Annotated in this window: 52 protein-coding genes and 1 pseudogene (1 of these 53 cut by a window edge); 22 read left to right on the top strand and 31 right to left on the bottom strand. The window is 63.0% G+C overall.

Annotated elements, in window-relative coordinates:
• From ABWL39_RS15400 to dnaB, 7 genes are all read left to right on the top strand, one after another.
• Window positions 1-2,936: the 3' portion of a PAS domain S-box protein gene (locus tag ABWL39_RS15400; RefSeq protein WP_367793104.1), read on the top strand. Its footprint begins 1,186 nt before the window's first position; only the last 2,936 of its 4,122 coding nucleotides appear in the window; the start codon falls outside the window, past its left edge; the stop codon is at window positions 2,934-2,936.
• A complete protein-coding gene (rlmB, locus tag ABWL39_RS15395; protein ID WP_367793101.1) occupies window positions 2,933-3,682 on the top strand; it encodes a 23S rRNA (guanosine(2251)-2'-O)-methyltransferase RlmB in 750 nt (249 codons plus the stop codon). The genes ABWL39_RS15400 and rlmB overlap by 4 nt, the downstream gene beginning before the upstream one ends.
• A 91-nt stretch (window positions 3,683-3,773) precedes the next feature.
• Window positions 3,774-4,145, top strand: a complete 372-nt coding sequence (gene rpsF, locus ABWL39_RS15390; RefSeq protein ID WP_367793098.1) for a 30S ribosomal protein S6 — start codon at window positions 3,774-3,776, stop codon at window positions 4,143-4,145.
• A 5-nt stretch (window positions 4,146-4,150) separates the two neighbouring features.
• The gene (gene priB / locus ABWL39_RS15385) at window positions 4,151-4,447 is read left to right on the top strand and encodes a primosomal replication protein N (protein ID WP_367793095.1); all 297 of its coding nucleotides are present in this window, start codon (window positions 4,151-4,153) and stop codon (window positions 4,445-4,447) included.
• 11 nt (window positions 4,448-4,458) lie between these two features.
• Complete coding sequence (gene rpsR / locus ABWL39_RS15380) at window positions 4,459-4,686, top strand: 30S ribosomal protein S18 (protein WP_367793092.1); 228 nt, start codon at window positions 4,459-4,461, stop codon at window positions 4,684-4,686.
• 16 nt (window positions 4,687-4,702) lie between these two features.
• A complete protein-coding gene (gene rplI / locus ABWL39_RS15375; protein WP_367793089.1) occupies window positions 4,703-5,155 on the top strand; it encodes a 50S ribosomal protein L9 in 453 nt (150 codons plus the stop codon).
• 138 nt (window positions 5,156-5,293) lie between these two features.
• Window positions 5,294-6,703: a replicative DNA helicase gene (dnaB, locus tag ABWL39_RS15370; RefSeq protein ID WP_367793086.1), complete on the top strand. Its 1,410-nt coding sequence runs from the start codon at window positions 5,294-5,296 to the stop codon at window positions 6,701-6,703.
• Window positions 6,704-6,709: 6 nt separating this feature from the next.
• Here the strand turns inward: dnaB and ABWL39_RS15365 are convergent, their stop codons facing one another.
• The 12 genes from ABWL39_RS15365 to trxB form a co-directional block, all read right to left on the bottom strand.
• The gene (locus ABWL39_RS15365) at window positions 6,710-7,483 is read right to left on the bottom strand and encodes a ParA family protein (RefSeq protein ID WP_367793083.1); all 774 of its coding nucleotides are present in this window, start codon (window positions 7,481-7,483) and stop codon (window positions 6,710-6,712) included.
• Between the two features lie 93 nt (window positions 7,484-7,576).
• Window positions 7,577-8,992, bottom strand: coding sequence for a PhoH family protein (locus tag ABWL39_RS15360; RefSeq protein ID WP_367793080.1), 1,416 nt, complete (start codon window positions 8,990-8,992; stop codon window positions 7,577-7,579).
• A 52-nt stretch (window positions 8,993-9,044) separates the two neighbouring features.
• Entirely contained in the window at window positions 9,045-9,500 is a 456-nt protein-coding gene (locus tag ABWL39_RS15355) for a peroxiredoxin (RefSeq protein WP_367793077.1), read from the bottom strand.
• Between the two features lie 170 nt (window positions 9,501-9,670).
• Entirely contained in the window at window positions 9,671-10,579 is a 909-nt protein-coding gene (locus ABWL39_RS15350) for a polysaccharide deacetylase family protein (protein WP_367793074.1), read from the bottom strand.
• A gap of 147 nt (window positions 10,580-10,726) precedes the next feature.
• Window positions 10,727-11,770, bottom strand: coding sequence for a bifunctional UDP-4-keto-pentose/UDP-xylose synthase (locus tag ABWL39_RS15345; RefSeq protein WP_367793071.1), 1,044 nt, complete (start codon window positions 11,768-11,770; stop codon window positions 10,727-10,729).
• A gap of 20 nt (window positions 11,771-11,790) precedes the next feature.
• The gene (locus ABWL39_RS15340) at window positions 11,791-12,717 is read right to left on the bottom strand and encodes a formyltransferase (protein ID WP_367793067.1); all 927 of its coding nucleotides are present in this window, start codon (window positions 12,715-12,717) and stop codon (window positions 11,791-11,793) included.
• Window positions 12,714-13,661, bottom strand: a complete 948-nt coding sequence (locus ABWL39_RS15335; protein WP_367793064.1) for a glycosyltransferase — start codon at window positions 13,659-13,661, stop codon at window positions 12,714-12,716. The genes ABWL39_RS15340 and ABWL39_RS15335 overlap by 4 nt, the downstream gene beginning before the upstream one ends.
• Before the next feature lie 58 nt (window positions 13,662-13,719).
• Window positions 13,720-14,844, bottom strand: a complete 1,125-nt coding sequence (locus ABWL39_RS15330) for a DegT/DnrJ/EryC1/StrS family aminotransferase (protein WP_367793061.1) — start codon at window positions 14,842-14,844, stop codon at window positions 13,720-13,722.
• Window positions 14,845-14,849: 5 nt separating this feature from the next.
• Entirely contained in the window at window positions 14,850-15,221 is a 372-nt protein-coding gene (locus tag ABWL39_RS15325; RefSeq protein WP_367793058.1) for an SMR family transporter, read from the bottom strand.
• The gene (locus tag ABWL39_RS15320) at window positions 15,218-16,876 is read right to left on the bottom strand and encodes a phospholipid carrier-dependent glycosyltransferase (protein ID WP_367793055.1); all 1,659 of its coding nucleotides are present in this window, start codon (window positions 16,874-16,876) and stop codon (window positions 15,218-15,220) included. The genes ABWL39_RS15325 and ABWL39_RS15320 overlap by 4 nt, the downstream gene beginning before the upstream one ends.
• Window positions 16,877-16,973: 97 nt before the next feature.
• A complete protein-coding gene (locus ABWL39_RS15315; protein WP_367793052.1) occupies window positions 16,974-17,600 on the bottom strand; it encodes a Smr/MutS family protein in 627 nt (208 codons plus the stop codon).
• A 62-nt stretch (window positions 17,601-17,662) separates the two neighbouring features.
• Complete coding sequence (gene trxB / locus ABWL39_RS15310; protein ID WP_367793049.1) at window positions 17,663-18,616, bottom strand: thioredoxin-disulfide reductase; 954 nt, start codon at window positions 18,614-18,616, stop codon at window positions 17,663-17,665.
• A 188-nt stretch (window positions 18,617-18,804) separates the two neighbouring features.
• On the opposite strand from trxB, the gene ABWL39_RS15305 reads away from it, so the two are divergent.
• Window positions 18,805-20,463, top strand: coding sequence for a methyl-accepting chemotaxis protein (locus ABWL39_RS15305; RefSeq protein WP_367793046.1), 1,659 nt, complete (start codon window positions 18,805-18,807; stop codon window positions 20,461-20,463).
• Between the two features lie 253 nt (window positions 20,464-20,716).
• Window positions 20,717-20,821 (top strand): annotated as a pseudogene (locus ABWL39_RS15300) (radical SAM protein); the annotation flags it as partial.
• Window positions 20,822-20,995: 174 nt separating this feature from the next.
• Here the strand turns inward: ABWL39_RS15300 and ABWL39_RS15295 are convergent.
• Window positions 20,996-21,145, bottom strand: a complete 150-nt coding sequence (locus ABWL39_RS15295) for a DUF3149 domain-containing protein (RefSeq protein ID WP_367793043.1) — start codon at window positions 21,143-21,145, stop codon at window positions 20,996-20,998.
• Window positions 21,146-21,311: 166 nt separating this feature from the next.
• On the opposite strand from ABWL39_RS15295, the gene ABWL39_RS15290 reads away from it, so the two are divergent.
• Both ABWL39_RS15290 and ABWL39_RS15285 read left to right on the top strand, forming a co-directional pair.
• A complete protein-coding gene (locus ABWL39_RS15290) occupies window positions 21,312-22,076 on the top strand; it encodes a phytanoyl-CoA dioxygenase family protein (protein ID WP_367793040.1) in 765 nt (254 codons plus the stop codon).
• Between the two features lie 391 nt (window positions 22,077-22,467).
• Window positions 22,468-23,994 carry a hypothetical protein gene (locus ABWL39_RS15285; protein WP_367793037.1) on the top strand — a complete coding sequence of 509 codons (1,527 nt, stop codon included), beginning with the start codon at window positions 22,468-22,470 and terminating at the stop codon, window positions 23,992-23,994.
• 52 nt (window positions 23,995-24,046) lie between these two features.
• On the opposite strand, the gene ABWL39_RS15280 is transcribed toward ABWL39_RS15285, so the two are convergent.
• Both ABWL39_RS15280 and ABWL39_RS15275 read right to left on the bottom strand, forming a co-directional pair.
• Window positions 24,047-25,678 carry a 3-(methylthio)propionyl-CoA ligase gene (locus ABWL39_RS15280; RefSeq protein ID WP_367793034.1) on the bottom strand — a complete coding sequence of 544 codons (1,632 nt, stop codon included), beginning with the start codon at window positions 25,676-25,678 and terminating at the stop codon, window positions 24,047-24,049.
• A gap of 110 nt (window positions 25,679-25,788) precedes the next feature.
• A complete protein-coding gene (locus tag ABWL39_RS15275) occupies window positions 25,789-25,938 on the bottom strand; it encodes a hypothetical protein (RefSeq protein ID WP_367793031.1) in 150 nt (49 codons plus the stop codon).
• 275 nt (window positions 25,939-26,213) lie between these two features.
• On the opposite strand from ABWL39_RS15275, the gene ABWL39_RS15270 reads away from it, so the two are divergent.
• From ABWL39_RS15270 to ABWL39_RS15255, 4 genes are all read left to right on the top strand, one after another.
• Window positions 26,214-28,541 carry a PAS domain S-box protein gene (locus tag ABWL39_RS15270; protein ID WP_367793028.1) on the top strand — a complete coding sequence of 776 codons (2,328 nt, stop codon included), beginning with the start codon at window positions 26,214-26,216 and terminating at the stop codon, window positions 28,539-28,541.
• A gap of 226 nt (window positions 28,542-28,767) precedes the next feature.
• On the top strand, window positions 28,768-29,595 hold the full coding sequence (locus tag ABWL39_RS15265) for a phosphate/phosphite/phosphonate ABC transporter substrate-binding protein (RefSeq protein ID WP_367793025.1): 828 nt from the start codon (window positions 28,768-28,770) through the stop codon (window positions 29,593-29,595).
• Window positions 29,592-31,805, top strand: coding sequence for a PAS domain S-box protein (locus ABWL39_RS15260; RefSeq protein WP_367793022.1), 2,214 nt, complete (start codon window positions 29,592-29,594; stop codon window positions 31,803-31,805). Before ABWL39_RS15265 ends, ABWL39_RS15260 begins: the two co-directional genes overlap by 4 nt.
• Window positions 31,802-33,514 (top strand): ABC transporter substrate-binding protein, encoded by a 1,713-nt coding sequence (locus ABWL39_RS15255; protein ID WP_367793019.1) that lies wholly within the window; start codon window positions 31,802-31,804, stop codon window positions 33,512-33,514. Before ABWL39_RS15260 ends, ABWL39_RS15255 begins: the two co-directional genes overlap by 4 nt.
• A 67-nt stretch (window positions 33,515-33,581) precedes the next feature.
• Here ABWL39_RS15255 and ABWL39_RS15250 read toward each other — a convergent pair whose 3' ends face one another.
• The 5 genes from ABWL39_RS15250 to ABWL39_RS15230 form a co-directional block, all read right to left on the bottom strand.
• Window positions 33,582-33,959 (bottom strand): hypothetical protein, encoded by a 378-nt coding sequence (locus ABWL39_RS15250; RefSeq protein WP_367793015.1) that lies wholly within the window; start codon window positions 33,957-33,959, stop codon window positions 33,582-33,584.
• Window positions 33,960-34,090: 131 nt separating this feature from the next.
• A complete protein-coding gene (gene arsC / locus ABWL39_RS15245) occupies window positions 34,091-34,450 on the bottom strand; it encodes an arsenate reductase (glutaredoxin) (protein WP_367793012.1) in 360 nt (119 codons plus the stop codon).
• A gap of 67 nt (window positions 34,451-34,517) precedes the next feature.
• Window positions 34,518-35,342, bottom strand: coding sequence for a metal ABC transporter permease (locus ABWL39_RS15240; protein WP_367793009.1), 825 nt, complete (start codon window positions 35,340-35,342; stop codon window positions 34,518-34,520).
• A 39-nt stretch (window positions 35,343-35,381) separates the two neighbouring features.
• Entirely contained in the window at window positions 35,382-36,110 is a 729-nt protein-coding gene (locus ABWL39_RS15235) for a metal ABC transporter ATP-binding protein (RefSeq protein WP_367793006.1), read from the bottom strand.
• Window positions 36,107-36,988 carry a zinc ABC transporter substrate-binding protein gene (locus ABWL39_RS15230; RefSeq protein ID WP_367793003.1) on the bottom strand — a complete coding sequence of 294 codons (882 nt, stop codon included), beginning with the start codon at window positions 36,986-36,988 and terminating at the stop codon, window positions 36,107-36,109. The genes ABWL39_RS15235 and ABWL39_RS15230 overlap by 4 nt, the downstream gene beginning before the upstream one ends.
• 121 nt (window positions 36,989-37,109) lie before the next feature.
• Between ABWL39_RS15230 and ABWL39_RS15225 the strand changes: the two genes are divergently transcribed.
• Complete coding sequence (locus ABWL39_RS15225) at window positions 37,110-37,298, top strand: 4-oxalocrotonate tautomerase family protein (protein WP_367793000.1); 189 nt, start codon at window positions 37,110-37,112, stop codon at window positions 37,296-37,298.
• 37 nt (window positions 37,299-37,335) lie between these two features.
• Here the strand turns inward: ABWL39_RS15225 and pcaC are convergent, their stop codons facing one another.
• Entirely contained in the window at window positions 37,336-37,716 is a 381-nt protein-coding gene (pcaC, locus tag ABWL39_RS15220; protein WP_367792997.1) for a 4-carboxymuconolactone decarboxylase, read from the bottom strand.
• 52 nt (window positions 37,717-37,768) lie between these two features.
• Window positions 37,769-39,181 carry a DUF2252 domain-containing protein gene (locus ABWL39_RS15215; RefSeq protein ID WP_367792994.1) on the bottom strand — a complete coding sequence of 471 codons (1,413 nt, stop codon included), beginning with the start codon at window positions 39,179-39,181 and terminating at the stop codon, window positions 37,769-37,771.
• Window positions 39,182-39,349: 168 nt separating this feature from the next.
• On the opposite strand from ABWL39_RS15215, the gene ABWL39_RS15210 reads away from it, so the two are divergent.
• The 3 genes from ABWL39_RS15210 (at window position 39,350) to ABWL39_RS15200 (ending at window position 40,799) form a co-directional block, all read left to right on the top strand.
• Window positions 39,350-39,595, top strand: coding sequence for a hypothetical protein (locus ABWL39_RS15210; protein WP_367792992.1), 246 nt, complete (start codon window positions 39,350-39,352; stop codon window positions 39,593-39,595).
• 64 nt (window positions 39,596-39,659) lie between these two features.
• On the top strand, window positions 39,660-40,382 hold the full coding sequence (locus ABWL39_RS15205) for a Mut7-C RNAse domain-containing protein (RefSeq protein WP_367792989.1): 723 nt from the start codon (window positions 39,660-39,662) through the stop codon (window positions 40,380-40,382).
• A complete protein-coding gene (locus tag ABWL39_RS15200; RefSeq protein ID WP_367792985.1) occupies window positions 40,383-40,799 on the top strand; it encodes a DUF2799 domain-containing protein in 417 nt (138 codons plus the stop codon).
• A gap of 208 nt (window positions 40,800-41,007) precedes the next feature.
• On the opposite strand, the gene kdpE is transcribed toward ABWL39_RS15200, so the two are convergent.
• The 6 genes from kdpE to kdpF all read right to left on the bottom strand — a co-directional run bounded on the left by kdpE (window position 41,008) and on the right by kdpF (window position 49,229).
• Window positions 41,008-41,706, bottom strand: a complete 699-nt coding sequence (gene kdpE / locus ABWL39_RS15195; RefSeq protein WP_367792982.1) for a two-component system response regulator KdpE — start codon at window positions 41,704-41,706, stop codon at window positions 41,008-41,010.
• A 23-nt stretch (window positions 41,707-41,729) separates the two neighbouring features.
• Window positions 41,730-44,444 carry a two-component system sensor histidine kinase KdpD gene (kdpD, locus tag ABWL39_RS15190; RefSeq protein WP_367792979.1) on the bottom strand — a complete coding sequence of 905 codons (2,715 nt, stop codon included), beginning with the start codon at window positions 44,442-44,444 and terminating at the stop codon, window positions 41,730-41,732.
• A 108-nt stretch (window positions 44,445-44,552) separates the two neighbouring features.
• A complete protein-coding gene (kdpC, locus tag ABWL39_RS15185; RefSeq protein ID WP_367792975.1) occupies window positions 44,553-45,128 on the bottom strand; it encodes a potassium-transporting ATPase subunit KdpC in 576 nt (191 codons plus the stop codon).
• Window positions 45,129-45,185: 57 nt separating this feature from the next.
• Window positions 45,186-47,324, bottom strand: a complete 2,139-nt coding sequence (gene kdpB, locus ABWL39_RS15180) for a potassium-transporting ATPase subunit KdpB (protein WP_367792972.1) — start codon at window positions 47,322-47,324, stop codon at window positions 45,186-45,188.
• A gap of 13 nt (window positions 47,325-47,337) precedes the next feature.
• Complete coding sequence (kdpA, locus tag ABWL39_RS15175; RefSeq protein ID WP_367792969.1) at window positions 47,338-49,140, bottom strand: potassium-transporting ATPase subunit KdpA; 1,803 nt, start codon at window positions 49,138-49,140, stop codon at window positions 47,338-47,340.
• On the bottom strand, window positions 49,140-49,229 hold the full coding sequence (gene kdpF, locus ABWL39_RS15170; RefSeq protein WP_367792966.1) for a K(+)-transporting ATPase subunit F: 90 nt from the start codon (window positions 49,227-49,229) through the stop codon (window positions 49,140-49,142). The genes kdpA and kdpF overlap by 1 nt, the downstream gene beginning before the upstream one ends.
• A 363-nt stretch (window positions 49,230-49,592) precedes the next feature.
• Between kdpF and ABWL39_RS15165 the strand changes: the two genes are divergently transcribed.
• Complete coding sequence (locus ABWL39_RS15165; RefSeq protein ID WP_367792963.1) at window positions 49,593-50,510, top strand: MBL fold metallo-hydrolase; 918 nt, start codon at window positions 49,593-49,595, stop codon at window positions 50,508-50,510.
• Window positions 50,511-50,576: 66 nt separating this feature from the next.
• Window positions 50,577-52,271 (top strand): AMP-binding protein, encoded by a 1,695-nt coding sequence (locus tag ABWL39_RS15160; protein ID WP_367792961.1) that lies wholly within the window; start codon window positions 50,577-50,579, stop codon window positions 52,269-52,271.
• A 122-nt stretch (window positions 52,272-52,393) separates the two neighbouring features.
• Here the strand turns inward: ABWL39_RS15160 and ABWL39_RS15155 are convergent, their stop codons facing one another.
• The 3 genes from ABWL39_RS15155 to ABWL39_RS15145 all read right to left on the bottom strand — a co-directional run bounded on the left by ABWL39_RS15155 (window position 52,394) and on the right by ABWL39_RS15145 (window position 54,601).
• Window positions 52,394-53,197 carry a hypothetical protein gene (locus ABWL39_RS15155; RefSeq protein WP_367792959.1) on the bottom strand — a complete coding sequence of 268 codons (804 nt, stop codon included), beginning with the start codon at window positions 53,195-53,197 and terminating at the stop codon, window positions 52,394-52,396.
• A 174-nt stretch (window positions 53,198-53,371) separates the two neighbouring features.
• Window positions 53,372-54,004: a glutathione S-transferase family protein gene (locus tag ABWL39_RS15150; protein ID WP_367792956.1), complete on the bottom strand. Its 633-nt coding sequence runs from the start codon at window positions 54,002-54,004 to the stop codon at window positions 53,372-53,374.
• Window positions 54,005-54,016: 12 nt separating this feature from the next.
• Complete coding sequence (locus ABWL39_RS15145; protein WP_367792953.1) at window positions 54,017-54,601, bottom strand: DNA-3-methyladenine glycosylase I; 585 nt, start codon at window positions 54,599-54,601, stop codon at window positions 54,017-54,019.
• 164 nt (window positions 54,602-54,765) lie between these two features.
• Here ABWL39_RS15145 and ABWL39_RS15140 point away from each other — a divergent pair, with 164 nt between their 5' ends.
• Window positions 54,766-56,658 carry a propionate--CoA ligase gene (locus tag ABWL39_RS15140; RefSeq protein WP_367792950.1) on the top strand — a complete coding sequence of 631 codons (1,893 nt, stop codon included), beginning with the start codon at window positions 54,766-54,768 and terminating at the stop codon, window positions 56,656-56,658.
• The last annotated feature ends 61 nt before the right edge of the window (window positions 56,659-56,719 follow it).

Here is a 56,719-nt window from a genome sequence, read left to right as displayed (position 1 = left end):
ATCTCGTCAACAAATTCCCGGTTTACGATCGCGACGGCAAGATCACGGGCATTTGTGCAAATGGCATCGACATTTCCGAGCGCAAGCGCACCGAGTCCGAATTCGTGGCCGCACAAGCCAGGTTCAGGGCGCTGGTGGAGTCGCCATTGGCAGGCATCTGCATCATCCAGAACGACCTGCTGGTGTATAGCAACCCCGAGCTGGCGGCGATGCTGGGCTATCGGCCCGAAGAGCTGAGCGGCAAGCCTTTCTACCCCTTTGTGCTGCCTGCTGACTGGGCCTTGCTCAAGTCGCAGATCGACTCCGACCAGTATCGCCGCACGCAGAACCTGCGTACCCGTTTGCGTATTCGGCCCCGTACAGGAGGGCCGATCACCGTTGAGCTCCATACCCGGCATTTTGAGTTTAATGGCCAGACTGCCGTGATCGGCTTGCTGCTCGACATCAGCCAGCAATTGCAGACCGAATACAAGCTGGGCCTGTTTGCCAAGGTGTTCGAGAGCGCGACTGATGCGATCTGCATCACCGACGCAGATGAGCGCATCGTGGCCGTCAACAATGCCTTTTCCCGCGTGACCGGCTACCGGCAGGACGAAGCGCTGGGCAAGGAGCTACGTGACCTGTCCGGGGATATTTCCCCCAAGAGCCAGTCCGACTTGCGAGCGAGCATTCTGCAGGATGGCTATTGGCAGGGCGAGCTGATCGGGCGCCATCGGGATGGCCACACCTATCCGGCCTGGATCAGCGTATCCGCGCTGCGATCCGATGCCGGGCATACCTCGAACCTGGTGACGGTATTCAGCGACATCACCTCGCTGAAGGAGGCCGAGTCGGCCAGACTCGAGGCCGAACGCAAGTTCCGCGCGCTGGTGGAGTTATCGCTGGTGGGGTTCTATATCGTGCAGGACGGGGTGCTGCAATATGTGAACCCGACGCTGGCGGAAGCGGTCGGTTATACGCAGGACGAAATGGTCGGCATGAATGTCGCGCAGGTGACGGCGCAGGAAGACCTGCCGGTGCTGATCGAAAACCATCGCAAACGGGCGTCCGGCGAGGTCGAGAGCGTGCGCTATACCTATCGCGCCCGCCATCGCGACGGCCGTTATGTCGATGTCGAGGCCCATGGACGTGGATTTGAATTCAACGGACGCCCGGCAATCATCGGCCTGCTCATGGACATCAGTGATCGGGTCAAGCAGGAGCGCGAGCTGCGGCTGGCGGCCAAGGTATTCGACAACGCGACGGAAGGGATTCTGATCACCGACGCCCATGCCGAAATCATTGCCGTCAACCCGGCGTTCAGCAAGATCACCGGTTATCCGGTGGATGAAGCGGTCGGTAAGGTATCGCGCATGTTCCGCACCGGGCCGAATCTCAAGGACATCAACCGCGACATGCTGATGAGCCTTGAAGTCGGCGGGTTCTGGCAGGGAGAGTTGCTCGATTGCCGCAAGAACGGCGACAGCTACCCCGCCTGGTTGAGCATTAGTGCCGTGCGCGATGCGCAAGGCAGCATCACCAACTATGTCGGCGTGTTTTCCGACATCACCAGCCGCAAGGAGGCGGAGGAGCGGCTGTATTTTCTCGCCAACCACGATTCGCTGACGCGTTTGCCCAATCGCAGTCTGCTGCACGAACGCCTGGCGCAGTCGCTCGCCCGGGCTCGCGAATTCAACCAGGCGCTGGCGGTCCTGTTCATCGATCTCGATCGCTTCAAGAACATCAACGACACGCTGGGCCACCACTCTGGCGACAAGCTGTTGCAGGCAGTAGCCAAGCGCCTGCAGGGATGCGTGAAGGAATACGATCTGATCGCGCGGCTGGGCGGCGACGAATTTACCGTCGTGCTCGAGAACGTGCCTGATGCTCAGCATGTTGCGGCGATTGCCGAGCGCATTCTGCATGCCCTGGGCCAACCGTTCGTGCTCGAGGCACAGGAGCTGTTCGTGACGGCCAGCATTGGCATCAGCATGTTCCCGAGCGATGGGCAGGATGCGCTGAGCCTGCTCAAGAATGCCGATATCGCCATGTATCGCTCTAAGGAGCTCGGCAAGAACACCTATCAGTTCTTTGCGTCTGAAATGAATGCGCTGGCATTCGAACATCTCGTCATGGAGAACAGTCTGCGCTATGCACTGGAACGGGGCGAATTCGAGTTGCATTACCAGGCACAGGTCGAGCTTCTGCAGCATCGCATCATCGGCATGGAGGCCTTGCTACGCTGGCGCCATCCGGAGCTCGGTCTGGTGTCCCCGGACCGCTTCATCCCGCTTGCCGAAGAAAGCGGCATGATCGTGCCGATCGGCGAGTGGGTGCTCACGACTGCCTGTCGCCAGGCCAAGGCTTGGCAGGATGCCGGCTACCCTCCGTTGCGCATGGCGATCAATCTGTCTGCTCGCCAGTTCCGGCCCGAGCATCTGGTGCGTGTCGTTCGCCAGGCCCTGAACGATTCGGGGCTGGAGCCGAACTGGCTCGAGCTCGAAATCACCGAGAGCATGATCATGCGCAATGCCGAAGAGGCAGTGCAGATCATGGTCGAGTTGAAGGAGATGGGGGTGCAGCTGTCGATCGATGATTTCGGCACGGGTTACTCGTCGCTCAACAACCTCAAGCATTTCCCGATTCACAACCTCAAGATCGATGGTTCTTTTGTCGAAGGGATTCCGACCGACGCCGACGACATGGCCATTACTGAGGTCATCATCTCCATGGCCAAGAAACTGGGGCTCAAGGTCATCGCGGAAGGGGTGGAGCGTGCCGACCAGCTGGAATTCCTGCGTGAACATGGCTGCGACCTGGTCCAGGGCTATATGTTCAGTCGCCCGAAACCGGCCGCCGATGTGGAATTATTGTTCTCGGCACTTGGCATTTACCAGGAGCAAAGCCAGAATGTGCTCCCTCTCGTTGTTAAACCCCAATCCTTGGAAATCGTTTGAGTACCAAAGTCATCTTCGGCTTTCACGCCGTCAACGCCCGCCTGCGCCATAGCCCCGACAGCATTCTCGAGGTGTATCTACTGGCGCAACGCACCGATCCACGCGCACGTGATGTCGAGCAACAGGCTGCACGGCAGCAGGTCAGGCTGTTGCCGGTCGACAGCCGCCGTCTCGATGGCCTGGTTGGGCACGTGCGCCACCAGGGCGTGGCGGCGCTGATCGATGCCGGCAAGACCCATGTCACGCTCGACGATGTGCTCGATACGCTGGCCGAACCGGCATTGTTGCTGGTGCTCGATGGCGTGACGGACCCCCATAATCTTGGCGCCTGCCTGCGGGTGGCCGATGCAATGGGGGCGCACGCCGTGGTCGCCCCCAAGGACAAGTCGGTCGGGCTCAACGCCACAGTCTCGAAAGTGGCGTGTGGCGCCGCCGAGGTGCTGCCATACATTACCGTGACCAATCTGGCTCGTAGCCTGCGGGAGATGCAGGAGCGTGGCGTCTGGGTAGCGGGAACCGCGGCGGATGGCGATACCGACCTGTTCCATTTCGAGCAGACGGGTCCGCTGGCCTGGGTGCTGGGGGCCGAAGGCAGCGGCCTGCGTCGCCTGACGCGTGAGCACTGCGACATCATGGTCAACATTCCCATGTTTGGTACCGTCGAGAGCCTGAACGTATCGGTCGCCTCCGGCATCTGCCTGGCTGAGAGCCGGCGCCAGCGGGTGCTTTCCGCCAAGCCGGCTTGAGCGGGTTCCCGTTTCCGTTTATACTGCTTCGTTTTCCACCCCCTTGCCTTACCGGAACGCATACGGAAGGCTTTAACCAAAAGGAGTGTTTATGCGTCATTACGAGATCGTATTCATCGTGCATCCTGATCAAAGCGAACAGGTGCCGGCGATGGTTGAGCGTTACAAGACCATGGTCGTAAACGGTGGCGGTACCATCCATCGCCTCGAAGACTGGGGTCGTCGTCAACTGGCTTACCCGATCCAGAAGGTACACAAGGCACACTACGTTCTGATGAACATCGAGTGCGGCCAGGAAGTACTGGACGAAATCGAGCACGCGTTCAAGTTCAACGACGCTGTTCTGCGCCACCTCACTATCAAGATGAGCGAAGCGGTGACTGAGCCTTCCCCGATGATGAAGGAAGAGAAGTCCAAGTCCCTGCTCGGCCAGGAAGCCAAGAGCGACGCCGCTGCGGCGTAACGTGTGTGAGTCGTAACCGGGTTGAGATTGAAGGCAGGCTAAATCATCTAGAAGCACTTCGATATACGCCAGCTGGTGTGCCAATCGTGACTTTCTCGATTGAACACCAATCCGAACAATTGGAGTCAGGCGTACAGCGTAGTGTTTCCTGCCACATCCAGGCAATGGCCTTGGGGGCTGTGGCAGAAAAGATTGCCCGAAGCAGGGGCGAAGCCAATGCCAGGTGCGGCGGCTTCATCGCCATGAAAAACCTGAAAAGTTCTCAGCTCGTGTTGCACGTAACCAGTATCGAATTCAGTTAAACGAGGTAAACATGTCCCGTAACCTGTTCAAGCGTCGGAAGTTCTGCCGCTTCACCGCCGAAGGCATCAAGCAAATCGATTACAAGGATGTCGATATCCTGAAGGATTTCGTCACCGAAAACGGCAAGATCATTCCTGCCCGTATCACCGGTACCAAGGCTCGTTACCAGCGTCAGCTGTCGACCGCGATCAAGCGTGCTCGCTTCCTCGCGCTCATGCCTTACACTGACCTGCACTAATTAAGGGGCCTGAACGATGCAAATCATTCTGCTGGAAAAAGTAGCTAACCTGGGCCAACTGGGTGATGTAGTCAAGGTCAAGGACGGCTTTGCACGTAACTTCCTGATCCCGTCGGGTAAGGCCAAGCGTGCTACCGAAGCTAACCTGAAGGAATTCGAAGTGCGCCGCGCTGAGCTGGAAAAGGCTCAAGCCGAGCAACTGGCTGCTGCACAAGTTCGTGCAGAAAAGCTGGAAGGTGCACGTGTCGAAGTCGCTCAGAAGGCTGGTGTAGATGGCCGCCTGTTTGGCTCCGTGACCAATGCCGACATCGCTGCAGCCCTGAGCAAGGCTAGCGGTATCGAGGTCGTCAAGGCTGAAGTCCGCCTGCCGGAAGGCCCGTTCAAGATGATCGGTGAGTACGAAATTACTGTTGCGCTTCACCATGACGTCGTTGCTAACGTAACCGTCGTTGTGGTTGGCGAACACTAAGCTTCGTCAGCTTGTACGATGACAAGGGGCTGCTATGCAGCCCCTTGTCTTTTGTGGATTCCGCTCGCTGTGAAGATGGCGTGCTTGAAATTAAAATAGTGTGTCGGCGCCCATCGGCTTTTGTTCACAGAGTCTCCTATGCCCCAATTCGACCTCTCCCCGATTCCTGATCAGGAAATGCAGATGATCAAGCTGCCGCCCCATTCGGTGGAAGCGGAGCAGTCCGTGCTTGGCGGCCTGCTGCTCGATAACCGCGCCTGGGACAATGTGGCTGGAGTCATCAGCGAGGGGGATTTCTACCGCCACGACCATAGATTGGTGTTCCGCCATCTGTACAAGCTGCTGGAGCTTGGCCACCCGGCGGATGTGGTGACGGTGGCGGAGTCGCTGGAGAAATCGGCGGAGCTACAGGAAATTGGTGGCCTGGCTTACCTGGCGGGGCTTGCACAGAACACGCCAAGCTCGGCCAATATTGGGCGTTACGCCCAGATCGTGCGCGAGCGCGCGATCATGCGCAAGCTGGTCGAGGTCGGAACCGAAATCGCGGACTCCGCCTACAATCCGATGGGGCGGGATGCCGGCGCGCTACTGGACCAGGCCGAGGCCAAGGTGTTCGAGATTGCGGAAAATTCGGCTCGTGGCAGGCAGGACTTCCTGACCATGCCACAGCTGGTGGCCGAGGTGGTCGAGCGTATCGACACCTTGTATAACCGTGAAAACCCGAACGACATTACCGGCATCCCTACTGGCTTCATTGACCTCGACAACATGACCTCGGGGCTGCAGCGGGGCGACCTGATCATCGTTGCGGGGCGCCCGTCGATGGGTAAAACCGCTTTCTCGGTCAATATCGCCGAAAACATCGCTGTCGATTCGGCCCTCCCTGTTGCCATCTTTAGTATGGAAATGGGCGGGGCGCAGCTGGTCATGCGGATGATCGGCTCCGTCGGCAAGCTTGACCAGCACAAGATCAAGACGGGCCGCCTGGAAGACGAGGATTGGCAACGGCTGACGACGGCTGTGGGCAAGCTGTCTGAGGCACCTATCTTCATCGATGAATCGGCGGGTTTGACCGCGCTCGAGCTGCGCGCGCGTGCTCGACGGCTGGCGCGGCAGCATGGCCAGCTGGGCGTGATCGTGATCGACTACATCCAGCTGATGGCGGGCAATCCGAACAGCCGCGATTCGAACCGTGCGGCCGAGGTGAGCGAGATTTCTCGTGCACTGAAGAGCCTGGCCAAGGAGTTGAAAGTGCCGGTCATCGCTCTGTCGCAGCTGTCGCGTAACGTGGAGAGCCGCCCCGACAAGCGCCCGATGATGTCGGACTTACGTGAATCCGGCGCGATCGAACAGGACGCGGACATCATTATCTTCATGTTCCGAGCCGAGTACTATGATCGTGAGAACGAAGAGCTCAAGGGTAAGGCCGAGGCCATCATCAGCAAACATCGTAACGGCCCGACCGGCAGCGTGCCGCTGACCTTCCTCGGTCAGTATTCCCGCTTCGAGAATGCTGCCTTCAGGCCGACGGGGTGGGGTGAAGAATAGCCCAACCTAACCGGGCAGCTTGATGAAGCCCGACTCGACCAGCTCGTCGAGCAGAAAGCCGTAGTCCTTGGCGCCCTTGCTTTTCGGGGCAAAGGCAAAGATGTCCTGGTTGTAGCCGGCCGATTCGGTGATCGACGAGTTTTCCTGAATTTTCGTTTTGCATAGCTCAGGCCCGTAGCGGTCTCGCATTTCGCCGATGATGTGCGCGGACAGCCTGCGGCTCGGCACATAGCGCGTCACCACGAAACGCCGGGGAATGCGCTTGTCAGCCAAGCGCGACATGGCTTCCAGCGTGTTTTCGAGTTGCGTAGCGCCTTTCATTGCCAGGTATTCCGCGGCGATCGGAATGATCATGCCGTCGGCGGCGGCAATGGCATTGATCGAGAGAATGCCGAGGAAAGGGCAGCAGTCGATGACGATCGGCACGCCGGAAGCCGCGAGCATTTCGTCGTAGAGGGCGTGACGTAGCCGCATGATGATGCTGCCGGTCTTGCGATACAGCGTATCGACCTTCGCCAGCTCGACGTGGGAGGGGATCAGGTTGACCCCGTTGGGTAGCGGCTTGACCAGTTCGGTCAGTGGTTTGTTATCTCGATAGAAGGCAAAGATGCTGTCTTCCGAATTGACCGTGACACCAGAGGTGGCCGTCAAATGGGCCTGCGGGTCAAGATCGATCATCAACGGTTCCATGCCGTTGTGCGCCATGGCGGCGGCGAGGTTCATCGCGGTCGTGGTTTTGCCCACGCCGCCTTTCTGGTTGAAGATGGCCAATATGGTCATAGCGCCTCGGGGCGGAATTGTTCGAATTGTCGGTAGACGCCAAGCGGCCCGATCGGCCTGCATTGTTGACCGATCGGGCATTTCTATCAACCGTTATAGAACTTCTGCCGCATAGTCCGCAAGGCGCGAGCGCTCGCCGCGCTGCAGCGTGATATGGCCGCTGTGCCCCCAGCCCTTGAAGCGGTCTACGACATATGTCAAACCAGAACTCCCTTCCGTCAGATACGGCGTGTCGATCTGCGCGATATTGCCGAGGCAGACTACCTTGGTGCCGGGGCCGGCACGGGTGATGAGCGTTTTCATCTGTTTCGGCGTGAGGTTCTGCGCTTCGTCGATGATCAGGAATTTGTTGATGAAAGTACGCCCGCGCATGAAATTCAGCGATTTCACCTTGATGCGGCTGCGAATCAGGTCGCGTGTGGCGGCGCGGCCCCATTCGCCGGCCTCCTGGTCGCTCTGGTTCAGCACGTCGAGGTTGTCCTCCAGTGCGCCCATCCACGGCAGCATTTTTTCTTCCTCGGTGCCGGGCAAAAAGCCGATGTCTTCGCCAACCGGTACGGTGACGCGTGTCATGATGATTTCGCTGTAGGTCTTGTGTTCGAGCGTCTGCATCAGGCTGGCCGCCAGCGTGAGCAGCGTTTTGCCGGTGCCGGCCTGGCCGAGCAGCGTGATGAAGTCGATGTCGGGATTCATCAGCAGGTTCAGCGCGAAATTCTGCTCGCGGTTGCGTGCCGTAATGCCCCACACATTATTTTTCTGGTGGGAATAGTCCTTGAGGATTTCCAGTACAGCCTGTTTGGCCGTCTGCTGGCGCACCATCGCATAGAACGGTTTTTCGCCCTCCTGGTAGAGCAGCTGATTGACCAGCATCGAGTTGCACAGCGGGCCACCGAGGCGATAGAAGGTGCGGCCGTTTTCCTGCCAGCTTTCCATGCCCTTGCCGTGCTTGTCCCAGAAATCGGCCGGCAGTTCCAGCATGCCGGTGTAGAGTAGGTCGGTGTCCTCGAGTACCTTGTCGTTGTAATAGTCTTCGGCCGCAAAGCCCAGCGCGCGGGCCTTGATGCGCATATTGATGTCTTTCGACACCAGGATGACTTCACGTTTCGGGTACACCTGCTGCAGGTGCATGACGACGCCGAGAATCTGATTGTCGGCCTTACCGACCGGCAGGCGCAACGGCAATTCGGCGGTAATGGCCTGGGTCTGCAGGAACAGGTGGCCGGCGGCATCGTGCTCGGTGCGCGTGGATAGCGCGATGCCATCTTCGATATCACTGCCGGCGGCGCTGACCAGTTCATCGAGGAAACGGCTGGCCTGGCGTGCATTGCGTGCGACTTCGGACATGCCCTTCTTGTTGTTGTCGAGTTCCTCCAGCGTCATCATCGGGAGGTAGACGTCATGCTCCTCGAAACGGAACAGACTGGTCGGATCGTGCATCAGCACGTTGGTGTCGAGCACGAACAGCTTGGTCTGACGCGTTTTGGTCTTGCTCTGTTTGGTGGCTGCCATGATCGATCTCTAGCTGGTTAAAAACGCAAAAAAAGCGGCCTGAGCCGCTCCCTTACAGGGTCTTCACGAAGCTGAGTACTGTTTCCACGTGGCCAGGGACCTTGACCCCACGCCATTCCTGCCGGATTGCTCCTTCCTTGTCGATGACGAATGTACTGCGCTCGATGCCGCGCACCTGCTTGCCGTACATATTCTTCAGCTTCATCACGCCAAACAGCTCGCAGACGGTCTCATCCGGATCGGACAGCAGCTCGAAGGGGAAGCCCATCTTATGCTTGAAGTTCTCATGGGATTTGAGGCTGTCGCGGGAGATGCCGACCACGTCGCAGCCGGCTGCCTGGAAATCCGCATAGTGCTGAGTGAAATCTGCCCCCTCGGTGGTGCAGCCGGGGGTGCTGTCCTTGGGGTAGAAGTAGATGACGAGGTGTTTGCCGCGGATGGCTTGCAGCTGGAAAGTCTTGTTGCCGGTAGAGGGGAGGGTAAAGTCAGGTGCAGCTTGATTCGGCATCGACATGCGCCTTACACAGGGGTGGATAAACCCGCAACGCACCGCAGAGCGTGTGGCCTGCTTTCTCGCGTGCGGCCTTACTGCATTGTTGTGTAAAGCTTGCGGCTTGGCAATACACCTGCCGATGAAACTTCGGTGACGGGCCGCTCGCCGGGCGACGCAGCCGTAATTCAGGCCAGGAAAGGCTTGCCCTGGAGTGCAAGCGTGCCGCTGCGCCCTTCGAGTTCACCCATTTCCACCACGTGGTAGGGCAGGGTGGAAAGGTCGAGGGTGTCGAACAGGTCGATGCACGATACCAGCTCGTGGCCTTGCTGTTGCCAGCCGGTCAACAGGGCCTCGAATACGGGTAGCAGCTTCTGCCCCTCGAGCTCGGCATGCAGGGTGTAGACATGGCCGGTTGCCGGGGGTGTGGCCGTTAGTGCCAGCAGGCGCTCGGCAACGTTGGCTGTGGTGATGCCATCGACACCAATCAGTTCGTCGAGCGTCGGCAGCGTGGTTGGCAGTTGTGGGCAGGCGATGATTTCGCCTTGATAGATCGGGATGAAGGGATGGTCGCCGCGCGTGTCGGAACAGTAGGCGAAACCGAACTCCTGTTCGAGGCGATAGGCATGCCGGTTCATTTGCCAGCCGGCCGCGCCGTGCGTGTGCGCCGCCTCGCCGAATATCTCCTGGAAACGCCGGGTGGCGCGCTCCATCTGCTTGCGTGTCCAGGCGGCATCCTGCTGCGCGACATGGTCCTGCCAGTCGATGTGATCGTAGGTGTGGATGCCGACCTCGAAACCGGCATCACGCACCGAGCGCATCAGGTCTCCGCAGCGGCGGCCGATATCGGGGCCGGGTAGCAGCGTGCCATAGAGCAGAGTCTTGATGCCGTAGTGCTCGACGACCGAGGTGCGCGACACCTTCTTCATGAAGCCGGGGCGGAATACGCGCTTGATGGCCCGGCCGGTGTGGTCGGGGCCCAGGCTCCAGAGGAAGGTCGCTCCGGCCTGATGGCGTTGCAGCACTTCAACCAGACGTGGAACGCCCTCCAGCGTGCCGCGGTAGGTGTCGACGTCGATTTTCAGTGCGAGTTTCATGAAAGCGGATGGCGGGTTTGAGACAGGTCGCGATTGTCGGCCAAAAGCGGCGCAGGAACAAGCCTAACCTATGCGGCTCAGGGCTTGGCTTGGCCGCATGAAAAAGGGGCTGCCTGAAGCAGCCCCCGATTCGCTAGCGGCGAATGCTTACTCGACCAGACGGCGTGCTTCGGCAACCTGGGTGCGGTAGGCGTCGAAGATGTAGCGCAGCGCTTCCTTCATGCTGAATTGCGGCTTCCATTCGAGATCCTGCATTGTGTTCTCGATCTTCGGTACACGGTTCTGCACGTCCTGGTAGCCCTTGCCGTAGTAATCAGCCGAGGTCACTTCGACCAGATTGACCTTGAGCGCGTTGTCGCGGTACTCGGGGTAGGTCAGGGCGAGTTCCAGCATCATCTCGGCGAGCTCACGCACGGAGAAGTTGTTGACCGGGTTGCCGATGTTGTAGATCTTGCCGGAGGCGCGATCATCCTTGTTCTCGATGATCTTCATCAGCGCGTTGATGCCATCGTTGATATAGGTGAATGCACGCTTCTGCTCGCCACCGTCGACCAGCTTGATGTCCTCGCCACGCACGATGTGGCCGAGGAACTGCGTGATCACGCGGCTCGAGCCTTCCTTCGGTGTGTGGATGCTGTCGAGGCCGGCACCGATCCAGTTGAACGGGCGGAACAGCGTGTAGTCGAGGCCTTCCTGCATGCCGTAGGCGTGGATCACGCGGTCCATCAGCTGTTTGGAGCAGGCGTAGATCCAGCGCGGCTTGTTGATCGGGCCGTAGATCAGGTCCGAGCCTTCCGGGTCGAACTCGCCATCCTTGCACATGCCGTAGACCTCGGAGGTCGATGGGAACAGCACGCGCTTCTTGTATTTCACGCACTGGCGGATGATCGGCAGGTTGGCTTCGAAATCGAGCTCGAACACGCGCAGCGGCTGCTGTACATAGGTGGCCGGCGTGGCGATGGCAACCAGCGGCAGCACGACGTCACATTTCTTGACGTGGTACTCGATCCACTCCTTGTTGATGGTGATGTCACCTTCAAAGAAGTGGAAGCGCGGGTTGTCGAGCAGGCCCGAAATCTTGTCGGTGAACATGTCCATCCCGTACACCTCCCAATCGGTGGTGTCGATGATGCGCTTCGAGAGGTGATGGCCGATAAAGCCGTTCACGCCGAGAATCAGAATCTTCTTCATGGTGGTTGTCCTTGGTATTGTCAGTCGGTCAACGCCCGCGGCTGGTGGCCGAAGCGTGCGATAAGATCGGCAGCCGTGGTCGGCTTGCCGGCAAGCGTGAATTCGAGCAGGCGCAGCACTTGGCCGTCGCCGCAGCTCGCGTAGATGCGGTCACCTGCCACGAACAACGCCGGGTACGCGGTGGCGGCTTTCACTGCGGGTGCGGGCAGGGTTCGCGTCACCAGCATGGGAAGCCCCGCAAGCCGGCAATGTGCGCCGGGGTAGGGCGGGGCCACGGCACGCACCAGGTTGTGAATATCCCGCGCAGGCTGTTGCCAGTCGATGCGGCCATCTTCCGCCTTGCGCCCGCCGAAGTAACCGCCTTGCGATAGGTCTTGTGGCGTCAGCTGGGCTGTGCCATCGAGCAGCGACGGCAGGCAGCGATAGAGGGTGATTTCCGCTGCCACCACGACCTTGTCGAATACCTGTCTGGCAGTGTCGTTGGGCAGGATGGGCACGGCCGTCTGATCGACAATGGCGCCGTTGTCAGGCTTTTCGTTCATCACGTGCAGCGTGGCGCCGGTCTCGCGCTCCCCGCGGATGATGGCCCAGTTCACCGGTACGCGACCGCGATATTGGGGTAGCAGCGATCCGTGCATATTGAAGGCGCCACGCTTGGGCACGGCCAGCAGCGGCGCCTTGAGCATGTTGCGGTAATAGAACGAGAACAGGAAGTCGGGCGCCGCCGCAGTGACAGCAGCCAGGGTTTCCGGCGTGTTCGGATCATCCGGCGTGATCACCGGGATGTCGTGCAGGCGGGCCAAGTCGGCCACGCCGTCGAACCAGATGGTTTCGTTGGGATTGTCCTGATGTGTCACCACGAGGCTGATTTCGACGCCTTGTGCGAGCAGCACTTCCAGGCAGCGTACGCCGACATTGTGGTAGGCGAAGACGACTGCGCGGCTCATGCGCGATCGTCCCGGTTTTCCAGCACGGCCTGGATGATGTAGCGCGGCCGGTTGCGGACTTCCTGGTAGATGCGGCCGATGTACTCGCCGAGCAGGCCGATGCCGAACAGCGCCACGCCGATCAGCAGGAAGGCAATTGCAAACAGCGTGAACAGTCCGCCTTCTTCTGGCCCGATGATCAGACGGCGTCCAGCCAGATAGATCACGAGCAGGCCGGAGACCAGCGACACCAGCATGCCGAGCATCGAGAACAGCTGCAGCGGCACGATCGAGAACCCGGTCATCAGGTCGAAATTCAGGCGGATCAGGCTGTACAGCGAGTATTTCGATTCGCCGGCGGCGCGCTCGTCATGACCGACGATGACTTCCGTCGGCTTCGAGGCAAAGGTATAGGCCAGCGCGGGAATGAAGGTGTTCATTTCGCTGCACTGGTTGATTGCATCGATGATATGACGATGGTAGGCACGCAGCATGCAGCCCTGGTCGGTCATCTTGATGCGCGTGATGCGTTCGCGCAGGCTGTTCATCGCACGAGACGCGACATGGCGCCAGGCGCTGTCATTGCGTTGGCGGCGGATCGAGCCGACGTAGTCGTGTCCGCGGTCCATTTCGGCGAGCAGGGTGGCGATGTCCTCCGGCGGATTTTGCAGGTCGGCATCGAGCGTTACCACGTAGTCGCCTTGTGCGTGCGCAAAGCCGGCAAGAATCGCCTTGTGCTGGCCGAAGTTGCCGTTGAACAGGATCACGCGCGTCACATCGGGCCGCTTCTGGAACTGCTCGCGCAGAATCGCCGGCGAGCGGTCCTTGCTGCCGTCGTTGATGAAGATGACCTCGTAATTGCGCCCGAGCTTGTCGAGCGCCGGGTAGAGCCGGTCGAACAGTGCCTGCAACCCGTCTTCTTCGTTGTAGACCGGGATGATGACGGAAACTTGTGGTTGCGCCATGGGAACGTCTGGAATGGATAACAAAAATTGTGTTGCGGGCAATCAGCCAATAACGCAGTTAGCGCATATTGGCTGACAGAACCTCATGGATATTCTGGCAGACTCGTTCGACGTCTGCCTCGCTCATCCGCGGGAACAGGGGGAGCGTCACGGTTTCGCGGCCGATTTTCTCGGCGTGCGGGTAGTCGCCCTCTTTCCAGCCCAGGCCGCGATACAGTGTGAACAGGTGCATGGCGGGGTAGTGCACGCCAATGCCGATGCCGCGTGCATGCATGATCTGGATGAATTCGCCGCGGCTGATGCGCAAGGAGTCGAGTGGCAGTGTGAGCTGAAACATGTGCCAGTTGCTGTTCTCGAAGTCCTCGACCGGCAGCCCCAGGCCCAGCGTGCGGTCGAGCTTGGCGAAATAGTGGCGTGCCAGCGCCTTGCGCTGCGCATTGAAGGCCTCGATATGCTTGAGCTGGTGCAGCCCGATAACCGCAGCGACATCGGTCATATTGTATTTGCCGCCGGTCACGTCCACATCCATACCCCCGTCCGGGGAGCGCACCACACCTTGCAAGCGCAGCTTTTCGAACAGCGGAATCTCGGATTCGTCGCGCAGCACCAGGCAGCCGCCCTCGGTGGTGGTGAGGTTCTTGTTGGCGTGGAAGCTGATCGAAATCAGGTCGCCGAAACTGCCAATACGGCGGCCACGCCAGGTGCTGCCCATGGACTGGGCCGCGTCTTCGATCACGCGCAGGCCGTGGCGTGCGGCGATGTCGTTGAGACGGTCACGATCGACCGGCAGCCCGGCCAGGTCGACCGGCATGATGGCCTTGGTGCGTGGCGTGATGGCCGCCTCGATACGATCCAGGTCGATATTGCGGGTGTGCGGATCGACATCGACGAAAACCGGCTTGGCGCCTGCGTTGAGCACGACATTGCCGGTGGCCACCCAGGATAGCGGCGTGGTGATCACTTCGTCGCCTGCTTGTATGCCGATCAGGCGCAGGGCGACTTCCATGCCGCCGGTAGCCGAATTCAGTACGCGCACCGGCCGGCCGCCGAAATACTCTGACAGTGCTGCCTCGAATTGCTTGACCTTGGGGCCGCTGGTGATCCAGCCCGAGCGCAGCACGTCGCCGACGTCGGCGATCGTGGCCTCGTCGAGGGTGGGGCGGGTGAAAGGAAGATAGTCCATGCCGATTAGCTCCGGGCCACGAGATAAACACCGATGATGATGATGCCGATGCCGCTCAGGCGCATCGCGCCGAGTGCTTCGCCAAACAGGTACCAGGCCGCGATGGCATTGACGACATAGCCAATGGACAGCATCGGATAGGCCATGCTGACTTCAACGCGCGATAGCGCCAGGATCCAGACCACCACGCTGACGACATAGCAGCTCAGGCCACCGATGATGTAGGGGTTGGTTGCCAGTTTCCAGCCCATGGGCAGCACGTTGCTGACGTGGAAATCGATGTGGCCGACGCTATTGGTGCCGGCCTTGAGCGCCAGTTGGGCGACTGCGTTGAGCAGGACGCCGGTCAGGATCAGGGCGAATTCGACGAGTTTCAAGGTTTGCTCACTACGACGCGGCGGGTGTCGGATGCAATGACACGCATGGTCAGTTGTTGGTTCTTTGCCAGGTCGGCATAGGTTTCGGTGGACATCAGCGCCAGTGCCTCCGGCTGATGCTGCCAGGCATCAGTGAATTCGCGCAGTGTGGCGACGGCCAGCTCGGGTTGCTGGTCGATGCCCAACGACAGCTCGTCGCGATAGTCGACCAGCGTCAGCGTGCGCTTGATGTAGAACGGCAGCGTCTGATCATACATCTTCACGCTGTAGAACGGCACGCCTGGTTTGAGGTGGGGCTTGATGTCCTGTGCCAGGAAGAATGCCGAGTTCGAGCGGGCAAGGGCGTTGTGGCCGTTCAGGAAGAGCGAGGTGGCGATGACGGAGGCAAACCCCATCGCGACAAACGCCGGCAGCACCTTGGCCGACCGCGCAAGCAGATAGGCGACCGCGAAGCCGGCTACGCCGGCCAGTGCGGCAACACGCCCCCACTGGATGTAGGCATCAATCATCGCACGTGGCGTGGCCTCGCTGCCGTAGTTGGCAAAGTGCGGAGCAACCGCAAATATTGCGGCCACGACGATGGCTGCCGCGAGCAACAGGGCCGCGTGCCTGCGCAGGCTCGCCGCTTCTACACGTGACAGGTAGTCACCCAGCAATATCGCGACGGCGGGAAAGATGGGCAGGATGTAGGCCGGCAGCTTGGACTTGGAGGTACTGAAAAACACGAAGATGAACACGCTCCAGATCAGCAACAGTAGCTGTGGGCGGAAGCGTTCCGTCGGCAGCTTGCGCATGCTGGCGATGAGGCTCTGTGGCAGCCATGTCAGCCAGGGCGTGATGCCGATCGCAAGGATCGGCACGAAAATCCACCACGGCGCCAAACGTCTTGCCGCATCGGTCGAGAAGCGCTGGAAATGCTCGTGGATGAAGAAGAACTGCAGGAACTCCGGGTTGCGCGCCGACACCAGTGCAAACCAGGGCAGGGTCAGGGCGGCAAAGATCAGCAGCCCCGAGAGCCAGCGCATGCCGAGCAACAGCCTGAATTGCCGGGTGGCCAGCACATACAGCACGAGCGCGGCACCGGGCAGTACCAAGCCAATCAGCCCCTTGGACAGCATGGCACCCGCCATGGCAGCCCAGGTCAGCCACATCCAGTTGCGCTGTGTGTTGGCCGATGCGCCATCGCGATGGGCCATGAGGAAGCCGACCAGTGCCAACTCCAGAAAGAAGGATACGCCCATGTCGAGCGTGTTGATGTGGCCGAGCGCGAGGTAATAGAAGCTGCTGCCCAGTACCAGCGCCGCCAGCAGGCCCGCGCGACGCCCGAACAATACCGAGCCGGCATACGCCGCGGCGACGATGCCGAGAAACCCGGTGAGCGCGGTCCACAGGCGGGCCGTCCACTCGTGCTCACCGGCCACATGGTAGGCCACAGCGGTCGCCCAGTACTGCATCGGGGGTTTTTCGAAATATTTGAGGCCGTTCAGGCGAGGGGTGACCCAGTCGCCACTGGCCGCCATTTCACGCGAAATCTCGGCGTAGCGCCCCTCGTCGGGTTTGACCAGCTTGCGGTAGTCGAGCTGGCCGAACCAGATCGCCACAAAAACCAGGATCAGCGCCCACAGGGTGCGTTTAGTCAGAGCGTCGTCTTTCAAGATATGCGGGTTTGCGAAAAGGGGCGATTCTAACACCGCCGGCGGTAAACCGGCTTAGCGCTTGCTTAAGAATGCCATCTGACGGCTGTGCTGCCGGTCAGCGTGCGCTGCGCAGCAGGACGATCAGGGCACCGCCGCCGCCGTCGACATGGCGGGCCTGACAAAAGGCCAGGACCTCGTCGCGCTGGCTGAGCCAGCCCGGGACCTTGCCCTTGAGTACCGACTCCTTGTTTTTCGAGCCGAGCCCCTTGCCATGGATGACGCGGACGCAACGGATGCCTTCCTGGCGGCTGTGGATCACGAAGGCCGCGAGCGCATAGCGTGCCTCGTCGACATTGTGGCCGTGCAGGTCGATCTGTGCCTGCACCACCCAGTGCCCCCGACGCAGCTTCTTCAGTGTGTCGCTGCGCATGCCATCACGCAGGTAGGCGATCTCGACACCGGTCTCCGGCCCGTCCTCCCACTCGTTCCAGTCGCTCATCGAGTCGATCAGAACCTGCTGCTCGTCCTTGATGTGCTGCCGTGGTATGGCTTTGGGCAAGGCTGCCGGCAGATAGAGGCGGCCCGTGTCGGGCAGGCGCTTGACACCCTTCATCGCAGCCTTGAATGCTGCCCGGTCACGCACCTCAGGTGATGCGTCGATCGCGGCTGGCCGGGCCGCTGCCTTGGGTGCGGCGAGCGTCTTGCGCAATGTCTTGAGGCGGGCGAGTGTCTTGTCATCCATGGTCGGCATAACGTCAAAAGGGCGGCTCGTAGCCGCCCCGTCATCGCACAAGCGGGCTCGGCTTACTTGTCGAGCGCGGCGAGGTATTTGTCTGCGTCGAGCGCCGCCTGGCAACCCGATGCGGCGCTGGTCACCGCCTGGCGGTAGATGTGGTCCTGCACGTCGCCCGCGGCGAACACGCCGGGGATGTTCGTCGCTGTGGCGTTGCCGCTGCGGCCGCCCTTGGTGATGATGTAGCCGTTTTCCATCTCGATCTGGCCAGCGAAGATGTCGGTATTGGGCTTGTGGCCGATCGCGATGAAGCAGCCGGTCAGCTCCAATGTCTTGCTTGTACCGTCGGTCGTGGATTTGATGCGTACGCCGGTGACGCCGGTCTGGTCGCCCAGCACCTCATCCAGCGTGTGATTCAATTCCAGCGTGATTTTGCCGGCCTCGACCTTTTCCTGCAGGTGATCGATCAGTATCTTCTCCGCGCGGAAGGTATCGCGGCGGTGAATCAGCGTGACGTGGCCGGCGATATTGGCCAGGTAAAGCGCTTCTTCAACTGCTGTGTTGCCGCCGCCAACCACGCAAACCTTCTGGTTGCGGTAGAAGAAACCATCGCAGGTGGCGCAGCCGGACACGCCCTTGCCCATGAAGGCCTGTTCGGAGTCGAGGCCCAGGTACTGGGCCGACGCGCCGGTGGAGATGATCAGCGCATCGCAGGTGTACTCGCCGCTGTCGCCAATCAGGCGAATCGGTTTTTCGGTCAGCTTGGCGGTATGGATGTGGTCGAAGATCATGTCGGTGCCGAAGCGCTCAGCATGTTGCTGGAAGCGCTGCATCAGCTCGGGACCCTGTATCCCTGCGGCGTCGGCGGGCCAGTTGTCCACATCGGTGGTCGTCATCAGCTGGCCACCCTGGGCCAGGCCGGTGATCAGCGTGGGCTTCAGGTTGGCGCGTGCAGCATAGACGGCTGCGGTGTAGCCGGCGGGGCCGGAGCCGAGAATCAGCAGGCGGGAGTGCTTGGCGGTCATGATCCTAATCGTCCTTAACTTTACCCAAAGCCGTATTCTAACAAGTTCGGGCAGGCTGCTCGTGTTTGTTGAGATTGATTTTAATCTATCTCTTGATAGAGATTAACTATTTCATTAAACGCTGATTTAAACAATAATCCGAGTTCCCCACGTCTTTGCTCCCATCAATAAAACCAGTAGGAAGAGACATGCAAAGTAGAAAAGACGTCATCAAGGGTTTGGCCAGGATACGGGGGCTCAAGGTCAGTCACCGGCTGATCTTCCTGGTTACCGTGCTGCTTGCGTTGTTGATGGCCGTCAGCGCGCTCTCGGGCATCGGCATCAGCCGCGCCAATCTGGCGACTCGTACCACGTATCAGGATCAGCTCGTGCCGATGGTTGGGCTAGGCAAGTCGATCAACGAGATCAACGAGGCCAAGACCAAGCTCTATCTGGCGCTGGAAACCCAATATGTGAAAACCGCGGATGAGTATTTTGCGGCGATCGGGCAGCATGAAACGCATGTATTCGAGCAAATGTCGACGCTGCTCAAGGCAAGCGGCGACCCGGAGGCCACCATGCTGTATCAGGCCTTTACGCGGCGTTTCGCCGAATACCAGAAACAGCGCGAGCAGGTGGTCAATCTATACAAGGACACCATGCGCCCCGACGCAATCACCCTGTTTCGCGGTGCCTATATGGAGACCTTCAATGCCCTGATCGACACCATCAACGCCACCTTTGCCTACAAGGAAAAGCTGGCCAAGGCACAGTACGAAACAACGGAGGCCGCGGCAACCAAGATCAGGGCCGTCAGCATGGGGATTGCCCTGGCCGGCCTGCTGATCGCCATCCCGCTGTCGTTCTGGATCATCCGTTCAATCACGCGCCCGCTCAATTTCGCGATTTCCGCCGCGGAAAAGATTGCGGCTGGCACGTTGACCAATGACATCCGCACGACCTACCTCGATGAGGTGGGCCTGCTACTGAAGGCGTTGGCGGAGATGCAGAGGCAACTGCAGGCAATGATACGCAATATGGGCACAACGTCGGGTGAGCTGAGCCAATCGTCCGAGGCGCTGGCCCATGCCTACCACAATATCGAGGATGGCTCCTCGCGCCAGAGCGAGGCGGCTGCCTCCATTGCCTCGTCGGTCCAGGGCATGGGGGCCAGTTTCGAGCAGGCCCATGACCGGGCCGAATCGGCGCGTCAGCGCTCGGCCGAAGCCGTGGAGCTCGCGCATAACGGACAATCGGTGCTGGCGGCCGCAACAGCCGAGATCGACCGCATGGCGCGTGCCGTCAACGACTCGGTCGAGGGGATCGCGCGGCTGGAACAGCATTCGCAGGAGATCAGCGGTATCGCCGGCGTGATCAAAGAGATCGCCGACCAGACCAACCTGCTCGCCCTCAATGCCGCAATCGAGGCGGCGCGTGCCGGCGAGTATGGCCGCGGGTTTGCCGTGGTGGCGGACGAGGTCAGAAAGCTGGCGGAGAAGACTACGCAGGCGACCAACAGCATCCAGTCCGTGGTGCATACCGTCCAGCAGGAGACCGCCTCGGTGGCCACGGACATGAAGTCGGGCGCACGCCAGGTGAGTGTCGGTATCGGCCATATCAACGAGCTCGTGCCGGCCTTCCAGAACCTGGCGCGTGGTGCGGAGACGGCGGAGCGTGACCTGGTCGAGCTTGTATCGAGCACGCGTGCCCAGCTGCAGACCAGCACCGACATCGTCAAGTCAGTTGGGCGTATCGCCGAGATGTCGGATGCGAGCAACCGTGAGATCGACAAGACCAATCCCATCGTGGCCGAGCTGGAGCGCCATGCGAAGGCGCTGGAAGTGGCGGTGAAGCGCTTTGTCGTCTAGCGGCGTTGATGCTTGAAGCCAAAGCCGGGGGCCTCCCCGGCTTTTTTGTGGACGACAGTAAGGCCGCGCTGGCATTCTTTCGTAACTGTAATGAAATGCAGCAATGAGAAATGAACCAGTAGCCAAGGGCCGTGGCGCCAACGGCAATCCACCTAATTGCTTCAACAACCTGGTTCGCGAAGCGGCAGAGTCTGATTGGCCTGGTGGTGTAGGGGAGGCGGCCAGCATCGTACCCTAGATTGTCTGGCACGAGGCAAAGTCGGCGATCAGCCACAACCGCTCGCCTGACATCTATTTCAGCCCGTCGATCAACCCTTACCATGGCTGCGAGCACGGCTGCATCTATTGCTACGCCCGCTGGGGTGTTCGGCAGGGCTGGATTCGAGAGCAAACTCGTTACCAGGCGTGGCCTGCTCGCGTGGCTGAGGGCCGAGCTGATCCGGCAACGCTTCGAGCTTGCCTGCCGGCGAGCGGGGTTGTTGAGGCAGCGGCTGGGTTTGGATTGCAGCCGTTTCCAGCCACCGCAAGGCGCTCAGCTACGTTTGTTCTGATTTTTTTCTGCGTCGACGACCATTTTGTGGAAGTACCAAGCATAGTAGCCCGCCATCCCGATGATGGTGGCAATGACGATGGCGCTCATGATGCCTACGTCGGATGACAGCAGTTCTTTCCACAATTCCATGATGTACTCCTGGGTGATATAACCATTGTATTAATAAGGTTATACGCTTGAAGGCCGGCCTGGTTTGACCTAAGTCAAGCTAGGACGGTGCGTGCGGAGTCATTGAGCAGATTGCAATCTACCTTGCATCGGGTTAGCGTTGCGCTTTGTCCCCGTTGGCTCTGCCATGCCTGATTTGATGTTGTCCGACGACCAGCTCCGCTCATTTGACGAGCATGGTTATCTGATTCTTCCCGGCCTTGCCGACCCGGCCCAGTGTGACGAGATGGTGCGCTTCGCTGCCCACGAGTTGGCGCGGGAAGCCATGCCCATCGAGTTCGAGGCGGATACGCAGTACCCAGGCGCGCCGAGCTCGCGCCAAGCGGAAGGCGGCAGGACTGCCCGCCGCTTGCTGCAGGCCTATGGGCGCAGCCCGATGATCTCTGCTTGGGCGACTGGCGCGGCGCTCGCATGGCCACTGAAGCAACTGCTGGGGCCGCAAACGTATTTGGTGCAGGCTCATCACAATTGCATCATGACCAAGCAGCCGCGCTTCTCCAGTTTGACCGGTTGGCATCGGGATGTTCGCTACTGGCATTTCGAGCGCCCCGAATTGATCTCCGCCTGGTTGGCGCTGGGGCAGGAAACGCCGGAGAATGGCTGCTTGTCGGTGATTCCCGGGTCGCACCACACCACGATTTCGACAGCGCAACTAGATCAGGCGCAGTTCCTGAGAACTGACCTGCCTGAAAACCAAAGCCTGATCGGGCAGGCCGTACTCGTTCCATTGAACAAGGGCGATGTACTGCTGTTTCACAGCAATCTGTTTCACTGCGCGGGCAACAACCGCACGACGCAAAACAAGCTGTCTCTCGTATTTACCTATCGCTCCGGCGACAACCTGGCCGCGGCCGGAACCCGTTCCGCCAGCCAGCCGGATATTCCGCTGTAGCCCCCCAGGCAGGCCGTATCGGTTTACCGTTCGGCCCGTCATCGCGTGCGACCAAGGCTGCACGGCCAGGCGGGGTGCCCGGGCAGTCACGGCCCTGTGGGGTGAACAGGATCCTGCCGATAGAAAAACCAAATGACATAAAGCATGACAGTTGGCATACTCGCTGACTAGAGTAATCCATCTAGTCGAGGCACGTGTGTCCAAGTCGCGCAATCTTTCCGTATCGCTCATCGCGTTGTTATTGGCTTCCTGTGGCGGCGGGGGCAGTTCGGGGGGCGATGCGGCGCCATCGACAGTATCGGTTTCCGGCATCGTGGCCGACGGCTATCTGCAAGGCGCCGTCGTATTCGCTGATTTGAATGAAAACGGGGTGAGGGATGACACCGAGCCCATGACGACAACGGACAGCGGTGGTGCATTTACCCTGCAGATGCCGTCGAATGTGATTGTTCCGACGCTGCTGGTGGATGTCCCCGCCACGGCGGTCGACCAGGATACTGGCCAGGCCGTCGGGCGGCCCTACCGGCTGAGCACCATTCCGGGCCAATATGGCACCATCAATCCGGTTACTACCATGCTCCATGCCGTACTGGAGACGCACCCCGGCATGGCCAGTGCGGATATCGAATCATATGTGCGTGACGTATTCGAGCTGAATTCGAAGTTCCTGTTCACTTCCGACTATCTGAACCCGCAGGACAACGTCCGCCTGACCACGACCCAGAATCAACAGAACCGCGCGGATGCCGCCAAGATGCACAAGGTAGCGCGCGTATTGGCGTATTACCTTGCACAGCAGCAGGGGGCCGCATTGGCTGCTTATGGCGGCCAGTTGCCGAGCGGCAAAGCCCGTACAATCTATGCCGTGCTGGCCAACGAGGTGCTGCAGCAGGCTGCGACGATTGCGGGCCAGCTCCCCGATGGCGATGCCACCTTTGATCCTGCCAGCATCAAGCTGACCTTGCCCTCTGTCACGGTGCAGCGTCTCGATGCTGCGGCCAGTCAGCTGCGCCTGGCGACCGATATTTCACTGGGGGAGGCGCTCAAGGCTTCCGATCTATATGTGTACCCCTACCAGAATGCGGCAGGCAACTGGGTCAAGCTGCGCGTGTATCAGGATCTGGCCTCTTCATATGGCGTCGTGCAATTGCGTACCCACAACTACCTGCTGTCGGCGGGGGGGGCGGTGGAGCAGCGGGACTACAGTGTCGTGAGTTATGCCGGCGTGGGCAGCCTGTTTGAAGGTGCCTATAGCTATGAACGCACTACCGGCCGCAGCACCATTGCCGGGCCGGGGGGGGCGGCACTGCAATTCAGCGTAGCCGCATACGATGTCGGCGGCGATCAGATCGGCAACACCGTCGATGCGGTTCGCACGCTTGGCTCCACTGCCGTCTGGCCGACGGGGGCCCGTGTCTACAAGGCGCTGATGACCAATGTTGCCGATTTCTATGGTCGTGCAGCCAATGCCCAGGTGCTGACAGGCAAGCTCCCTGATGCAATATTGGCTTGTTGCAGCGAACAGGGGCAGGACTATCGCGTCGGCGCGCTGGGCATGCGCTTCACGCGCACTGGTGTCGATACCTCGGGGCAGACTATCGGCACCATTCGTTTTTCGCGCTACGACGGGGCGACCGCAACGGGTCTTGACACCGCCGGTAGCTGGTCTGTCAGCAGCGAGTCGGTCGGCAAGGTATTGGCGCTGACCATTCCGACTGCGTATCGATCGCTGATGGCGGGCCTGGACAAAGATCCTGTCTTCGCCAGCAACCAGCACCCGCCTCAGTACGTGCTGTCCGGGGCGATGGACGGCAGTTCACCGACGGCGTCCTGGCGTACGCCGGCCGGGCGTGTCACGCCTGTGATCATGCTGAACCAGATCGCGGCAGACGCGCTGGAGCATGCGCTGGGTTATTGACCCGGTATCGCCCAGCAAAAAGCCCGGTTTTTACCGGGCTTTTTGCTTTGCATCAGGCATCGGGCAGCACGTAATCGTGAAAGCGCTCCCGCAGCTTGAGCTTCTGTACCTTGCCCGTGGCCGTGTGGGGGAGTTCATCGAGGAACACGATGTCGTTCGGCATCCACCACTTGGCAATCTTGCCTTCAAACCATGCCAGGGCCTCTTCCCGGCTCAGGCTTTGGCCGTTCTTGCGGACGATGACGAGAATCGGCCGTTCATCCCATTTCGGGTGGCGTATGCCAATCGCCGCCGCCTCGGCGACCGCCGGGTGGGACATCATGATGTTTTCCAGCGCGATCGAGCTGATCCACTCGCCACCCGATTTGATCACGTCCTTCGAGCGGTCGGTGATCTGCATGTAGCCGTCGCTATCGATGGTGGCGACGTCGCCGGTCGAGAACCAGCCATCGTCGCTATGCTCAGCACCCCGCTCGCGTTCGTAATACTGGCTGCAGATCCAGGGGCCGCGAACCTGCAGGTCGCCAAAGGCAACCCCGTCGTGGGGCAGCGGCGTGTTGTTCGCATCAATAATCCGCATGTCCACGCCAAACACCGGCCTGCCCTGCTTCAGCTGCAAGGGGAGCAACTGTTCCTGCGTGGCATCCTTGTGCTTGAATTTGGGCGCATAGACGGTGCCGACAGGGCTCATCTCGCTCATCCCCCAGGCATGCAGGACATGGCAGCCGTAGTCTTGAACAAAGCTGCGAACCATCGATTCAGGGGGGGCCGCACCGCCGATCACGACGCGGTTCAGCGTGCTTGGCCGATAATCGGTTTGCTTCCAGTGCTGCAGCAGGGCTAGCCATACGGTCGGCACCCCGGCGGTGACGGTGACGCCTTCCTGCTCGAACAGCTCGGTGAGGCTGGCGCCGTCGAGTTTTGGCCCCGGGAAGACCAGCTTGCAGCCGGTCATCGGCGCGGCATAGGGGATGCCCCAGGCATTGACGTGGAACATCGGCACAACCGGCAGCACGCAATCGCGCGCCGACAGGTCCAGCGCGTCGGGCAGGGCGATGGCCAGCGAGTGCAGCAGTGTCGAACGGTGGCTGTACAGCACGCCCTTGGGGTTGCCGGTGGTGCCAGACGTGTAGCACAGCGATGATGCCGTATTTTCGTCGAAACTTGGCCACTCGAACTGATCGTCCTCTGCTTCCAGCAACGTTTCATAACACAGCAGCCTGGGCAGCGAGCTGTCGGGCAGATGGTCGCGATCGGTCATGGCAACGAAGGCCTTGACCCCGCCAAGCTGCGGGGCCAGGGCTTCGAGCAATGGCAGGAAGGTGATGTCGAAGAACAGATACTGATCCTGTGCATGATTGACGATATAGGCAATCTGCTCCGGAAACAGCCGTGGATTGATGGTGTGGCAGACGAGCTCGCTACCCGAGGTGGCGAAGTAGATTTCCAGGTGGCGGTAGCCATTCCAGGCCAGTGTGCCGATGCGGTCGCCAGCCTGGCAGCCGAGCCGCTTCAGTGCATTGGCCAGCAGGCGGGTGCGACGGTGGGCATCGCGCCAGGTATAGCGATGGATGTCCCCCTCCGTGCGTCGGCTGACAATCTCGGTGTCGCCGTGCCAGCGCTCGGCATGCTGGATGAGTGCCGAGATTTGCAGGGGGGCGTGCATCATCAGGCCTGTGAGCATGTAGTTTCCTCCATTGGGTGGCTTGTCGTTGTGATGTGCGTTGCGAAGCGGCGCCATTGGCCACTATACGCGAGCGGCCACGAGCCGGCGCCAGATGCCTGGGCCGGGCGTCACTGCTTTTTCTGATCCTCGCCCGGTTTGGGTTGCTTGCGTCCATCCTTGATCCGCAGCGCAGCAAGGGGGCCGATGATCAACGCGACCGCGGCCACGCCAAAACCGATGAACAACAAGGTGTTGTCGTTTGTCGGGGCGAGCCGCATCGAGGTAGCCCGTGCTTGCTTGGCGGGCGCTGGGGGCGGGGTGTCAGGTGCGGCAGATAATGGCCCAGAAAATCCGAGCAGAGCAACGGCGAGCCATCTATATAAGAAACAGCGAATAGAGAAACGAGTCAAACCCAAACATCTCGATGGCATAATGTCCAATCCAAGCTACACTGATAGCCTGTTTCCATAGGCTGCCGCACCATTCCAAATGTCGACCAGGCATAAAAGGCTGGGGGCATGCCTGCCATGATGCGGTCACCCCGAATCCCTGCATGACGATACTCTCCGATACTCTTGATGCTAGCCCCCTGCCGAAGCGCAAGGCAAGCATGCTGAAGCTGCTGGCTGTGCTGGCGTCAATAATCGTGACAGGTTATGTGTCCGGCGAATGGGGCGGATTGCCCTGGGCTGTCGTGTGTACCTTGGCTTTCGCAGGCGCTGCCGCGGTGCTGTGGTGGGCGCTGCAGGGACAGCCCGTGCAGGCAGCGGCGACGGAAATATCGTGGCATGGCATGGTCGGCCGCGCCTCTGCCGCAGCCTTGCTGGTGGACCAGTCCTTGCATATTGTCCAGGCAAACGGGGCGGCTGCCGTCATCTTCCGCCTGCCTAGCGAGGAGGGAGCCGTCGGGCGAGCATTGTCTGATTTCCTGGTGGACGACGTCATCGATGCCGCTCAGGTCGAGGCAAGCGGGCCGCTGTGCGTGCCCAATGTCCGGGTCAAGTGCGGTGACGGGTCGGAACGCTGGACGGCACTCAACGCCATGCCCGCTCAAGGCGGGCTCCTGCTGCTGCAACTGCACGATACCACCGAGCAGCATCAACGCCTGATCGGGCTGGAAGACAGCGAGCAACGCTATCGCCTGATCGCCGAACATGCCAACGATATCATCTCGTCTCACAGCCTCGATGGGCGAATCGAGTTCGTTTCCGCCGCGTGCAGCCGGATACTGGGCTATTCGCAGGAAGAAATGATCGGCATCAATCCGCTTGATCTCGTCCACCCGGATGATCGTCTCGTGATGATACGCAAGCACGCCGAGGCGATTACCGGCGGCGACGGCAAGTCGGCCCAATGCCGTGTCAGGCGCAAGGATGGTGCCTATATCTGGGTCGAGCTCTATGGCCGGCTGATGCCCGGCGAGCAGGGCAACTCACGCGGCTTCGTGGCGGTGACGCGCGACATCACCTTGCGTCACGCGGCCGAAGCCGCACAACGCGAGTCCGAGCGCTTTCGCGCATTGTTCGAGCTGGCGCGCGATGAATTGCTGCTGATCGACAGCGCCGGGCGCATTGTCGACGTCAATCGCAATACCTGTGAACGGCTGGGCAAGAGCCGCGGCTGGCTGATCGGCACGCCGCTGGCGCAGCTGTTGACGACAGCGGAGGCTGATTTCTCCCTGACCGGCCTGCAGGACATCTATCTGCGCATCAGCCGTGGCGAGCAGGTGCTGGTCGTGGCACAGCAGATGGGGGCGGAAGGCGAGCCGATCGACGTCGAAGCGCTGTTCAGCGTGATCCGCCAGGAAGGGCGCAACCTGATGCTGGTTGCGGTGCGCGATGTGTCGCAGCGCAGGCGTATGGAGCGCGAGCTAATCGAGTCGCTCGGCGCCTTGCGGCTGTTGCACAACAGGCTGTTCGGCATCATCGAAGGCACAAGCGACCTGATCGCCGCACTCGATGGCGAGTGCCGCTTGATTGCATTCAATTCTGCGTTCAAACAGGCGTTCGAGCGCAAGTTCGGCACGCCGATCCAGCTCGGCATCAGCCTGCTCGAGCTGCTGGTCGACCGTCCGGAAGACATGGCGCGCGCGCTGACCAACTGGTATCGCGCCCTGTCTGGCGGCGTATTCAAGGATACCCAGGTATGGGAAGGGACCAGCAGCAACGTCGAGTACTACGAAGTCAGCTATTGCCCCCTGCGCGATGAGGTTGGGGGCGTCTGCGGTGCCGCCTACATCGGCCGCAACGTGACGCAGCGCATGGTGGCTGAGGATGAGCTCAAGTCTGCGCTGGATCAGCTGGAGACGGCGCGCAGTGACACCGAGCGGGCCAATATCCAGCTCAAGCAGGCAAACACCGAATTGCTGCGCCAAGCCAACCAGGACGGCATGACCGGCATCGCCAATCGCCGTTACTTCGACGAATACCTGGCGCTCGAATGGCGGCGCGCGTCGCGCCAGGGCGAATCGATCGCGCTGATTTTTGCGGACGTCGATTTCTTCAAGCTCTACAACGACCACTACGGCCATCAGGCAGGCGACGATTGCCTGCGCAAGGTTGCCGCCGCGCTGGCCAGCCAGCTGCACCGCCCGGCCGATCTGCTGGCGCGCTACGGCGGGGAGGAGTTCGTCATCCTGCTGCCCAACACCTCGCTGGCGGGGGCGATCTTCATCGCCGAGAGCATGCTCAAGGCCGTTGCCGCGATCGCCTTGCCGCACGCGCGTTCGACCGTGGCCGAGCATGTGACGCTGAGCCTCGGCGTGGCCGCGACGGCACCAACCGAGGCGATGGCCGAGGGTTACCTGTTGTATGGGGCCGATCAGGCGCTCTATGCGGCAAAAAAGGGCGGGCGTAACAAGGTTCACGGTAGCCCGATCTAGACGCCGTGTCTGGCGCAGGGCTGTACTTGCCTGCTGTGGGCCCGCGGCCCTGGCTGCGGCGAGCCTGCCCCTCGCCATGGGGAGGTGAGATGTAAACACCATGGCCAGAGTGCCATCAGTAAATTCTGATATTCGGCCGTATTGCTGGGATTGAAGCGCGTGGGCCTGCTATGATTCAGTGGGCATGCAGAAATAATGCTGGCCACCCACTACGGTTCGAGACTCGATGTGTCGATTTTTCTACTTGCTGTTGCTGGTCTGTATTGCCGGATGTGCCGAGGCGGCATCGCTGCATTTCGGCGTTGCCCCCTACCTGAGTGCCCGGACCCTGGTACTTGAATATGGGCCGATGTGCGATTTCCTGTCGCAGCAAACGACGCAGAAGCTCAGAATCGGTACGGCTGGCTCGTTGCGCGATTATCTGCGGCGTGTCGACGCCGGCGATTTCGATCTGATCCTGACGCCACCGCACCTGGCCCGTTTCGCGCAGCAGTCGATGGGGTTCCGCCCGCTTGTGGGCATCAAGTCGGATTTCTACGCACTGCTGCTGATACACCGCAACGACCCGGCGACCACGCTGAGCGACATCAAGGGGCGCACCCTCAACATGCCGGATCGGCTGTCGCTCGTCGTGCAGCAGGTCAACACGTTTCTCGGCGGGCTCGGTATCGATCCCGAGCGCGAGCTTCGCCTGCGCTACCACAATACGGACAACAACGCCGTCCTCGAGATGCTGCGCACCCCCAATGCGGTGGCGGCCACCTCGCGTGCCGTTTACGAGCGCATGTCCAATGACATCACCGCGCAGCTGCGTGTGCTGGGCAGCACCTCGAGCACGCTCAGCCTGGTATTGATGGTTCATCCGCGGCTCGATGAAGCGGTCGTTGCGGCGCTGCGTGACGCGATGAACCGTTTTCCCTATAGCGAGCCCGGGCTCGCCTATTTCAACCGGACCTCGTCTTACATCGTGCCGGTCGACGATGCCCAGCTGGCGGCCTACGACACGCAGCTGGCCTTCGTGCGCAAGGAGCTGTACGGAGGAGGCGGCCGGTGAAAAACCCGATACCGTTCCGCAGCCTGCGCTTCAAGCTGATGTTTGCCTCGACCGTGGTCGAGGTACTGATGCTGGCCCTATTGCTCGGCAACAGCATGCGCCTGATCGACACCGCCATGGTGGCCAGCACCGAAAGTGCGCTCGCGCAGCATGAGCCCTTGCTCAACATCGCGATCGCACCCTACCTGCTCGAAGGCGACTACGCCACCTTGCAGGACAACCTCAATGAAATCGTCGGCAGCAACGGCATCGAGTATGTCGTCGTGCGCGATCAGGATGGCCGGGTTGCCGCCAGCGCGGGCATTGCCAACGTCGACGCGCTGCCGGCGCCCATGGTGAGCGCAGCCGAGGCGCTCAGTGTGCGGGTGATGCACGTCGAGCGCCGGCTTGGCCTGGGCGGGCAGACGCTGGGTGTGCTGCGTTTCGGCCTCTCCACCGCCATCATGTCCGAAGCGCGGCAGTCGCTGCTCAGGCAGAGCATGGTGATCGCCTCGATAGAGGTGGCGCTGACGTTCATCCTGCTCAGCATGATTGCCTACTGGGTGACCGGCAGCCTGGGCGAGCTGATCGACAGCACGCAGGCCATCGCCAAAGGGCGGTATGACCTGCGCGTACCGGAAATCGGCCATGACGAGCTCGGCATGCTGGCGCGCAACTTCAACGACATGGCCGAGGCGGTCGAAAAGCAGATGGGCGCGCTGCATGCGAGCGAAAACGAATACCGCACGCTGTTCGAGCAGGCTGCGGTCGGTATCGCCCATATCACGCTGGACGGCGATCGCTGGCTGCGGGTCAACCGGACGCTGCGTCAGATACTCGGCTACGACGACGCCAGCCTGTCACACATGACACTGGCCGAGCTGTGCCGGCCGGAGGACCTGGAAAACCTGCGCGAGGCTCGCCGCGCGCTGCTGAAAGGCGAGCTGGAGATGCGCGAGGTGGAGTGGCAAATCCGTCGTGGCGACGGCAGCCTGATGTGGTCCCGCCTGACGGCATCGCTGCAGTATGACGAGCGGGGCGAGCCGCTCTACTTCATCTTCGTGGTGCAGGATATCGGCCAGCAGAAGCAGGCCGGGCTTGCCCTGCTGCGCTCGGAGGAGCGCTACCGTCGCCTGGTCGAATCCACCCAGGTGGTGCCCTGGGAGAGCGTATCGGAAGGCCGCCGCATCAGTTACATCGGGCCGCAGATCCAGCAACTGCTCGGTTATCCGATCGACCGCTGGTTCGAGGAGTCATTCCTGTTTTCCGTCATGGAGATGGAGGACAGCACGGTGGCGCGCGAGCAATTCGCCCGCCCCAATGCGGAGTTCGAATGCCGGCTGCGGCACCGCGACGGCCGGCTCATCTGGTTTGCCTGCCTGGTCTCGCGGATCTGGAGCGGCGATAGCGAGACCAAGCTGCAAGGCTTCCTGCTCGACATTTCGGCGCGCAAGGCGAGTGAGCTTGAGCTGGCCGACTATCGTGGCAGGCTCGAAGAGCTCGTGGAGCGTCGCACGGTCGCCCTGGAGGCCGCCAACAAGGAGCTCGAGGCATTCAGCTACTCGGTCTCGCACGATCTGCGTTCGCCTTTGCGCACCATCGAAGGCTTCGGCCAGATATTGCAGGAAGACTATGCGCCGGTACTCGACCAGACTGGCCAGGACTACCTGCAGCGCATCCGCGCGGCCGCATCGCGCATGGGTGAATTGATCGAAGCCATGCTGCGCCTGGCGCGCGTCAGCCGCACCGATATCCGGCTGGTGGAGACCGACCTGTCGGCCATCGTGAGCCGTGTGGCCGACGAGCTGCGCGCGCGCGAACCCGAGCGGCGAGTAGAACTGAAGATCGCGCCGGGCGTCCGCGCGCTGTGCGACCCGGACATGATGCACATCGTGCTGCAGAACCTGCTCGAAAATGCGTGGAAATACAGCGGCAAGATCGATCATGCAGTGATCGAATTCGGTGTCGAGCGCCAGGAAGGCTACGATGCCTATTTCGTCAAAGACAACGGCGCGGGCTTCGACCCGCAGTTCGCCAGCAAGCTGTTCGGGGTGTTCCAGCGCCTGCACAAGCCCGAGGACTTCGAGGGAACCGGCGTTGGCCTTGCCACCGTGCAACGTATCGTACACCGCCACGGCGGCCGTATCTGGGCAGAAGGCAAACCAGGGGAGGGCGCATGTTTCCACTTTACACTGCAACCGGTCACCCGCCTGATGGAGGCTTCGCTGTGAAGGCCCGCCTCTTGTCCGCACTGTTGCTGCTCGGCCTGACTGCGCCGGCATCGGCGGACATCGTGGCGGCCAAACGCTGGCTCAAGCGCGAATTCACGCCGAGCACCTACAGTTACGACCAGCAACTGGCCGAGATGCAATGGTTCATCGACGCCGCCCGCCCCTATACCAGTCTCACCGTGCGGGTGGCGTCGGAGGATATTCCGACGCATCGCTACGAGCGCGACGTGATGTCCAAGGCGTTCTACGAGATCACCGGCATCAAGGTGCAACACGACGTCATCCACGAGAGCAAGGTTGTCGATTCGGTGCTGACGCAGATGCGGACGGGCGAAAACCTGTACGACATGTACATCAACGATACCGACTCGATCGGCGCCCACTTCCGTTACGGCAGAACGGTGGCACTGTCCGACTTCATGCTCGGCGAAGGGCGCGATGTCACGCTGCCGACCCTCGATGTGCACGACTTCATCGGGCGCACGTTCGGTACGGCCAGTGACGGCAAGCTTTACCAGCTGCCGGACCAGCAGTTTGCCAACCTCTACTGGTTCCGCCACGACTGGTTCAGCCGGCCCGACCTGAAAAAGCGCTTCAGGGAGCGCTATGGTTACGAGCTTGGCGTGCCGATCAATTGGTCGGCCTACGAGGACATCGCCGACTTCTTCAGCAATCAGGTGAAGGAGATCGACGGCGTCCGCGTCTATGGTCACCTGGATTATGCGGCGAGCGACCCCTCGCTGGGGTGGCGCTTCTCCGACGCCTGGCTGTCGCTGGCGGGAACGGGCGACAAGGGCCTGCCAAATGGCCGCCCGGTGGATGACTGGGGGATTCGTGTCGATGGCTGCGTGCCGATCGGAGCATCGGTCGCGCGGGGCGGGGCCGTCAATGGCCCGCCATCGGTGTATGCCCTGACCACCTACCTCGACTGGAACCGCAAGTACGGCCCGCCGGAAATCCGCAAGCTGGCATTTGGCGACATTGGCGACTACCTGTTGAAAGGCAATGTCGCCCAGATGGTGTTCCTTTACACGGTGAATACCGCGGCGATGACCAAACCGGGGTCGGTGCTGGTCGGGCGCGACGGCAACCCCAAGTGGCGCTATGCGCCAAGCCCGCACGGTGCCTATTGGGAGGAGGGTATGAAGCTCGGCTACCAGGATGCGGGCGCCTGGACCATGCTCAAATCGACGCCATTGAACCGGCGCAAGGCCGCGTGGCTGTATGCGCAGTTCGTGGTGGCGCATTCGACCTCGCTGAGGAAGACGATCGTCGGGCTGACACCGATCCGCGAGTCGGATATCCAGTCCGAGGCAATGACCCAGCTCGCGCCCAGGCTGGGCGGGCTGATCGAGTTCTATCGCAGCCCGGCGCGCGTGGCCTGGACGCCAACCGGCACCAATGTACCCGATTATCCGCGTATGGCGCCGCTGTGGTGGCGCAATATCGACGACGCCGTCAGCGGGCGCAAAACGCCGCAGCAGGCGCTCGACAAGCTGGCCACCGACATGGAACAGGTGATGGGCGATATTGCCAAGGAAGGGCGGATGCAACATTGCATCCCCAAGCTGTCGGAACCGATGGAGCCGTCATACTGGTTCAAACAGCCCGGCTCACCCAAACCCAAGCTCGACAATGAACGCACGAAGCCGGAGACGGTCGCCTACGAAGCCCTGCTGCGTGCATGGCGAGAAGGGCGGTTGCGCTAGCGCTGCTGCCGCCGGAAAACAAAAAGCCACGCATCTGCGTGGCTTTTTTGTCGGCATGGCCGGTGCCTTACTTCTTGACGGCTTCCTTGACCTTGTCAGCCGCTTCCTTGGTCTTGTCGGCTGCCGTGGCGGTGGCTTCCTTGGCCTTGTCCACCGCGGTTACGGCGGCGTCCTTGGTCGCCTCCTTGGCGGTCTCGGCGGCCTGCTGCGCGCCTTGAGCCGCATCCTTGGCAGCGTCCGCCGTGGTCTTGGCGGCATCCTTGGCTGCGTCGCCTGCGGCCTGGCCGGCGGCCTTGGCTGCATCGGCGGCGTTGCTGGCGGCTTCCTTGCTTGCGTCTACCGCCTTCTCAGCGGATTCCTTGGCGGCTTCGATATTCTCGTTGCTCTTGCTGCAAGCAGCGAGACCAATGGTGGCGACGGCGATCAGGGCAAGAATCTTCTTCATAGCGTAAGCACTCCAGACGTTGTTGAACCTGTTTTACCGCGGCAATCGAGGGCTGGCGGACAGTTGCCCCAGGCGGCTAGTTAGGCGTGCAGTGTACGGCGCCGTCGATGAATATTAGATGAACGGAACGTTCAGGAACGCGGCCCGAGCAGCGCCAGCACATTTTCCGGCGGCCGGCCGATTGCGGCACGCTCGCCGTATACGACGATCGGGCGCTGGATCAGGCGCGGATGCGCCACCATCGCGTCGATCAACTGCTCGGACGACAGCGACGGCGCATCGAGCCCGAGTTCGCGGTATTCATCCTCGTCGGTGCGCATCAATTCACGCGGCGCAATGCCCAGAAGGCTCAGCAGGTGGCGCAGCTCGTCGGCGCTGGGCGGCGTCTGCAGGTATTCGATGATCTCTGGCGTTTCGCCGTGTTCGGTCAACAGCGCCAGCGTCTGGCGGGATTTGGAACAGCGTGGGTTGTGATAGATGCGGACGGTCATGGCAAACAATCTCCGGATTTTTGGGGCCGTTGCGCCACCGGGGCCGGTGGGCGCCAGCCGCGGCGAGTTACCGCGACGCGGCCCTGAATTTAGACAGGACGAGGCTCAGCACATAGCCCAGGCCGGCCAGCAGGATGATGGTCGCGCCGGACGGCAGATCGGGCTCGTAAGACAGCGCGAGCCCACCCAGCGTGAAGATGCTGCCGAGCACGGTGGCAATCAGCATGATCTTCGACAGCGAGCGCGACCACTGGCTGGCAATGGCCGCCGGCAGCGTGAGCAGCGCGATGACCAGGATCAGCCCGACCACCTGAATCAGCAGCACCACGGTAATGGCCACCAGGCACAGCAGCAGCAGGTAATAGAAGGTGACGTTGAGGCCGCGCAGGCGCGCGAATTCTTCGTCGAAGCAGACGGCGAGGAAGGGCTCGCGAAACAGCCAGACGAGGGCCAGCAGGATGGCGTCGAGCCCGGCCATCAGCCACAGGTCCTGGCTCGAGATCATCAGGATGTTGCCGAACAGGTAGCTCATCAGGTCGATGCCATAACCCGGTGTCTTGGCGACGAAAATTACACCAACCGCCATGCCGACCGACCATAGCGCGCCGATCAGCGTGTCCTCGTGCTCCTTCATGCGCAGATTGATCCAGCCGATCAGCAGGGCGGCGCCCAGCGCCGCCACCAGCGCACCGCGCATCGGGTTGTGGCCGAGGAAGTAGGCAACGCCCATGCCGCCCAGGATGGTGTGGGCGATGCCGCTGGCCAGGTAGCTGATGCGCTTGACCACCACGTAGGAGCCGATCAGGCCGCAACAGACGCTGGCGAGCAGGCCACCGAGCAGGGCGTATTGCAGGAATTGTTCGTGCAGCAGGGCGTCGAGGAAACCGGTCATGGGGTGGGGGCTGGCAAGGGGCGCGCGGTGGGCACCCGATTAATGATGGTGGTGCGCGATGGCGTGCACATGCTTGCCGTAGATGCGCTCCAGCGTCGCCGGGTCGATCGCGTCCGGCGCGTGGCACACCAGCTGGCGGTTGAGGCAGGCGATGCGGTTCACATAGTCGGAGATGAAGCCGATGTCGTGCGACACCACGACGACGGTCAGGCGGCGGTTGAGCTGGCGCAGCAGCTCGAAGATGTTCTTTTCGGCACGCACGTCCACGCTGGCGGTCGGCTCGTCGAGCAGCAACAGCTTGGGCTCGGTCGCCAGGGCGCGTGCAATCAGCACCCGCTGCAGCTGCCCGCCGGAGAGGGCGCCCACCGCACGCTGGCGCAGTTCCCAGACGTCGGTTTCGCGCATCGAGCGCTCGCCGATCTCGCGGTCCTGCCGGCTATAGCGTTGCAGCCAGCGGCCCGGTTGCATGCGGCCGAGCAGCACGGCGTGTTCGACGCTGATCGGGAAATCGCGGGCGAAGCTCGCATATTGCGGCACATAGCCGATCTCGCGCGCCGCCTGTTGCGGTGCTTGGCCCAGCACCTGCAGGCTGCCGCCGGTCGGCGCCAGCAGGCCCAGCAGCAGCTTGAGTAGGGTGCTCTTGCCGCCGCCGTTGGGGCCGACGATGCCGAGGAAATCGCCCGGATTGACGTCGAGGTCGACCCGGTCGAGCACCTGCGTGCTGCCGTAGGCGAAGTCGAGGGCACGGGCGGCGATCAATGGTGTCATGGCTGGTTGCTGGCGAGGTCGGCGGCGACGCGCTTGAGATTGCTGATCATGTCGGGGGCCAGGTCGTCCATGGGCAGCACCCGGGCGTCCACCGCGCGCGCAATGTTCTCGGCCGCGCGGCGGCTGAATTGCGGCTGCACGAAGATGGCGCGAATGTGGTTCTGCCTGGCGAGTTGAATGATGCGGCTGACGGTTTTTGCTCCCGGTTCCTTGCCTTCGTATTCGATCGGGATCTGCTGCAGCCCGTAGGTGTCGGCAAAATAGCCCCAGGCGGGATGGAATACCATGAAGCGCTTCACCTGGCCTGCCTGCAGTGTAGTACGGATGGACTGGTCGAGTTGGTCGAGTTCCGTCGCGAGGCGCTGGTAGTTGCGCTCGAACTCGGCCTTCGAGGCAGGCTCCAGCGCGGCCAGCGTATCGCGGATCTGCGCCGCCATCTGCTTCATCCGAGGCGGGCTGGTCCAGACATGGGGGTCGGGCTCGCCGGCGCGATGCTCGTGATCGTGCCCGGCCTCACCGGGCAACTCGAGCACGGCGTCACTCAGCCTGAGCTTGATGCCGGCCTTGTTGTCGACGATGCGCAGCGCCGGGTTGCCCGCCGCCACGCGTGCCAGCAGGCCCTTTTCGAATGGCATGCCGATGGCGAACAGCACGTTGGCGCGCGCCAGGCCCGCAACCTGGCTCGGCGTGGGCTCGAAGGTGTGCGGGTCCTTGCCGGTGCTGACCAGGGCGGTGACCGTGACCTTGTCGCCGCCGACGGCCTCCACCAGCTGTTTCTGCGGCATCACGCTGACGAATACGGTCTGCCTGGCCCAGGCCGGCGCCATGGCGAATGCAGCCAGTGCCGCGACGGCAAGCAGACGGGAGGAAAAGCGCACGATGGGAATCTCTGTATTTGCAACAAAGTTGCAAGAAGGCTGCATTATAGCCAGATGATCGAATGGCCGCAAAGCCAGCTATGGCTACAATGGAACCGTCGACACAGCGATTGGAGAGGCCATGCCTTACGTCAATATTTGCCTCGCAGGCGAGCTGTCGCGCCGGCAGAAACAGCAGATCGTGCGCGAGATCACCGATACGCTCGAACGCATCGCCGAGAAGCCGCGCGAATACGTCATGATCAGCTTCGACGAGTTGCCCGAGGAAAACTGGGCCCTGGCCGGCAAGTTGCTCGACGAGGATGCCTAATAGCCCGCCGTGAGCGGGTTGCCGTGCGGCTGGCTCGTTACGCGCTGGCCTGGATTTCCTTCAGGACTTCCTGCGCCGCGCGGAAGGCGTCGATCGCGAGCGGTACGCCGCAATAGATGGCGCTGTGCATCAGCACCTCGCGAATCTCGTCGATAGTTGCACCGTTGTTCAGCGCCCCGCGGACATGCCCCTTGAGCTCCTGCGTGCGGCCGAGCGCCGCCAGCATGGCCAGGGTGATGAAGCTGCGCGTCTTCAGGTCGAGCCCGTCGCGGCACCATACCGTGCCCCAGGCCTGCGAGGTGACGAACTCCTGCAGCGGCCGCGTGAAGTCGTCCGCGTTGGCGAAGGCACGGTCGACGAAGGCATCGCCCATCACCTGCCGGCGCTTGGCCAGGCCCTGCTCGAATTGATCGCTCATGTGCGCTCCAATGGGGGTAAATGAGCCGGCATTTTATCAGCCCTGGCCTGGCTCAGGGCTGCACCTCGTGCAGCGGATCGTCGAGCGTGTCGACCGGCAGCCTGCCACGGGCGACGGCCTTGCGGAAGGCCTCGTAATCGGCCTCGACCTGATCCGCGTAGCGCATCGCGTATTGGCCGATTGCCTGCGCAAAGGTGATGCTGCTGCCCAGATAGGCGGCGATGTCCGGGGCCAGTGCGCTCGATTTGGCGTGTGCCCTGGCGAGTGCCCAGGCGCAGCCACGAAGGTAGGCATTGAGCATGTCCGCGTCGTAGGTCTCGATCTGCGCGGATGCCTTCATGTCGCGCAGCTGGCGCACGTAGAAGTGCCGCCCGAACGGGCCGGTGCACCAGCCGAGAAATGCATCGCTGGCCGCCTGCATCAGCCGCTGGCCCTGAATCACGCGCTGGCCTTCGTGGCGTATCCGCGGGTGATCGACGTGGGGCGCCAGCACCGATGGCCGTGCCTCCTTGATCTGCATGAACAGCGGCTGGCCGTGGTCGTCCATCATCAGCACCACGAGGCAGCGCGTGCCGATGCTGCCCACGCCGACCATCTTGAACGCTGCGTCGAGCACCCGGTAGTGGCCGAGCAAGCGGCGCCGGTCGTCCTGCAGCGTGGCGCCATAGCCCTTGAACATGTCGGCGAGCAGCGCCTGCCAGTTTTCCGTTTCGAGCCATCTGTCGTGATTTGGCAGCATGGAGCTCGGGCTGTGGATGTGGAACAGGCTCGGCGGGGCGTCGCGCAGGCGCAGCTCGCCACCCACGCGCGTGGTGAGCTTGTCGAGCAGGCTTTCGTGAGTGCGCCCGCTGGCACGCTGCTGGGCCTTGTCCAAGCGCCTGTGCAAATCCGGGGCGTCGAACTCGGTGTGGAGCCGGTCGAAGGTCAGCTTGTCATACCAGACATCGATCAGGCTCATCGCCGCGTAGTCCTGCATATGCTGCTGGTAGCTGGCGGCGCAGCTCAACGCGGCATCCATCGCCTGCCTGTCGCCAAGCCCCAAGTGGCGTGCCGCGACGGCCGCGCTGACGGCAAGCCGCTTGAGATCCCACTCCCAGGGTGCGGGCAGGGTTTCGTCGAAATCGTTGATGTCGAAGATCAGATTGCGCTCCGGCGTGGCGAAGGCGCCGAAGTTCATCAGGTGCGCGTCGCCGCAGCACTGCACCGTCATGCCGGTGCTGGGCGTGCTGTCCAGATCGAAGGCCTGCAGCATTGCCGTGCCGCGCAGGAAGGTGAACGGCGATTGCAGCATGCGGCCATAGCGCATCGGCAGCAGGGCCGGCACGCGGCCGATGCTGCTGCGCTCGATCAGCGCGATGGGGTCGCGTTTGACCGCGGCCTGGTGCTCGGCATGGCTGCTGCGCGGGCAGCCCTGGCGCAGCGTCTTGCCGCGCAGTTGATGGGTTTCGCTGGCTTGCTTAGTCATGGCTGATTGGTGATCCGGGGGTATACTGGCCTTTTGTGTCTGCCTGGAGCTGGCACCTCGAAACAGCGCTTGCACGAGCGGCATCCTGCGTCGTCAGCCCACCCTGGCTTGCGGGTTGTGCTGGACTTCGCCTGCTCGTGGCGGCTTTCGCGGTGCCCGAGTATCAATATGCTACGTATTCTATTTCTATGCCTTTGCCTGCCACTCGCCTGGCTCAACGGCTGCGCAGTGGTAACCGCGACCGCGGCGGTGGCGTCAACGGCGGTCAGCGTCGGCGTGACGGCAGCCAGCGTGGCCACCGATGTTGCCGTCGGCACCGTCAAGGGAGCCGCCAAGGTGACCGGGGCCGCCATCGACGCGGCGAGCAGCCAGGGCGCCGATGCCGCGCCCGTGCCGCCCGACGCCGCGCAGTAGTCGCGACGGCCCATTAAGCTTAGAAAGCAACCTCGACAATTGCACGCTCATCTCGACCATGGAGATGCCCTGTAGCACTTTCCTGATAGGCGGCAAGCTCGTCCGCTTTCTGCCACCGCTGCGGCGCGACGGCCCCTTGCGGGTGCCCGTTGCCGGCCGGCCCGCCGTCAAGGATAGGGTCGAGTCGCTCGGCGTGCCGCATACCGAGGTCGGCCGCCTGCTGATCGATGGCCGGGCGGCCGCACTGTCCGCACGTCTCGATGGCGGTGAGACGGTCGAGGTATCGCCCTGGGCGGGTCTGCAGCCGACGGGTGCGGCGGCGCCACGCTTCATCCTTGATGCGCACCTGGGGCGGCTGGCCCGCCGTCTGCGCCTGCTGGGCCTCGATTGCGCCTACCGGCCCGACATCGATGACCCCGAGCTGATCGCGCAAGCGGTGGCCGAGCAGCGCATCGTGCTGACGCGCGACGTGGGTGTGCTCAAGCACAGTGTCGTCAGCGTGGGCGCGTTTGTCTATCACACCGATCTCGCGGGACAGTTGCGGGAGTTGTTTCTGCGTTTCGGCTTGCGCCATCACCTGCATCCGTTCAGCCGTTGCAGCCAGTGCAACGATCTGCTCGTGCCCAGCACGCTCGACGCGGTGCGCGAGCGCGTGCCGGCCCGCGTCCAGGCCTGGCAGACGCGCTATTTCTGCTGCCAGGGTTGTCACCAGGTTTACTGGGAAGGCAGCCACGTCGAGCGGATCCGGGCCGAAGTGAGCCGCACCCTCGCGGCCGAGGAGGAATGAATGCGCAAGCTGCTGCTGTTGCTGACGATTTGTTTATCCGCCTGCGCCACCATGAACGGCGACGAGTGCCGCGCGCCGGCCGGCATCGGCAACAAGGACGGGAGGGAGGGGTGGCCCGGCTGGCGCCTCGAACAGCATCGCGACAGCTGCCGCCGCGCCGGCGTGGCGCTGGACGAAGCAGCCTATCGCACGGCCTACGCTCAGGGCCTGCGGCTGTATTGCAGCGAATCCACCGGTTATCGCGAGGGCTATCTCGGCTACGCCTACTTTGGCGTCTGCGAGGGGGAGGGCGAACGTGCCTTTCTCAAGGGCATGGAGGCCGGCTTGCGTGCCCGTTTCGTCGAGGGCTACGGCGATTGCCCCGGCGGCATCTGGCGCAACCCGCATGCCTGGTGCCCGCACTGGTTCGAGCGCTAGCCCGTGGCGGCCGGGCAAAAAAAGACCCGCATCACGTGCGGGTCGAATTAACCACTGGAGATACACAAGCAGAAGGCAGAACCTTCTGGAACGTATAGTCCCACTATGTGTGGGGTTATGGTTTGATCAAGATCAAGCAATCCGGAAGCGCCGCCCCGCGCGGGCCGCGCATCAGGCTCCGCCCGCCGGGCTTGGCCATGGGGCCGCGTCAGTTGCCGGCTGCCAGGCGATAGCCGACGCCGGTCTCGGTCAGCAGAAACGCCGGTTGCGCCGGGTCGCGCTCGAGCTTCTGCCGCAGGTTGCCCATATAGATGCGCAGGTAGTGGTGTTGCTCGATATGGCTCGGCCCCCATACCTCGCGCAGTAATTGCCGGTGGGTGAGCACTTTCCCGCTGTGGCGGATCAGCGTCGCCAGCAGCCGGAACTCGGTCGGCGTCAGGTGGACCGCGCTGCCCGCGCGCGTCACCTCGCGGCTGGCCAGATCGACGACGACCTCGCCAAAGCGGGCGCTGGGGTGCTCGCTGTCGGGTGTTACGGTGCGCCGGCGCAGGTGGGCGCGGATGCGGGCCAGCAGCTCGGGGCTGCCAAACGGCTTGGTGAGATAGTCGTCGGCGCCGGCGTCGAGCGCGGTGACCTTGTCCGTCTCCTGCGTGCGGGCTGACAGGACGATCACCGGCACGCTGCTCCAGCTGCGCAGATCGCGGATCAGATCAACGCCGTCGCGGTCGGGCAGGCCGAGGTCCACGATCAGCAGGTCGGGTTGCCGCGTGCCGGCCTCGATCAGCCCCTGGCGCGCGTTGTCGGCCTCGTGCACGGCGAAGCCGGCGGCCTCCAGCGTAACGCGCAGGAAGCGGCGGATCTGCTTTTCATCCTCGATGACGAGAACGGTGGCGGCGATATCGTTCATGGCTCGGTCTTGAGGGGCGCGGCTCAGCTGGCCTCTGCGGTTTCCAGCGCTGGGGGTTCGCTGGCGGGCAGCGCGACAGTGAAGCGCGCGCCGCCGCCGGGGCGGCTATCGGCCCAGATTCTACCGCCATGCGCCTCGACGATGGCACGGCAGATGGCGAGACCAAGCCCGACGCCGGGCTTGGCCGACTCCTTTTCGCCGCGCGTGAACTTGTCGAACACCTTTTCTTCCATGCCGGCCTGCAGCCCCGGCCCGTTGTCCTCGACCACCAGGTGGACATCGTGCTCGGCCGGCTGCACCGCGATGCGGATGGTGCTGCCCGGCGGCGTGTACTTGGCCGCGTTCTCGAGCAGGTTGCACAACACGCGCTCCACCAGCACCGCGTCGAATGACACCAGCGGCACCTCGGGGGCGACCTCGACCGTCACCCGATGCTCGCGCAGCAGCCGTTCGCTGGCACGCAGGGCGCTGCCGATCACTTCCTCCGGCAACTGCCACTGCTTCGACAGCTGCACGCCGCCAGCCTGCAGCCGCGCCATGTCGAGCAGGTTGGTGACGAGCCCGCTCATGCGCATGGCCTCTTCCTGCATCGACGTCGCCAGCTCGCGCCGTGTCTCGTCGTTGAGGCCGGCATCGGAAGCCAGCGTGGAGGCGAGGCCCACGATCACCGTCAGCGGCGTGCGCAGGTCGTGCGAGATGGCCGACAGCAGCGAATTGCGCAGGCGCTCGGCCTCCATCGTCACCACCGCGTCCTGCGCCACCTCGACGTAATGAACCCGTTCCAGCGCCAGCGCGATCTGCGCGGCAAAGGTATCGAGCAGGCGCTGCTGCTCCGGCGACATGATGTGGCGCGGGTTGTCGGGCTGGATGGCGAGCACGCCACGCGTGCGCATCGGCGCCTTCAGTGGCAGGTAACGGGCGGCGTGGGCCGGCAGGGTGTAGGTGCCGAGGCCGGCGACCTCCTGATGGTCGTAGACCCACTGCGCCACGCCCAGGTCGGTCGTTTCGAGCACCTCGGCGCTCATCTCCTGCAGCGGCTGGCGCACCGCCTCGTGGCTGTCGGGCAGCAGCACGGCCACCTTGGCGTGGAAGGTGGCGCACAGGTGGCGGCTGGCGATCTCGATGATCTGCGAGGTGGCGAGCGCGGCCGAGAGCGCCTGCGCCATACTGTACAGCGCGCTGGTGCGGCGTTCGCGATAGGTGGCGATATGCGCCTGGTAGCGCAGGCTGGCGGTGAGCTGGCTGATCACCAGCGCCACCACCAGCAGCACGGCGAAAGTCAGCAGGTATTGCGTATCCGAGACGGCAAACGACAGGCGCGGCGGCACGAAAAAGAAGTCGAAAGCCGCCACGCTGAGGAAGGACGACAGCACCGCCGGCCCGTGGCCGTAGCGCACCGCCACCAGCACCACCCCGAGCAGGTAGAGCATGACGACGTTGGGCAGGTAGAGAAAGCTGGCGAGCGGGGAGGCGATCAGCGTGGTGGCGACGCTCACGGCCAGCGCCCACAGGTAGCCGCGTTTGCGCGCCTCGACCACCTCTTCGAATTCCAGGCTGATGGTGTCGGTGCTGGCGCGCGCGTCCGCCGGCTGCTCGGGCAGCTCATGGCCGACGACATACACATCGACGTCGATCGAGTGCCGGCCCAGCTCGTCGGCCAGCGATGGCCGCCCGATTGCCGTCCAGTAGCGGCGCTGGCTCTTGCCGACCACCAGCTTGGAGACATTGCGGCTGCCGGCGTAGCCGAGCAGCACGCTGCTGACATCTGGGCCGGCCAGCGTGGCGGTCTCGGCGCCGAGCTCCTGCGCCAGTTTCAGCGTCTGCAAAATGCGCTCGCGATGAGCGTCGGACAACCGCTGCAGCCTGGGGGTCTCGACGTAGACGGCGATCCAGTCGGCCTTGAGGCTGGCCGCGAGCCGCGCCGCGCTGCGTACCAGCGTGTTGCCGGCCGGGCCGGGCCCGACGCACAGCAGCAGCCGTTCCTTGGCCTGCCACACCTGGCTGATCGACTGATCGGCCCGGTAGTCGCGCATCTGTGCATCAACGCGGTCGGCGGTGCGCCGCAGCGCCAGCTCGCGCAGCGCGATCAGGTTGCCCTTGCGGAAGAAGTGTCTGGCCGCGCGCTCGGCCTGGTGCGGCACATACACCTTGCCTTCCTTGAGGCGCAGCAGCAGCTCGTCGGGCGGCAGGTCGACCAGCGAGATCTCGTCGGCCTCGTCGAAGATGCGGTCGGGCACCGTCTCCCACACGCGGATGCCGGTGATCTGCCCGACGATGTCGTTGAGCCGCTCGAGGTGCTGGACGTTGACCGTGGTGTAGACATCGATGCCGGCGCCGAGCAGTTCCTCGACATCCTGCCAGCGCTTGGTGTGGCGCGAGCCCTCGACGTTGGTGTGGGCCAGCTCGTCGATCAGGATCAGTTGCGGCTGGCGTGCGAGCGCCGCGTCGAGATCGAATTCCGGCAACTGTCGGCCGCGGTGATCGACCTGCCGTGGCGGCAGCCGCGCCAGGCCGTCGAGCAGCCTGGCCGTCTCGGCCCGGCCATGGGTCTCGACGATGCCGACAACCACGTCCAGCCCCTTCGCGTGGGCTTGCCGCGCGGCATTGAGCATCGCATAGGTCTTGCCGACGCCGGCACAGCCGCCAAAGAAGATCTTCAGGCGGCCGCGGTGCTGGCGGGCTTCCTCGAGCATCACTTTCTCGAGCAGTTGATCGGGGTCTGGGCGGGTGTCTTGCATCGTTCTTCGTGTCGTGTGTGCGGCAGGCCGGGGCCTGCCAGGGCTGCAGCGCCAATGCCGGCGCGGCTCCCGGCACGGCTGCAGGGCGCGTCGGCATTGCCTCGCAGGCTAGCGTTTCAATGCATCGAGGGCCAGGTTCAATTTCAGCACATTGACCCGCGCTTCGCCGAACAGCCCCCACTGCGGCGGCTCGGTATGGCGGCCGATCAGCGCTGCTACCTCGGCCGGCGCCAGCTGGCGTGCCCGGGCAACGCGCGCGGCCTGATACTGCGCCGCCGCCGGGCTGATGTGCGGATCGAGGCCGCTGGCCGAGGCGGTGACCAGGTCGACCGGTATCGGCGCGGTGTTGCCCGGGTCGGCTGCCTTGAGCGCGGCGATACGGGTGTGGACCGCGTCGGCCAGCGCCGGGTTCAGCGGGCCCAGGTTGGTGCCGCCGGAGGCGGCTGCATTGTAGGGCATCGGGATGGTGGCGGAGGGGCGGCCCCAGAAATACCGCGGCTCGGTGAATTGCTGGCCGATCAGTTCAGAGCCGACTGTTCTGCCGTCCTGAACGATCAGACTCCCTGCCACCTGGGCGGGGAACAGCAATTTGCCGATTCCCGTCGTCAGTAGCGGGTAGGCAAGGCCGGTCAGCGCTGTCAGCAGCACAAACAATGTCACCGCGGGGCGTAAGGTTTGTTTCATCACATATCACTCCTGATTCATCGACAGGCCGGGGACACGCCGGCCTGCCACACGTTGTCATGCCAGACCCAAGAGCCCGAGCGCCATATCAATCACCTTGATGCCGGCAAAGGGCACGATGATGCCGCCCAGGCCGTAGATCAGCAGGTTGCGCCGCAGCAGCGTGGCGGCGCCGAGGGCGCGGTAGGTCACCCCCTTCAGCGCCAGCGGGATCAGCGCGACGATGATCAGCGCATTGAAGATCACCGCCGACATGATCGCGCTCGACGGGCTGTTGAGCCCCATCACGTTGAGCGCGTCGAGCTGCGGATAGGTCGTCGCGAACATGGCCGGGATGATGGCGAAGAACTTGGCCACGTCGTTGGCGATGCTGAAGGTTGTCAATGAGCCGCGTGTCATCAGCATCTGCTTGCCGATCTCGACGATCTCGATCAGCTTGGTCGGGTTCGAATCGAGGTCGACCATATTGCCGGCCTCTTTCGCCGCCTGCGTGCCGGTGTTCATCGCCACCGCGACATCGGCCTGCGCCAGCGCCGGGGCATCGTTGGTGCCGTCGCCGGTCATCGCCACCAGCTTGCCCTCGCCCTGATGGCTGCGGATCAGTTTGAGCTTGGCTTCCGGCGTGGCTTCGGCAAGGAAGTCATCCACGCCCGCCTCAGCCGCGATGGCCGCCGCCGTCTGCGGGTTGTCACCGGTGATCATGACGGTCTTGATGCCCATCCGGCGCAGCTCGGCAAAGCGCTCCTTGATACCGCCCTTGACGATGTCCTTCAGCTCGACCACGCCGAGCACGCGCTGATCGTCCGACACCACCAGCGGGGTGCTGCCGCGGCGTGCGACATCGCTGACCGCCTGCTCGACCTCCTTCGGGAAGGGATGGCCCAGCTGCTTGGCATGCGCCCGCATCGCATCGACCGCGCCCTTGCGGATCTGCCGATCGGGCAGGTCGACGCCGCTCATGCGCGTCTGCGCCGTGAACGGGATGAAACTGGCGTGCAGTTCATGCAGCTCGCGGCCGCGCAGATTGAAGCGCTGCTTGGCCAGCACGATGATCGAGCGGCCCTCGGGCGTCTCGTCGGCGAATGAGGCGAGCTGCGCGGCGTCGGCCAGTACCTGCTCGGCCACGCCAGGTGCGGCGATGAAGGCGCTGGCCTGGCGGTTGCCGAGCGTGATCGTGCCGGTCTTGTCGAGCAGCAGCACGTCGACGTCGCCGGCAGCCTCGACCGCGCGTCCCGAGGTGGCAATCACGTTCGCCTGCATCATGCGGCTCATGCCGGCCACGCCGATGGCCGACAGCAGCCCGCCTATCGTAGTCGGGATCAGGCACACCAGCAGCGCCGTCAGCACGGTAATCGTGACCGGGCTGCCGGCACCGGCGGCGCCGACGCTGAAGATCGAGAACGGCAGCAGCGTCACCGTCACCAGCAGGAAGATGATGGTCAGCGCCACGAGCAGGATCGTCAGCGCGATCTCGTTCGGCGTCTTCTGGCGCTTGGCGCCTTCGACCATGGCGATCATGCGGTCGAGAAAGGCCTCGCCCGGGTTGACGGTGACGCGCATCACGATCCAGTCCGACAGCACGCGCGTGCCGCCGGTGACGGCCGAGAAGTCGCCACCCGATTCGCGGATCACCGGCGCCGATTCACCGGTGATCGCCGATTCATCGACCGAAGCCACGCCGTCGATCACCTCGCCGTCGGCGGGAATCACGTCATGCGCCTCGACCAGCACGACATCGCCCTTGCGCAGGCTGTTGCCGTCAGTCAGCTCGACACCGGATTCGCGGGTCTGGCCGCGCAGTTTCTTGGCGATGGCGTTTTGCTTGGCGCCGCGCAGGGCTGCCGCCTGTGCCTTGCTGCGGCCCTCGGCCAGTGCCTCGGCGAAGTTGGCGAACAGCACGGTGAACCACAGCCAGACGGCGGTTGCCAGAATGAAGCCGGCCGGCGCCTCGCCGTGCCCCGCGAGCGCCTGCACGAACAGGCCGGTGGTCAGGATGCTGCCGAGATAGACGACGAACATCACCGGGTTACGGAGCTGGATACGCGGGTCGAGTTTCCTGAACGAATCCATCAGTGCGGGTTTCAGCAGTGTCGGGTCCCACAGGCCCTGGCGGGGCCTGTGGCTGCGCGGCGGGGGCGTGTCGTGTTGCTGGTGGCCCGCGAGGGCTGCCAGATGTCGTTGATCCTTGGGATTCATGTTTTTCCTCCGCTCAGCGCGCGAACAGGGTCACGTGTTCCGCCACCGGCCCGAGTGCCAGTGCGGGTACATAGGTCAGCGCACCGACCAGGATCACCGTGCCGACCAGCAGGCAGATGAACAGCGGCCCGTGCGTGGGCATGGTGCCCGAGGTGATGGCCAGCCGCTTCTTCGCGGCCAGCGAGCCGGCAATGGCCAGCACGGGCACGATCACGCCGAAACGGCCGAACCACATCGCGATGGCAAGCAGGATGTTGTAGAACGGGGTGTTGGCGGACAGCCCGGCAAAGGCGCTGCCATTGTTGTTGGCGGCCGACGAGAAGGCATACAGCACCTCGCTGAAGCCATGCGCGCCGGGGTTCAAGATGCCGGCCTTGCCATCGGCGGCGGCGACGGCGATCGCGGTGCCGATCAAGACCAGCGCCGGGGTGATCAGGATGGCCAGCGAGCTCATCTTGATGTCGAAGGCTTCGATCTTCTTGCCCAGGTATTCCGGCGTGCGACCTATCATCAGCCCGGCCAGGAACACGGCCATGACGGCGTAGATCAGCATGCCGTAGAGGCCCGAGCCGACGCCGCCGAACACCACCTCGCCGAGCTGCATCAGCCATAGTGGCACCAGGCCGCCCAGCGGCGTGAACGAGTCGTGCATCGCATTGACCGCGCCGCACGATGCCGCCGTGGTGATCGTCGCGAACAGGCTGGAAGCGACGATGCCGAAACGCGTTTCCTTGCCTTCCATATTGCCGCCGGCCTGCAGTGCGCTCGCCAGCTGATCGGTGCCGGCCAGCGCGCCCGGGTTGCCGCGCGCCTCGGCCCACACCGCCACGGCGTACATGACGACGAAGATCACCGTCATCGCGCCGAGTATCGCCCAGCCCTGGCGCGCGTCGCCGACCACGCGGCCGAACACGAAGCACAGCGCCGCCGGGATCAGGAAAATCGCAAGCATCTGTACGAAATTCGACAGCGGCGTCGGGTTTTCATAGGGATGCGCCGCATTGGCGTTGAAGAAGCCACCGCCATTGGTGCCGAGCATCTTGATCGCTACCTGCGAGGCCACCGGGCCCATCGCCAGCATCTGCTGCTGCGTGGTGACCGATTCCATCTGCGGCTTGCCGTCGGCGCCGTTGACCGGCTGGCCGGCCGCGTCGAGCCTCGGTTGCTCATAGGTGACGGGCTGCACGGTGTGCACCGTCTTGTAGCCATCGACGTTCTGGATCATGCCCTGGCCCATCAGCACCACGGCGATCACCAGCGAGATCGGCAGCAGGATGTAGAGGGTGGAACGCATCAGGTCGACCCAGGCGTTGCCCAATGTCTGCGTGCTATGGCGCGCAAAACCGCGGATCAGCGCGATGGCCACGGCAATGCCGGTGGCGGCGGAGAGGAAGTTCTGCACCGCCAGCGCTGCCATCTGCGTCAGGTAGCTCATCGTGGTCTCGCCACCGTAGCCCTGCCAGTTGGTGTTGGTGACGAAGCTGATCGCGGTATTGAACGATGAATCGGGCGAGACCGCGCCCATCCCCTGCGGGTTGAGCGGCAGCATGCCCTGCGTGCGTTGCAGCGCGTAGACTGCCACCACGCCGATCAGGTTGAACACGATCAGGGCGACGGCATAGGCCTTCCAGCCCATTTCTGCCTCAGGTTTCACGCCGGCGGCGCGGTACGCCAGGCGCTCGACCGGCCCCGCGATCCGGGTCGCCAGCGACGGCCTGCCTTCGAGCACGCCGGCCATGTAGCGGCCCAAGGGCCAGGCCAGCGCCAGCAGCGCGCTGAGATAAAGCAAGAGTTGTAGCCAGGCCTGCATGGTCATCAGAATTTCTCCGGCTTGAGTAGCGCAAAAATCAGGTAAGCGAGCAGTAGCGCCACGCCGATGCCCGACATCAGGTAGAGAAAGCTCATCGTGGGGTCTCCAGGTTGCCGCAGCCCCTCGCGAACAGCCAGATGGCCGAGCCGAAGGCTGCCGTCAATGCAATGTATAAGATGTCCATTTCATCTCGCTCAGTGTGGGCGCGACGAGGCTCGGCGCATCGCGCCGGCCCCCGCGCCAAGCGCCCGAATCAGGGCATTTACATGCTAGGCGGCGGCGGGTAAAGAACGGGTAAAAGCTTGGCCGCGGCGTATAAAGAATGTGTAAAACCAGCAACTGCCAGTCGTCGTGCCGACGCGCCGGCAGTTGCCGCACGGCGGCAGTAGCGCTATCTTGGTGCAAGACAAAGAGGCGGCATGCCACAAGCAGCACACCTCGCCACACGAGACAACATCTTGCCCACACTCCCCGCATCGCTGCGTTTCATCGAACGCGGCTGGCTCAATGCCAACCATGTGCTGTTCCTGCATCGCGACGGCAATGTCCTGATCGACAGCGCCTACTGCACCCATGCCGATGCCACCGTCAAGCTGTTGCGCGAACCGGGCGCGCTCGGCGATGCGCCGCTGGCACGCGTGCTCAATACCCACTGCCATAGCGACCACATGGGCGGCAACGCCAGGCTGCAGGCCGAGTATGGCTGCGAAGTCTGGGTGCCGGAGGGCGAGCGCGCGCATCTCGAACACTGGGACGGGCAGGCCCTGTGGCTCGATGTCGCGGGCCAGCAGGCCGAGCCGTTCCGCGTCGATGGCCTGATCCGCGCCGGCGACACGCTATTGCTCGGCGGCACCGAGTGGCAGGCCGTCGCGGCCCCCGGCCACCGCATGGAAGCGCTGATGTTCCATTCACCCGAATTCAGGCTGCTGATCTCGGGTGATGCCCTGTGGGAGAACGGGCTCGGCGTGGTCGAGCCGACCGACGAGCGCTTTCTCGACGCCGCCATCGACACGCTGGACGTGATCGGCGAGCTCGACGTGGATTGGGTCATCCCCGGCCATGGCCGCCTGTTTGGCGACGTGCCCGCCGCGCTGGATCGCGCACGAAGCCGGCTGCGCGCGCTGGAGGGCGACCCGGTGAAGCGGGCCAAGGCGATGATGAAGGCGCTGCTGATGTTCAACCTGCTGGAAAAGCAGCGCATGCCGTTGGCCGACATGCCGGCCTATCTCGACGGCCTGGCCTTCTACCGCGACATGAACCGGCTATACCTCGGGCTCGATCACCGCGAGCTGGCCGAGATGCTGGTCGGCGAGCTGCTGCGCGTGCGTGCGCTCGATCGCCAGGGCGACTGGCTCGTGCCGCTGGTCGCGGCCTGAGCGCCTGTTTTCGATTTGTAGCAGGCGGGCGCCAGACCCGCCATCCAACCCGAAGAAGGAAAGCAAATGACGCAAGACAAGCTCAGCCATGTCGTCGGCCGGCGCGATCTGCCGCTGATCGAGGACACCATCGGCCGCTATTTCGACAAGACTGTCGCCCGTTTCGGCGAACGCGAGGCGCTCGTGGTGCGCCACCAGAACGTGCGGCTCAGCTATCGCGAGCTCGGTGACAAGGTCGAGCAACTGGCCGCGAGCTTGTTGCGGCTCGGCCTGCAGCCCGGCGACCGCATCGGCATCTGGTCGCAGAACAACGCGGAATGGGCGATCACCCAGTTCGCCACGGCCAAGGCCGGGCTGGTGCTGGTCAACATCAACCCCTCGTACCGCGTGTTCGAGCTCGAATACGCGCTGAACCTGGTCGAATGCAAGGCGCTGATCCTGTCGCCGCAGTTCAAGAGCAGCGATTACCTGGCGATACTCGCCGAGCTCGCACCGGAGCTGGCTACGGGCACGCCGGGCCAGCTCGGGGCCGCGCGGCTGCCGGCACTGCAATGGGTGATCCGCATGGGCCCGCAGCGCACACCCGGCATGCTGAATTTCGACGAGCTCTTGACCCCCGCCGGCCCCGATGAGCTTGCCCGGCTGGCGGCACTTGCCGACACGCTCGACCGCAACGACGCGATCAACATCCAGTTCACCTCGGGCACCACCGGCTCGCCCAAGGGCGCAACGCTGACGCATCGCAACATCCTCAACAACGGCTATTTCGTCACCGAGGCCATCGCGCTGACCGAGCACGACCGCATGTGCATCCCGGTGCCGCTGTACCACTGCTTCGGCATGGTCATGGCCAATCTCGGCTGCATCACGCACGGTGCGACCATGGTCTACCCATGTGAGGGCTTCGACCCGCTCGCCGTGTTGCAGACGGTGGCCGAGGAGCGCTGCACCGCGCTCTATGGCGTGCCGACGATGTTCATCGCCGAGCTCGATCACCCCGATTTCGCCCGCTTCGACCTGGCCAGCCTGCGTACCGGCATCATGGCCGGCTCGCCGTGTCCAATCGAGGTGATGAAACGCGTGATCGGGCAGATGCACATGAGTCAGGTAACGATTGCCTATGGCATGACAGAAACCTCGCCGGTGAGCTTTCAGAGCGCGCTCGACGATCCGATCGAAAAGCGGGTGTCCACCGTGGGGCGCATCCACCCCAATGTCGAGGTCAAGGTCGTCGGCCCGGACGGCAGCACGCTGCCCTGCGGCGAGCCGGGCGAGTTGCTGACGCGCGGCTACTCGGTGATGCAGAGCTACTGGAATGCGCCGGCCAAGACCTCCGAGGCGATCGACCCGGACGGTTGGATGCACACAGGCGATCTGGGCGTGATCGACGCCGACGGCTACTGCAATATCGTCGGCCGCGCCAAGGACATGGTGATCCGCGGTGGCGAGAACATCTACCCGCGAGAGCTCGAAGAATTTCTCTATCGCCATCCCAAGGTGCGCGACGTGCAGGTGGTCGGTGTGCCCGATGCGAAATACGGCGAGGAACTGTGCGCCTGCATCATCCTCAAGGACGGCACGGCGGCGAGCGAGGAGGAAATACGCGAGTTCTGCCGGGGCCAGATTGCGCACTACAAGGTGCCGCGCTATGTGCGTTTCGTGACCGAGTTCCCGATGACCATCACCGGTAAGATCCAGAAGCACATGCTGCGCAAGCGCTTCGCCGATGAGCTCGGCCTGGCGGAGCAAAAGACGGCCTGAAGCAGCGTTGCCGGGCGTGGTCGCAGCCATACCCGAATGCCAGCTTCAAACCGGCCGCGCCGGCTTGCCTGGCCTGACAAGGGGCCGCCTATTCGGGCGACCCCTTGTCGTTGCTGGCTGGCTCAAGCCTGAACCGACAGGCCCTTCTTGCCGTTTGCGTCGTCCTTGCCGACCTGGGGCAGATCGACGTGGCGCGGCCCGCCGGGCAGGTCGAGTAATTTCAGCGCGAGATCGCCCAGCAGCTTGAGCGGGTTGCCGTTGTCCTGTGTCAGATCGAGCTGGAAGGGCTGGCGCACCGGCTCGGCCGACAGTTGCGACAGCAGGTCGTCCGCCGTCCCGGCAAACTGGCTGCGCAAGCTATCCTGCGTGCTGGTCTGCGGTAAGGCGGCTTGCTGAGTGTTGCCGGCTGTCTGCGGCTGGGCTGCCTGCTGCGCGTTCCCCGCCGCTGGCAAGGAGCGCTGCTGGCTGGCCGCGTAGGCCGCCTCCTGCACCGAGGCGTAGCGGACCTCGATCTCGAATTCGAAGCTCTGGCCGTCGGCTGTCGTCAGCGTGCCGTGGCCGGTGAAGCTGCTGCTGTCCTCAAGGCGGAATGCCGCCGCCACATCGGTGCCCTGGCTGGTCTTGCTCAGTGTTGCCGCCGCGCTGGCGGTGCTCGACGCCGATAGCTCGAACGAGTCGAAGCTGACCTTCATGCCCTTGGCCTGGTCGCCAAACAGTTGCTGGGCAAAGCTGCCGAGAAACTGCTGCGCCATGTCGAGCGTCGCCACGCCGAGGTGATTTACCCGTTGGCCGAGCGGGCTGTTCTGCGGTGTCGCCTGCGCCTGGTTGCTACTGGCGCGGGCCAGCCTGCTGGTGTCGGTGGGTTGCGCGAGCGGGTAGGAAGCAAGCCCAGACGCGCCAGTGGATGAGATGGGCAGCGTGTTCATGGCAGTCATTCCGGAGGGGATGACATGTCATCGGCAATCGACGGCAATACTTGAGCCCAGCTCTAAAAATTTTTCTGCCGATTCATCGTCTTGTTCATCGTCTTGTCGTACCTCTCGCTATCTAGTGCCGGCCAGCCTTCCGGCTCCGGCTGGTCTTTAGTTGCCGCTCGGACTTCAGCTGTCGGAGAAATTGCGCTGCCACACCGGCGCCAATGCCGCGATCGCGTCGCCACGCGCGGCGATGGCCGCGATCTTCGGGCAATTGCCGGCAAACCAGTCCCGTCCCGGCCGCCACTGGCTCATCACGGTCAGATACAGGTCGAGTGCGGAGAAGCTGTCGCCGAGGCACCATGAGCCGTCGCCGAGCTGATGTTCGAGTTGCACCCACAGCCGTTTGCGGTGTTCGTCCGTGCTTTGCTTCAGGGCGCGCCCCGTGGCCTCGCTGCCGACCCATCTGGCCGGGTCGTCGCCATAGGTGAAGGTGGGGTAGATCGCGCAAACCAGGAACTGCAGCCAATGCAGGAAACGGGCACGCGCCGGGTGCCCGGCAGGCGGCACCAAGCCCGCCTCAGGTGAAACATCGCCAAGATGGAGGAGCATCGCCGCGCTCTCGCTGATCCACTGCCCATCGGGCAATTGCAGCACCGGCACCTGGCCCAGCGGATTCACGCTCAATAGCCGCTCGCGGCTCGGGCCTTCGTTCCAGTACTCGGTATCTTCGATGGTGAAGGGCAGGCCGCTCAGCACCAGCGCCGCCTCGACGATGGCGGAGCCGCAGCCGATGCCGCAAATCAGGTGGTAGCTCATTTCATCTCCCTGTTATCGGCAGCTCAATGCTCGGACCTGCTCATGGCGGAAACAGCCGACAGGGTGGTCGTTGACCATGCCGGTGGCCTGCATGAAAGCGTAGCAGATGGTGCTGCCGACGAACTTGAAGCCGCGTTTCTGCAGCTCACGGCTCATCGTGTCGGATTGCGCCGTCTTCGCCGGCACCTCGCTGCGGTCCGCCCAGCGGTTCTGGATCGGGCTGCCGCCGACGAAGCGCCACAGGTAGGCATCGAGGCTGCCGAATTCGTCCTGCACGCGCAGGCTGGCCTGGGCGTTGATCACCGCCGCGGCCACCTTCTGGCGATTGCGCACGATGCCGGCATCCTGCAGCAGGGCTGCCTGTCTCGCGTCGTCGTAGGCCGCGACCGTGGCGATGTCGAAGTGGTCGAACAGGCGCCGGTAGTTGTCGCGCTTGTTGAGTATGGTCGACCACGACAGGCCGGCCTGCGCGCCCTCGAGTATCAGGTATTCGAACAGCGTCTGGTCGTCGTGCACCGGCACGCCCCATTCCTGATCGTGGTAGGCCTGATAGGCGGCGCTGCCATTGCACCAATCACAACGTTTGATGATGTCCATCAGAATATTTTCCGCAAAAGCCGAAAAAACCGGCGTATAAAAACGGGGCCGCTGGAGCTTTTTCCGAGTAACCGGCCACGAGGCCGGCAAAGACATATAACAACAGTCTAAGCCCTGTTACCGCTTTATCTGGAACACGGGCCCACTTGCGAGGATGGAGCTTCATGAATTACCAAGAATTCCACCAATGGTCGATTTCCGACCCCGACAGTTTCTGGGCGCAACAAGCCGAGCTGGTCGACTGGCATGTGCCGTTCAATCACACGCTCGACTACCAGCACCCGCCGTTCACCCGCTGGTTTGTCGGCGGGCGCACCAACCTGTGCCACAACGCGGTCGACCGCCACCTGGCGGAGCGCGCGCAGCAAAACGCGCTCGTCTATATTTCGACCGAAACCAATACTGAAATAAATTACAGTTTTGCAGAGCTGCACGCCGAGGTCAATGCCTGCGCGGCGGTGCTCAAGTCGCAAGGCGTCGGCAAGGGTGATCGCGTGGTCATCTACATGCCGATGGTGCCGGAGGCGATCTTCGCCATGCTTGCCTGCGCGCGCATCGGCGCGGTGCACTCGGTGGTGTTCGGCGGGTTTGCCGCCCACAGCCTGGCGAGCCGTATCGACGATGCCCGGCCGAAGCTGATGTTCACCGCCGATGCCGGCATGCGCGGCGGCAGGGTGATCGCCTACAAGCCGCTGGTGGACGAGGCGCTGCGGCTGGCCGAACATCCGCCGGCCAAGGTGGTGATCGTGAATCGCGGGCTCGACCAGGGCATGCAGCGCGTCGATGGACGCGATGTTGATTACGCCACGCTGCGCGCCGAACACGAGGGCGCGCGCGTGAGCGTGGAATGGCTCGAATCCAGCGATCCGAGCTATATCCTCTACACCTCGGGCACCACCGGCAAGCCCAAGGGCGTGCAGCGCGACACGGGCGGCTATGCCGTGGCGCTGGCGGCCTCGATGAAATATATCTATTGCGGCAAGCCCGGCGACACGATGTTCACCACCTCCGATATCGGCTGGGTGGTCGGCCACTCGTATATCGTCTACGGCCCGCTGATCGCCGGCATGACCACGGTGGTTTACGAAGGGCTGCCGATCAATCCCGACGCGGCGATCTGGTGGAAGATCGTCGAGCAGCACAAGGTCAACGTGATGTTTTCGAGCCCGACGGCGATCCGCGTGCTCAAGAAGCAAGACCCAGCCTGCCTGAGCCGCCACGACGTAACGAGCCTGCGCGCGCTGTACCTGGCCGGCGAGCCGCTCGACGAGCCGACCTCGCGCTGGATCAGCGATGCACTCAAGGTGCCGGTGATCGACAACTACTGGCAGACCGAAACCGGCTGGCCGATCCTCTCTGCCCAGCCCGGCATCGAGAAATCCGACAAGAAATTCGGCTCCCCCGGCTTCCCGGTCTACGGCTTCAACGTGCGGCTGCTGCACGAGGGTACGGGCAAGCCCGTCGGCACCGACGAGAAGGGCGTGCTGGTACTGGTGCCGCCGCTACCGCCGGGCTGCCTGCAGACGATCTGGGGCAACGACGAACGCTTCGTCAACACCTATTTCAGCAACTTCAACGATCTCGTCTATTCGAGCTTCGACTGGGCGCGGTGCGATGCTGACGGCTATTACTTCATCCTCGGCCGCGCCGACGACGTGATCAACGTCGCCGGCCACCGGCTCGGCACGCGCGAGATCGAAGAAGCGATCTCCTGCCACGCGGCGGTGGCCGAGGTGGCGGTGGTCGGCGTGGCCGACGAGCTGAAGGGGCAGGCAGTGGTGGCCTTCGCCGTGGTGCGCGACCCGGCACGGGTGGCGGATGCCGAGGGCAGGGTGGCGCTCGAGAAGGAGATCATGTCCACCGTGGATGCCCAGTTGGGCGCAATCGCGCGGCCGGTACGGGTGCATTTCGTCGCGCTGCTGCCCAAGACCCGCTCGGGCAAGCTGCTGCGGCGCTCGATCCAGGCGCTGGCGGAAGGGCGTGACCCGGGCGACCTGACCACGCTGGACGACCCATCCGCGCTCGAACAGATCCGCGGGGCCGTGGTCGCCGGCTGACAATCGCTGCAACACCTTGCTGGGCGGGGGTTCCCTCCCGCCCTCGCAGCCACCCCCCCCC

Source organism: Chitinivorax sp. PXF-14, assembly GCF_040812015.1.
Lineage (GTDB): Bacteria > Pseudomonadota > Gammaproteobacteria > Burkholderiales > SCOH01 > JBFNXJ01.
The sequence above is the reverse complement of the archived record's forward strand: the minus strand, read 5'-3'. Positions and strand labels throughout refer to the sequence as shown.

Excerpts from the sequence above, each read along its gene's own strand:
- rpsF (WP_367793098.1), top strand. The coding sequence starts at position 3,774 with ATGCGTCATTACGAGATCGTATTCATCGTGCATCCTGATCAAAGCGAA.
- rpsR (WP_367793092.1), top strand. The coding sequence starts at position 4,459 with ATGTCCCGTAACCTGTTCAAGCGTCGGAAGTTCTGCCGCTTCACCGCC.
- rplI (WP_367793089.1), top strand. The coding sequence starts at position 4,703 with ATGCAAATCATTCTGCTGGAAAAAGTAGCTAACCTGGGCCAACTGGGT.
- dnaB (WP_367793086.1), top strand. The coding sequence starts at position 5,294 with ATGCCCCAATTCGACCTCTCCCCGATTCCTGATCAGGAAATGCAGATG.
- ABWL39_RS15365 (WP_367793083.1), bottom strand. The coding sequence starts at position 7,483 with ATGACCATATTGGCCATCTTCAACCAGAAAGGCGGCGTGGGCAAAACC.
- ABWL39_RS15360 (WP_367793080.1), bottom strand. The coding sequence starts at position 8,992 with ATGGCAGCCACCAAACAGAGCAAGACCAAAACGCGTCAGACCAAGCTG.
- ABWL39_RS15355 (WP_367793077.1), bottom strand. The coding sequence starts at position 9,500 with ATGCCGAATCAAGCTGCACCTGACTTTACCCTCCCCTCTACCGGCAAC.
- ABWL39_RS15350 (WP_367793074.1), bottom strand. The coding sequence starts at position 10,579 with ATGAAACTCGCACTGAAAATCGACGTCGACACCTACCGCGGCACGCTG.
- ABWL39_RS15345 (WP_367793071.1), bottom strand. The coding sequence starts at position 11,770 with ATGAAGAAGATTCTGATTCTCGGCGTGAACGGCTTTATCGGCCATCAC.
- ABWL39_RS15340 (WP_367793067.1), bottom strand. The coding sequence starts at position 12,717 with ATGAGCCGCGCAGTCGTCTTCGCCTACCACAATGTCGGCGTACGCTGC.
- ABWL39_RS15335 (WP_367793064.1), bottom strand. The coding sequence starts at position 13,661 with ATGGCGCAACCACAAGTTTCCGTCATCATCCCGGTCTACAACGAAGAA.
- ABWL39_RS15330 (WP_367793061.1), bottom strand. The coding sequence starts at position 14,844 with ATGGACTATCTTCCTTTCACCCGCCCCACCCTCGACGAGGCCACGATC.
- ABWL39_RS15315 (WP_367793052.1), bottom strand. The coding sequence starts at position 17,600 with ATGGATGACAAGACACTCGCCCGCCTCAAGACATTGCGCAAGACGCTC.
- trxB (WP_367793049.1), bottom strand. The coding sequence starts at position 18,616 with ATGACCGCCAAGCACTCCCGCCTGCTGATTCTCGGCTCCGGCCCCGCC.
- ABWL39_RS15305 (WP_367793046.1), top strand. The coding sequence starts at position 18,805 with ATGCAAAGTAGAAAAGACGTCATCAAGGGTTTGGCCAGGATACGGGGG.
- ABWL39_RS15295 (WP_367793043.1), bottom strand. The coding sequence starts at position 21,145 with ATGGAATTGTGGAAAGAACTGCTGTCATCCGACGTAGGCATCATGAGC.
- ABWL39_RS15290 (WP_367793040.1), top strand. The coding sequence starts at position 21,312 with ATGCCTGATTTGATGTTGTCCGACGACCAGCTCCGCTCATTTGACGAG.
- ABWL39_RS15285 (WP_367793037.1), top strand. The coding sequence starts at position 22,468 with ATGACGACAACGGACAGCGGTGGTGCATTTACCCTGCAGATGCCGTCG.
- ABWL39_RS15280 (WP_367793034.1), bottom strand. The coding sequence starts at position 25,678 with ATGCTCACAGGCCTGATGATGCACGCCCCCCTGCAAATCTCGGCACTC.
- ABWL39_RS15275 (WP_367793031.1), bottom strand. The coding sequence starts at position 25,938 with ATGCGGCTCGCCCCGACAAACGACAACACCTTGTTGTTCATCGGTTTT.
- ABWL39_RS15270 (WP_367793028.1), top strand. The coding sequence starts at position 26,214 with ATGACGATACTCTCCGATACTCTTGATGCTAGCCCCCTGCCGAAGCGC.
- ABWL39_RS15265 (WP_367793025.1), top strand. The coding sequence starts at position 28,768 with ATGTGTCGATTTTTCTACTTGCTGTTGCTGGTCTGTATTGCCGGATGT.
- ABWL39_RS15250 (WP_367793015.1), bottom strand. The coding sequence starts at position 33,959 with ATGAAGAAGATTCTTGCCCTGATCGCCGTCGCCACCATTGGTCTCGCT.
- arsC (WP_367793012.1), bottom strand. The coding sequence starts at position 34,450 with ATGACCGTCCGCATCTATCACAACCCACGCTGTTCCAAATCCCGCCAG.
- ABWL39_RS15240 (WP_367793009.1), bottom strand. The coding sequence starts at position 35,342 with ATGACCGGTTTCCTCGACGCCCTGCTGCACGAACAATTCCTGCAATAC.
- ABWL39_RS15235 (WP_367793006.1), bottom strand. The coding sequence starts at position 36,110 with ATGACACCATTGATCGCCGCCCGTGCCCTCGACTTCGCCTACGGCAGC.
- ABWL39_RS15225 (WP_367793000.1), top strand. The coding sequence starts at position 37,110 with ATGCCTTACGTCAATATTTGCCTCGCAGGCGAGCTGTCGCGCCGGCAG.
- pcaC (WP_367792997.1), bottom strand. The coding sequence starts at position 37,716 with ATGAGCGATCAATTCGAGCAGGGCCTGGCCAAGCGCCGGCAGGTGATG.
- ABWL39_RS15215 (WP_367792994.1), bottom strand. The coding sequence starts at position 39,181 with ATGACTAAGCAAGCCAGCGAAACCCATCAACTGCGCGGCAAGACGCTG.
- ABWL39_RS15210 (WP_367792992.1), top strand. The coding sequence starts at position 39,350 with ATGCTACGTATTCTATTTCTATGCCTTTGCCTGCCACTCGCCTGGCTC.
- ABWL39_RS15205 (WP_367792989.1), top strand. The coding sequence starts at position 39,660 with ATGCCCTGTAGCACTTTCCTGATAGGCGGCAAGCTCGTCCGCTTTCTG.
- ABWL39_RS15200 (WP_367792985.1), top strand. The coding sequence starts at position 40,383 with ATGCGCAAGCTGCTGCTGTTGCTGACGATTTGTTTATCCGCCTGCGCC.
- kdpE (WP_367792982.1), bottom strand. The coding sequence starts at position 41,706 with ATGAACGATATCGCCGCCACCGTTCTCGTCATCGAGGATGAAAAGCAG.
- kdpD (WP_367792979.1), bottom strand. The coding sequence starts at position 44,444 with ATGCAAGACACCCGCCCAGACCCCGATCAACTGCTCGAGAAAGTGATG.
- kdpC (WP_367792975.1), bottom strand. The coding sequence starts at position 45,128 with ATGAAACAAACCTTACGCCCCGCGGTGACATTGTTTGTGCTGCTGACA.
- kdpB (WP_367792972.1), bottom strand. The coding sequence starts at position 47,324 with ATGAATCCCAAGGATCAACGACATCTGGCAGCCCTCGCGGGCCACCAG.
- kdpA (WP_367792969.1), bottom strand. The coding sequence starts at position 49,140 with ATGACCATGCAGGCCTGGCTACAACTCTTGCTTTATCTCAGCGCGCTG.
- kdpF (WP_367792966.1), bottom strand. The coding sequence starts at position 49,229 with ATGAGCTTTCTCTACCTGATGTCGGGCATCGGCGTGGCGCTACTGCTC.
- ABWL39_RS15160 (WP_367792961.1), top strand. The coding sequence starts at position 50,577 with ATGACGCAAGACAAGCTCAGCCATGTCGTCGGCCGGCGCGATCTGCCG.
- ABWL39_RS15155 (WP_367792959.1), bottom strand. The coding sequence starts at position 53,197 with ATGAACACGCTGCCCATCTCATCCACTGGCGCGTCTGGGCTTGCTTCC.
- ABWL39_RS15150 (WP_367792956.1), bottom strand. The coding sequence starts at position 54,004 with ATGAGCTACCACCTGATTTGCGGCATCGGCTGCGGCTCCGCCATCGTC.
- ABWL39_RS15145 (WP_367792953.1), bottom strand. The coding sequence starts at position 54,601 with ATGGACATCATCAAACGTTGTGATTGGTGCAATGGCAGCGCCGCCTAT.
- ABWL39_RS15140 (WP_367792950.1), top strand. The coding sequence starts at position 54,766 with ATGAATTACCAAGAATTCCACCAATGGTCGATTTCCGACCCCGACAGT.